The organism is Brevibacillus brevis (genome assembly GCF_900637055.1).
GTDB classification, from domain to species: Bacteria; Bacillota; Bacilli; order Brevibacillales; family Brevibacillaceae; genus Brevibacillus; species Brevibacillus brevis.
This window is the reverse complement of the sequence record NZ_LR134338.1, coordinates 6669065-6723647: the sequence shown is the minus strand read 5'-3', so window position 1 is coordinate 6723647 and position 54583 is coordinate 6669065. Positions and strand designations below refer to the sequence as shown.

75 protein-coding genes (2 of these 75 cut by a window edge) are annotated in these 54583 nt (G+C 45.6%); 64 read left to right on the top strand and 11 right to left on the bottom strand.

Annotated elements, in window-relative coordinates; genetic code table 11:
• From yidC to noc, 7 genes are all read left to right on the top strand, one after another.
• Positions 1-44, top strand: the end of a protein-coding gene (gene yidC / locus EL268_RS32560) for a membrane protein insertase YidC (protein WP_106656931.1). The gene continues 715 nt to the left of window position 1, outside the view; 44 of the gene's 759 nt are visible here — the last part of the coding sequence; its start codon lies off the left edge, out of view; the stop codon is at positions 42-44.
• The gene (jag, locus tag EL268_RS32555) at positions 41-670 is read left to right on the top strand and encodes an RNA-binding cell elongation regulator Jag/EloR (RefSeq protein WP_007720132.1); all 630 of its coding nucleotides are present in this window, start codon (positions 41-43) and stop codon (positions 668-670) included. The genes yidC and jag overlap by 4 nt, the downstream gene beginning before the upstream one ends.
• 288 nt (positions 671-958) lie before the next feature.
• Positions 959-2335: a tRNA uridine-5-carboxymethylaminomethyl(34) synthesis GTPase MnmE gene (gene mnmE / locus EL268_RS32550; protein ID WP_106656930.1), complete on the top strand. Its 1377-nt coding sequence runs from the start codon at positions 959-961 to the stop codon at positions 2333-2335.
• Positions 2336-2351: 16 nt separating this feature from the next.
• A complete protein-coding gene (gene mnmG / locus EL268_RS32545) occupies positions 2352-4250 on the top strand; it encodes a tRNA uridine-5-carboxymethylaminomethyl(34) synthesis enzyme MnmG (protein WP_106656929.1) in 1899 nt (632 codons plus the stop codon).
• Between the two features lie 11 nt (positions 4251-4261).
• A complete protein-coding gene (rsmG, locus tag EL268_RS32540) occupies positions 4262-4978 on the top strand; it encodes a 16S rRNA (guanine(527)-N(7))-methyltransferase RsmG (protein ID WP_106656928.1) in 717 nt (238 codons plus the stop codon).
• A gap of 212 nt (positions 4979-5190) precedes the next feature.
• On the top strand, positions 5191-5754 hold the full coding sequence (locus tag EL268_RS32535) for an MgtC/SapB family protein (RefSeq protein WP_106656927.1): 564 nt from the start codon (positions 5191-5193) through the stop codon (positions 5752-5754).
• 633 nt (positions 5755-6387) lie between these two features.
• Positions 6388-7242: a nucleoid occlusion protein gene (noc, locus tag EL268_RS32525; RefSeq protein WP_106656926.1), complete on the top strand. Its 855-nt coding sequence runs from the start codon at positions 6388-6390 to the stop codon at positions 7240-7242.
• 58 nt (positions 7243-7300) lie between these two features.
• Here the strand turns inward: noc and EL268_RS33100 are convergent, their stop codons facing one another.
• Positions 7301-7459 carry a hypothetical protein gene (locus tag EL268_RS33100; RefSeq protein ID WP_164724563.1) on the bottom strand — a complete coding sequence of 53 codons (159 nt, stop codon included), beginning with the start codon at positions 7457-7459 and terminating at the stop codon, positions 7301-7303.
• Between the two features lie 288 nt (positions 7460-7747).
• On the opposite strand from EL268_RS33100, the gene EL268_RS32520 reads away from it, so the two are divergent.
• From EL268_RS32520 to EL268_RS32500, 5 genes are all read left to right on the top strand, one after another.
• Positions 7748-8506, top strand: a complete 759-nt coding sequence (locus EL268_RS32520) for a ParA family protein (RefSeq protein ID WP_015894094.1) — start codon at positions 7748-7750, stop codon at positions 8504-8506.
• A complete protein-coding gene (locus EL268_RS32515; protein ID WP_106656925.1) occupies positions 8503-9348 on the top strand; it encodes a ParB/RepB/Spo0J family partition protein in 846 nt (281 codons plus the stop codon). The genes EL268_RS32520 and EL268_RS32515 overlap by 4 nt, the downstream gene beginning before the upstream one ends.
• A 15-nt stretch (positions 9349-9363) precedes the next feature.
• Entirely contained in the window at positions 9364-10518 is a 1155-nt protein-coding gene (locus EL268_RS32510; protein WP_106656924.1) for an aminotransferase class V-fold PLP-dependent enzyme, read from the top strand.
• A 24-nt stretch (positions 10519-10542) separates the two neighbouring features.
• A complete protein-coding gene (locus tag EL268_RS32505) occupies positions 10543-11256 on the top strand; it encodes a DUF554 domain-containing protein (RefSeq protein WP_106656923.1) in 714 nt (237 codons plus the stop codon).
• A gap of 166 nt (positions 11257-11422) precedes the next feature.
• Positions 11423-12322 (top strand): diacylglycerol/lipid kinase family protein, encoded by a 900-nt coding sequence (locus EL268_RS32500; protein WP_106656922.1) that lies wholly within the window; start codon positions 11423-11425, stop codon positions 12320-12322.
• A 91-nt stretch (positions 12323-12413) separates the two neighbouring features.
• Here the strand turns inward: EL268_RS32500 and yyaC are convergent, their stop codons facing one another.
• A complete protein-coding gene (gene yyaC / locus EL268_RS32495; protein ID WP_106656921.1) occupies positions 12414-13019 on the bottom strand; it encodes a spore protease YyaC in 606 nt (201 codons plus the stop codon).
• 214 nt (positions 13020-13233) lie between these two features.
• Between yyaC and EL268_RS32490 the strand changes: the two genes are divergently transcribed.
• The 4 genes from EL268_RS32490 to EL268_RS32475 all read left to right on the top strand — a co-directional run bounded on the left by EL268_RS32490 (position 13234) and on the right by EL268_RS32475 (position 15505).
• Positions 13234-13515, top strand: a complete 282-nt coding sequence (locus EL268_RS32490) for a putative Se/S carrier protein (protein WP_026042915.1) — start codon at positions 13234-13236, stop codon at positions 13513-13515.
• Positions 13512-14387 (top strand): mechanosensitive ion channel family protein, encoded by an 876-nt coding sequence (locus EL268_RS32485; protein WP_106656920.1) that lies wholly within the window; start codon positions 13512-13514, stop codon positions 14385-14387. The genes EL268_RS32490 and EL268_RS32485 overlap by 4 nt, the downstream gene beginning before the upstream one ends.
• Before the next feature lie 15 nt (positions 14388-14402).
• A complete protein-coding gene (locus EL268_RS32480; protein WP_007720174.1) occupies positions 14403-14612 on the top strand; it encodes a DUF951 domain-containing protein in 210 nt (69 codons plus the stop codon).
• A 134-nt stretch (positions 14613-14746) separates the two neighbouring features.
• A complete protein-coding gene (locus tag EL268_RS32475) occupies positions 14747-15505 on the top strand; it encodes an Ig-like domain-containing domain (RefSeq protein WP_232030196.1) in 759 nt (252 codons plus the stop codon).
• A 220-nt stretch (positions 15506-15725) separates the two neighbouring features.
• Here EL268_RS32475 and EL268_RS32470 read toward each other — a convergent pair whose 3' ends face one another.
• Positions 15726-15812, bottom strand: a complete 87-nt coding sequence (locus tag EL268_RS32470; protein WP_017246824.1) for a YjcZ family sporulation protein — start codon at positions 15810-15812, stop codon at positions 15726-15728.
• A 357-nt stretch (positions 15813-16169) separates the two neighbouring features.
• Between EL268_RS32470 and pepF the strand changes: the two genes are divergently transcribed.
• Positions 16170-18080 (top strand): oligoendopeptidase F, encoded by a 1911-nt coding sequence (gene pepF / locus EL268_RS32465; RefSeq protein WP_106656919.1) that lies wholly within the window; start codon positions 16170-16172, stop codon positions 18078-18080.
• 70 nt (positions 18081-18150) lie between these two features.
• Here pepF and EL268_RS32460 read toward each other — a convergent pair whose 3' ends face one another.
• The 4 genes from EL268_RS32460 to EL268_RS32445 form a co-directional block, all read right to left on the bottom strand.
• Complete coding sequence (locus EL268_RS32460; RefSeq protein WP_106656918.1) at positions 18151-18774, bottom strand: NAD(P)-dependent oxidoreductase; 624 nt, start codon at positions 18772-18774, stop codon at positions 18151-18153.
• Positions 18775-19034: 260 nt separating this feature from the next.
• Positions 19035-20483 (bottom strand): recombinase family protein, encoded by a 1449-nt coding sequence (locus tag EL268_RS32455; protein ID WP_211330273.1) that lies wholly within the window; start codon positions 20481-20483, stop codon positions 19035-19037.
• Positions 20484-20485: 2 nt separating this feature from the next.
• A complete protein-coding gene (locus EL268_RS32450; RefSeq protein WP_106656916.1) occupies positions 20486-21112 on the bottom strand; it encodes an ImmA/IrrE family metallo-endopeptidase in 627 nt (208 codons plus the stop codon).
• Positions 21113-21199: 87 nt separating this feature from the next.
• The gene (locus tag EL268_RS32445) at positions 21200-21694 is read right to left on the bottom strand and encodes a helix-turn-helix domain-containing protein (RefSeq protein ID WP_126435511.1); all 495 of its coding nucleotides are present in this window, start codon (positions 21692-21694) and stop codon (positions 21200-21202) included.
• A gap of 59 nt (positions 21695-21753) precedes the next feature.
• Here EL268_RS32445 and EL268_RS32440 point away from each other — a divergent pair, with 59 nt between their 5' ends.
• The 17 genes from EL268_RS32440 (at position 21754) to EL268_RS32370 (ending at position 31943) form a co-directional block, all read left to right on the top strand.
• A complete protein-coding gene (locus EL268_RS32440) occupies positions 21754-22011 on the top strand; it encodes a hypothetical protein (protein WP_056495772.1) in 258 nt (85 codons plus the stop codon).
• Between the two features lie 13 nt (positions 22012-22024).
• The gene (locus EL268_RS32435) at positions 22025-22207 is read left to right on the top strand and encodes a hypothetical protein (RefSeq protein WP_056495774.1); all 183 of its coding nucleotides are present in this window, start codon (positions 22025-22027) and stop codon (positions 22205-22207) included.
• Between the two features lie 322 nt (positions 22208-22529).
• Positions 22530-22733, top strand: coding sequence for a hypothetical protein (locus tag EL268_RS32430; RefSeq protein WP_232030618.1), 204 nt, complete (start codon positions 22530-22532; stop codon positions 22731-22733).
• A gap of 57 nt (positions 22734-22790) precedes the next feature.
• The gene (locus EL268_RS32425; RefSeq protein ID WP_106656914.1) at positions 22791-23327 is read left to right on the top strand and encodes a hypothetical protein; all 537 of its coding nucleotides are present in this window, start codon (positions 22791-22793) and stop codon (positions 23325-23327) included.
• 4 nt (positions 23328-23331) lie between these two features.
• On the top strand, positions 23332-23763 hold the full coding sequence (locus EL268_RS32420) for a hypothetical protein (RefSeq protein ID WP_106656913.1): 432 nt from the start codon (positions 23332-23334) through the stop codon (positions 23761-23763).
• Between the two features lie 51 nt (positions 23764-23814).
• Positions 23815-24078, top strand: coding sequence for a hypothetical protein (locus EL268_RS32415; RefSeq protein WP_106656912.1), 264 nt, complete (start codon positions 23815-23817; stop codon positions 24076-24078).
• Positions 24062-24283 carry a hypothetical protein gene (locus EL268_RS32410; protein ID WP_106656911.1) on the top strand — a complete coding sequence of 74 codons (222 nt, stop codon included), beginning with the start codon at positions 24062-24064 and terminating at the stop codon, positions 24281-24283. Before EL268_RS32415 ends, EL268_RS32410 begins: the two co-directional genes overlap by 17 nt.
• 31 nt (positions 24284-24314) lie before the next feature.
• The gene (locus EL268_RS32405; RefSeq protein ID WP_106656910.1) at positions 24315-24560 is read left to right on the top strand and encodes a hypothetical protein; all 246 of its coding nucleotides are present in this window, start codon (positions 24315-24317) and stop codon (positions 24558-24560) included.
• A gap of 202 nt (positions 24561-24762) precedes the next feature.
• Positions 24763-24885, top strand: a complete 123-nt coding sequence (locus tag EL268_RS33810; RefSeq protein WP_269149383.1) for a hypothetical protein — start codon at positions 24763-24765, stop codon at positions 24883-24885.
• 102 nt (positions 24886-24987) lie between these two features.
• A complete protein-coding gene (locus tag EL268_RS32400; protein WP_106656909.1) occupies positions 24988-25887 on the top strand; it encodes a YqaJ viral recombinase family nuclease in 900 nt (299 codons plus the stop codon).
• A 12-nt stretch (positions 25888-25899) separates the two neighbouring features.
• Complete coding sequence (recT, locus tag EL268_RS32395; RefSeq protein WP_106656908.1) at positions 25900-26790, top strand: recombination protein RecT; 891 nt, start codon at positions 25900-25902, stop codon at positions 26788-26790.
• Between the two features lie 284 nt (positions 26791-27074).
• Positions 27075-27902 carry a DnaD domain-containing protein gene (locus EL268_RS32390; protein ID WP_164724562.1) on the top strand — a complete coding sequence of 276 codons (828 nt, stop codon included), beginning with the start codon at positions 27075-27077 and terminating at the stop codon, positions 27900-27902.
• A complete protein-coding gene (locus tag EL268_RS32385; RefSeq protein ID WP_106656906.1) occupies positions 27787-28650 on the top strand; it encodes an ATP-binding protein in 864 nt (287 codons plus the stop codon). The genes EL268_RS32390 and EL268_RS32385 overlap by 116 nt, the downstream gene beginning before the upstream one ends.
• Before the next feature lie 16 nt (positions 28651-28666).
• Positions 28667-30055, top strand: a complete 1389-nt coding sequence (gene dnaB / locus EL268_RS32380) for a replicative DNA helicase (protein WP_106656905.1) — start codon at positions 28667-28669, stop codon at positions 30053-30055.
• Between the two features lie 192 nt (positions 30056-30247).
• Positions 30248-30406, top strand: coding sequence for a DUF6906 family protein (locus tag EL268_RS33095; RefSeq protein WP_164724561.1), 159 nt, complete (start codon positions 30248-30250; stop codon positions 30404-30406).
• A gap of 2 nt (positions 30407-30408) precedes the next feature.
• Positions 30409-30891, top strand: coding sequence for a RusA family crossover junction endodeoxyribonuclease (locus EL268_RS32375; RefSeq protein WP_056495809.1), 483 nt, complete (start codon positions 30409-30411; stop codon positions 30889-30891).
• Positions 30892-30911: 20 nt separating this feature from the next.
• Positions 30912-31943 (top strand): hypothetical protein, encoded by a 1032-nt coding sequence (locus EL268_RS32370; RefSeq protein ID WP_106656904.1) that lies wholly within the window; start codon positions 30912-30914, stop codon positions 31941-31943.
• Positions 31944-32134: 191 nt separating this feature from the next.
• On the opposite strand, the gene EL268_RS32365 is transcribed toward EL268_RS32370, so the two are convergent.
• The gene (locus EL268_RS32365) at positions 32135-32353 is read right to left on the bottom strand and encodes a hypothetical protein (RefSeq protein WP_106656903.1); all 219 of its coding nucleotides are present in this window, start codon (positions 32351-32353) and stop codon (positions 32135-32137) included.
• A gap of 63 nt (positions 32354-32416) precedes the next feature.
• Here EL268_RS32365 and EL268_RS33090 point away from each other — a divergent pair, with 63 nt between their 5' ends.
• Positions 32417-32572: a hypothetical protein gene (locus tag EL268_RS33090; RefSeq protein ID WP_164724560.1), complete on the top strand. Its 156-nt coding sequence runs from the start codon at positions 32417-32419 to the stop codon at positions 32570-32572.
• A 227-nt stretch (positions 32573-32799) separates the two neighbouring features.
• On the opposite strand, the gene EL268_RS32360 is transcribed toward EL268_RS33090, so the two are convergent.
• The gene (locus EL268_RS32360) at positions 32800-33354 is read right to left on the bottom strand and encodes a hypothetical protein (protein WP_106656902.1); all 555 of its coding nucleotides are present in this window, start codon (positions 33352-33354) and stop codon (positions 32800-32802) included.
• Positions 33355-33446: 92 nt separating this feature from the next.
• Between EL268_RS32360 and EL268_RS32355 the strand changes: the two genes are divergently transcribed.
• The 3 genes from EL268_RS32355 to EL268_RS32345 all read left to right on the top strand — a co-directional run bounded on the left by EL268_RS32355 (position 33447) and on the right by EL268_RS32345 (position 34920).
• Positions 33447-33680, top strand: a complete 234-nt coding sequence (locus tag EL268_RS32355; RefSeq protein ID WP_106656901.1) for a hypothetical protein — start codon at positions 33447-33449, stop codon at positions 33678-33680.
• Positions 33607-33876 (top strand): BC1872 family protein, encoded by a 270-nt coding sequence (locus EL268_RS32350; protein ID WP_106656900.1) that lies wholly within the window; start codon positions 33607-33609, stop codon positions 33874-33876. Before EL268_RS32355 ends, EL268_RS32350 begins: the two co-directional genes overlap by 74 nt.
• A gap of 813 nt (positions 33877-34689) precedes the next feature.
• Positions 34690-34920 carry a hypothetical protein gene (locus EL268_RS32345; RefSeq protein WP_106656897.1) on the top strand — a complete coding sequence of 77 codons (231 nt, stop codon included), beginning with the start codon at positions 34690-34692 and terminating at the stop codon, positions 34918-34920.
• Here the strand turns inward: EL268_RS32345 and EL268_RS33085 are convergent.
• Positions 34917-35090 carry a hypothetical protein gene (locus EL268_RS33085; RefSeq protein WP_164724559.1) on the bottom strand — a complete coding sequence of 58 codons (174 nt, stop codon included), beginning with the start codon at positions 35088-35090 and terminating at the stop codon, positions 34917-34919. The genes EL268_RS32345 and EL268_RS33085 overlap by 4 nt on opposite strands.
• Before the next feature lie 61 nt (positions 35091-35151).
• A complete protein-coding gene (locus tag EL268_RS33080; RefSeq protein ID WP_164724558.1) occupies positions 35152-35457 on the bottom strand; it encodes a recombinase family protein in 306 nt (101 codons plus the stop codon).
• A gap of 128 nt (positions 35458-35585) precedes the next feature.
• Between EL268_RS33080 and EL268_RS32335 the strand changes: the two genes are divergently transcribed.
• The 26 genes from EL268_RS32335 to EL268_RS32215 form a co-directional block, all read left to right on the top strand.
• Positions 35586-35978, top strand: a complete 393-nt coding sequence (locus EL268_RS32335) for an ArpU family phage packaging/lysis transcriptional regulator (RefSeq protein WP_106656896.1) — start codon at positions 35586-35588, stop codon at positions 35976-35978.
• 518 nt (positions 35979-36496) lie between these two features.
• Positions 36497-36796 (top strand): hypothetical protein, encoded by a 300-nt coding sequence (locus EL268_RS32330; RefSeq protein ID WP_106656895.1) that lies wholly within the window; start codon positions 36497-36499, stop codon positions 36794-36796.
• Between the two features lie 49 nt (positions 36797-36845).
• Positions 36846-37340: a hypothetical protein gene (locus EL268_RS32325; protein WP_106656894.1), complete on the top strand. Its 495-nt coding sequence runs from the start codon at positions 36846-36848 to the stop codon at positions 37338-37340.
• Positions 37341-37559: 219 nt separating this feature from the next.
• Positions 37560-38855: a site-specific DNA-methyltransferase gene (locus EL268_RS32320; RefSeq protein WP_106656893.1), complete on the top strand. Its 1296-nt coding sequence runs from the start codon at positions 37560-37562 to the stop codon at positions 38853-38855.
• A gap of 135 nt (positions 38856-38990) precedes the next feature.
• Positions 38991-39224: a hypothetical protein gene (locus tag EL268_RS32315; protein ID WP_106656892.1), complete on the top strand. Its 234-nt coding sequence runs from the start codon at positions 38991-38993 to the stop codon at positions 39222-39224.
• Positions 39225-39281: 57 nt separating this feature from the next.
• A complete protein-coding gene (locus tag EL268_RS32310; protein WP_106656891.1) occupies positions 39282-40016 on the top strand; it encodes a DUF4145 domain-containing protein in 735 nt (244 codons plus the stop codon).
• Between the two features lie 57 nt (positions 40017-40073).
• On the top strand, positions 40074-40697 hold the full coding sequence (locus tag EL268_RS32305; protein WP_106656890.1) for a hypothetical protein: 624 nt from the start codon (positions 40074-40076) through the stop codon (positions 40695-40697).
• Positions 40678-42087 carry a terminase large subunit domain-containing protein gene (locus EL268_RS32300; protein WP_106656889.1) on the top strand — a complete coding sequence of 470 codons (1410 nt, stop codon included), beginning with the start codon at positions 40678-40680 and terminating at the stop codon, positions 42085-42087. Before EL268_RS32305 ends, EL268_RS32300 begins: the two co-directional genes overlap by 20 nt.
• Positions 42088-42102: 15 nt before the next feature.
• Positions 42103-43650: a phage portal protein gene (locus EL268_RS32295; protein WP_106656888.1), complete on the top strand. Its 1548-nt coding sequence runs from the start codon at positions 42103-42105 to the stop codon at positions 43648-43650.
• The gene (locus EL268_RS32290; protein ID WP_106656887.1) at positions 43647-44555 is read left to right on the top strand and encodes a minor capsid protein; all 909 of its coding nucleotides are present in this window, start codon (positions 43647-43649) and stop codon (positions 44553-44555) included. The genes EL268_RS32295 and EL268_RS32290 overlap by 4 nt, the downstream gene beginning before the upstream one ends.
• A 54-nt stretch (positions 44556-44609) precedes the next feature.
• Positions 44610-44822 carry a ribosomal-processing cysteine protease Prp gene (locus EL268_RS32285; protein WP_106656886.1) on the top strand — a complete coding sequence of 71 codons (213 nt, stop codon included), beginning with the start codon at positions 44610-44612 and terminating at the stop codon, positions 44820-44822.
• On the top strand, positions 44819-45469 hold the full coding sequence (locus EL268_RS32280; RefSeq protein WP_106656885.1) for a hypothetical protein: 651 nt from the start codon (positions 44819-44821) through the stop codon (positions 45467-45469). The genes EL268_RS32285 and EL268_RS32280 overlap by 4 nt, the downstream gene beginning before the upstream one ends.
• 14 nt (positions 45470-45483) lie before the next feature.
• Complete coding sequence (locus tag EL268_RS32275) at positions 45484-46455, top strand: phage major capsid protein (protein WP_106656884.1); 972 nt, start codon at positions 45484-45486, stop codon at positions 46453-46455.
• A gap of 22 nt (positions 46456-46477) precedes the next feature.
• Entirely contained in the window at positions 46478-46651 is a 174-nt protein-coding gene (locus EL268_RS33075) for a hypothetical protein (RefSeq protein ID WP_164724557.1), read from the top strand.
• Complete coding sequence (locus EL268_RS32270; RefSeq protein WP_106656883.1) at positions 46632-46949, top strand: DNA-packaging protein; 318 nt, start codon at positions 46632-46634, stop codon at positions 46947-46949. Before EL268_RS33075 ends, EL268_RS32270 begins: the two co-directional genes overlap by 20 nt.
• Positions 46937-47323 carry a hypothetical protein gene (locus EL268_RS32265; RefSeq protein ID WP_106656882.1) on the top strand — a complete coding sequence of 129 codons (387 nt, stop codon included), beginning with the start codon at positions 46937-46939 and terminating at the stop codon, positions 47321-47323. Before EL268_RS32270 ends, EL268_RS32265 begins: the two co-directional genes overlap by 13 nt.
• Entirely contained in the window at positions 47323-47817 is a 495-nt protein-coding gene (locus EL268_RS32260; RefSeq protein WP_106656881.1) for an HK97 gp10 family phage protein, read from the top strand. The genes EL268_RS32265 and EL268_RS32260 overlap by 1 nt, the downstream gene beginning before the upstream one ends.
• Positions 47810-48292, top strand: a complete 483-nt coding sequence (locus EL268_RS32255) for a hypothetical protein (protein ID WP_106656880.1) — start codon at positions 47810-47812, stop codon at positions 48290-48292. The genes EL268_RS32260 and EL268_RS32255 overlap by 8 nt, the downstream gene beginning before the upstream one ends.
• Positions 48267-48452: a YqzN/YkzM domain-containing protein gene (locus tag EL268_RS32250; RefSeq protein WP_106656879.1), complete on the top strand. Its 186-nt coding sequence runs from the start codon at positions 48267-48269 to the stop codon at positions 48450-48452. Before EL268_RS32255 ends, EL268_RS32250 begins: the two co-directional genes overlap by 26 nt.
• A complete protein-coding gene (locus tag EL268_RS32245) occupies positions 48453-49868 on the top strand; it encodes a phage tail sheath N-terminal beta-sandwich domain-containing protein (protein WP_106656878.1) in 1416 nt (471 codons plus the stop codon). It begins immediately after the preceding gene.
• Positions 49869-49879: 11 nt separating this feature from the next.
• Entirely contained in the window at positions 49880-50281 is a 402-nt protein-coding gene (locus EL268_RS32240; protein ID WP_048033496.1) for a phage tail tube protein, read from the top strand.
• A gap of 33 nt (positions 50282-50314) precedes the next feature.
• Positions 50315-50746 carry a phage tail assembly chaperone gene (locus EL268_RS32235; protein WP_106656877.1) on the top strand — a complete coding sequence of 144 codons (432 nt, stop codon included), beginning with the start codon at positions 50315-50317 and terminating at the stop codon, positions 50744-50746.
• 200 nt (positions 50747-50946) lie between these two features.
• Positions 50947-53289, top strand: coding sequence for a phage tail tape measure protein (locus EL268_RS32230; protein ID WP_106656875.1), 2343 nt, complete (start codon positions 50947-50949; stop codon positions 53287-53289).
• Between the two features lie 46 nt (positions 53290-53335).
• Positions 53336-53596, top strand: coding sequence for a YbjQ family protein (locus EL268_RS32225; RefSeq protein ID WP_106656874.1), 261 nt, complete (start codon positions 53336-53338; stop codon positions 53594-53596).
• A 55-nt stretch (positions 53597-53651) separates the two neighbouring features.
• Positions 53652-54203: a hypothetical protein gene (locus tag EL268_RS32220; protein WP_106656873.1), complete on the top strand. Its 552-nt coding sequence runs from the start codon at positions 53652-53654 to the stop codon at positions 54201-54203.
• A 26-nt stretch (positions 54204-54229) separates the two neighbouring features.
• A protein-coding gene (locus EL268_RS32215; RefSeq protein WP_106656872.1) for an XkdQ/YqbQ family protein crosses the window boundary here: on the top strand, positions 54230-54583 show its beginning. Its footprint extends 639 nt past the window's final position; 354 of the gene's 993 nt are visible here — the first part of the coding sequence; its start codon is at positions 54230-54232; its stop codon lies off the right edge, out of view.

The window sequence follows — 54583 nt, the reverse complement described above, 5'->3', positions numbered from 1 at the left end:
ATAAAGGAAATATGCCTACTCCTAAGGGGGGAGCCTCCAAGTGAAAAAGGTGGTAGCTACGGCAAAAACGATCGACGATGCTGTGCAAAAAGCTTTGCTGGAATTGGGAGTGCCGCGTGAGCGGGCAACGATCCAAGTTCTAGAGGAACCAAGCAGAGGATTGTTTGGACTGATTGGGGCAAAGGACGCTAAAGTGCAAGTAGAATTTCACTTTGATCCGGTTGCACAGGGACGTGACTTTCTTCAAGACGTTTTGTCGAACATGAAGGTGAATGCCAAAGTGGAGACGCGTACAAATGAAGAGGGCATGCTGTTTGACATCCAGGGAACCAATCTGGGAATCATTATTGGCCGCAGGGGACAAACTCTTGATTCATTACAGTATCTCGTAAACGTCGTAGCGAACCGTCATGCGGACAAACATGTACGTATCACTCTGGATGCCGAAAATTACAGGCTGCGTCGCAAGGAAACATTGGAGCAGCTCGCAGATCGTGTGGCGAAAAAAGCGTTATCGACCAAACGGGATGTACGTCTGGAACCAATGTCTGCTGCTGAACGGAAAGTAATCCACGCCTTCTTGCAAAAGAGAGCGGATGTGGTTACCTTCAGTGAAGGAGACGAGCCAAATCGTTATATCGTGATTGCACCGAAAGAAGCCTCTCGCTAGGCTTCTTTTTTTTTACCTACAGAAATGGAGCAAGCGACGGCATTTTGAACAATCTCTTCAAAAAGTTGTCCACTGTGGATAATTGACCAAATGGCTGAGAATTTGCGAAAATGATTATACTGTGGATAACCAAAATGGACGGCAACCTTGGAGATAAGGTTGCTTTTTCCTATTAGGTGATTAGCCATATGGATGAGCTGCACTTTCTTTTGGAATTTTTCTAGACGATCTGTTATGCTAGTAAGTTAGTGGCTGACTTGTAAGAGTGGAAAGCTTGAGGTGAACAGCATGAAATTCGATACAATAGCGGCGGTCGCAACACCGATGGGTGAAGGCGGTATTGCCGTGATCCGAGTAAGCGGTACGGAAGCGATCGAAGTTGTGGATAAGATATATAAAGGAAAGCAGCGGTTGTCCACTGTGGACAGCCATACGATTCATTATGGGCACTTGTATGAGCCAAACACAGGTGAACGAGTGGAAGAGGTGCTGGTTTCTGTAATGAAGGCTCCCCGTACATTTACGAGGGAGGATGTAGTTGAGGTAAACTGTCACGGGGGAATCGTTTCCGTTGAAAAGGTTCTGGGGTTAATCTTAGATAATGGGGCAAGATTGGCGGAGCCAGGTGAGTTCACAAAGCGTGCGTTCTTAAACGGACGTGTCGATTTGTCTCAGGCTGAGGCCGTCATTGATTTGATCCGGGCGAAAACAGACAGAGCGATGAAGGTCGCATTGAATCAAGTAGAAGGGAAGCTGTCCAGGCTCATTCGGCAGCTGCGTCAAAACTTGATTGAAGCGATGGCCCATATAGAAGTTACGCTGGACTATCCAGAGCATGACGTTGAGGAGTTTACACAAAATTTCTTGCGAGGAAAGTGCCTGGAGGTTAAAGGTGAGATCCAACGACTGTTGCAGACCGCACAGCAAGGAAAAATTTTGCGTGAAGGTTTGTCGACCGCGATTATTGGCCGTCCGAATGTAGGGAAATCCTCTCTATTAAATAGTCTGGTCCAAGAGGAAAAAGCGATTGTGACTGACGTTGCGGGAACGACACGCGATGTCATCGAAGAGTATGTCAATGTGCGGGGGGTTCCTTTGCGACTCATCGATACCGCAGGAATTCGCGATACAGAGGACATCGTGGAGAAAATCGGGGTAGAGAAGTCCAGACAGCTGCTGCAAAAGGCTGACCTCGTGTTGCTCGTGATCAACTACAATGAGCCTCTTTCCGCTGATGATTACGCGATTTTTGAAGCGGCAAAAGGGTTCCATGTGATTGTAATTGTCAATAAATTCGACTTGCCGCAAAAAGTGGATTTGGAAGAGATCAAGCGTCATTTCCCTCAGCAGCCGTTGATTATGACGTCTGCGCGTGAGGAGACGGGGATCGATCTTCTGGAGCAGGCAATTGGGGAGATTTTCTTCAGTGGCCGAGTGCAGCAGGATGACCTGACCTACGTGAGTAACGCCAGACATATTCAACTGCTTCGTCAGGCAGAACGAGCCATAGATGAAGCATTGGGTGGAATCGATGATTTGATGCCAGTAGACATGATTCAGATCGACATTAAAAAGTCGTGGGAGCTGCTTGGGGAAGTCATCGGAGAAAGCGTCGGCGAAGATTTGATTGACCAGATTTTCTCCCAGTTCTGTCTGGGTAAGTGATAGAGGAGGACAAAAAATGAACGTTGTACCTGCATATGAAGCGGGCTCGTTTGACGTCATTGTCATTGGTGCCGGTCATGCCGGAGCGGAAGCAGCATTGGCGGCTGCACGTATGGGCTGCAGTACATTGCTGTTGACGATCAACCTGGATGCCGTGGCGTACATGCCATGTAACCCTTCCGTAGGTGGTCCGGCAAAAGGCCACGTCGTACGCGAATTGGACGCGCTTGGTGGAGAGATGGGACGCAATACTGACAAAACCCATATCCAAATGCGTATGCTGAATACAGGGAAAGGACCTGCTGTGCATGCCTTGCGCGCACAAGCAGACAAATTTGCTTATCAGCATGAAATGAAGAAAACGATTGAAAATACTCCGAATTTGATCCTGCGTCAAGCGATGGTGGAAGAGCTGATCGTGAACGATGGAGTCTGTGAAGGGGTTATTACACAGACTGGGGCACGATACATGGCCAAATCCGTCGTGTTGACAACTGGAACTTATTTGCGTGGAAAGATCATTCTCGGAGATCTCCAATACGAAAGTGGACCGAACAACATGCGTCCGTCCATTCGTCTGGCACATCATTTGAAGGAACTCGGTTTTGAAATGACACGCTTCAAGACGGGGACGCCTCCACGTGTTCATAGCAGCAGTGTGGATTTCTCCAAAATGGAGATTCAGCCTGGTGATCCGGTACCGCGCGCTTTTTCTTATGAAACAACGGAATTTATTATGGATCAGCTTCCTTGCTGGCTGACATATACAAATGAAGAAACGCATGGACTCATCAATAGCAATCTGCATCGTGCTCCTATGTATTCAGGAATGATTGAAGGAACGGGCCCGCGTTATTGCCCTTCGATTGAAGATAAGGTAGTTCGTTTTAACGATAAACCGCGTCACCAAATTTTCTTGGAGCCAGAAGGGCGCAATACTGAAGAAATGTATGTACAAGGCTTGTCGACCAGCTTGCCGGAGGATGTTCAACTTTCCATGCTGCGCTCCATGGCTGGAATGGAAGAAGTCAAAATGATGCGTCCTGGCTATGCGATTGAGTATGATTCGATCGTGCCAACGCAGCTCTGGCCTTCTTTGGAAACCAAAATCTTGCCTGGCTTGTTCACAGCAGGACAAATCAATGGCACCTCTGGCTATGAAGAAGCAGCGGGTCAAGGTCTCATGGCAGGAATTAACGCAGCACGCCGCGTTCAAGGGAAACCACCCGTTATTTTGGGGCGAGAAGAGGCGTACATCGGTGTCTTGATTGACGACCTTGTTACGAAAGGAACGCATGAGCCTTATCGTTTGCTTACTTCTCGTGCAGAATATCGCTTGCTGCTGCGTCATGACAATGCGGACTTGCGCCTGACGGATATCGGCCATGAAATTGGTCTGATTAGCGAAGAGCGCTACCATCGATTTAACCAAAAACGCGAGCTGATCGAGCAAGAAAAAGAACGTGTGGCCAACACGCGCGTACGTCCTGAAATGGCACATGTCCAAGAGGTTTTGCGCAACGCAGGCTCTCCTGAACTGACAGATGTCATCGAACTGGCTCAACTGCTGCGTCGACCGGAAATCAACTACAGCCACATTGCTCAAATGGTCCCTGCACCGGAAGCACTGCCAGAGGATGTGACCGAACAGGTTGAAATCCAGATTAAATACGATGGCTACATCAAAAAGTCTTTGCAACAGGTTGAGCGGATGAAAAAAATGGAGGAGCGCCGCATCCCAACGGATATTGACTTCCACCAAATCTCCGGTTTGTCCAAGGAATCCCGCGACAATATGACCAAAATTCGTCCGTTGAACATCGGGCAGGCGGCTCGTATCGCAGGAGTTACTCCAGCAGACATTTCCGTGTTGATGGTATATCTGGAGTACAAACGCGTGGGAGTAGCCGAGTAAGGAGAAAAGCTATGACGAAAGAACAGTTTGCCGAGGTACTTGCAGCTCAGGGGATTTCTTTGACGGATCGTCAGAAGGAGCAGTTTGATCATTTTTTCCGCCTGCTGGTGGAATGGAATGAGAAGATGAACCTGACCGGGATTACCGAAGAGGGGCAAGTGTACAACAAGCATTTTTATGATTCGATTACACCGGCTTTTTACTTCCCATTTGACCAGGTGCAATCCGTTGTAGATATCGGTGGGGGCGCAGGCTTTCCGAGCATTCCTTTGAAAATTTGCTTCCCGCATCTGAAAATGACGATCATTGATTCCTTGAACAAGCGTATGAGCTTTTTGCAGCATGTAGCACAGGAACTGGGTCTGGAGAACGTGAATCCTGTACATGGGCGTGCTGAGGATCGTGGACAAGAAGCGATGTATCGGGAGAAGTTTGATCTCGTAGTGGCACGTGCTGTTGCGAGACTCAATCTGTTATCGGAGTTCTGCCTTCCTTTTGCCAAAGTCGGAGGACACTTCGTCGCTCTCAAGGGCGCGGAGATTACTCCAGAGCTTGCTGAAGCGAAAAAGGCAATCAAGACACTCGGTGGGAAGACGAGAAAGGTCGAGACATTCCAGCTTCTAGAGGAAGCGGGAGAGCGTAACATTGTCATCATGGAAAAAATAGAAGCGACACCGAAAAGCTATCCGCGCAAGGCAGGAGTTCCTGCGAAAAAGCCGTTAGTATAGGAGTCAGTCATAAGAGAGGGTCGTAGCCACGTGCTGCGGCCTTTTTTCGTATGGAAAGTGCAAATGAAACTGCCCGTTCGTGATGAAATGGAAAGTATGCCTCAAAAGTAGTCTCTCAGGTTTGCTTCTTGGCTCATGGAGTCTACAACTCGGCATATACATAGTACTAGCTCCTTCGAAAGAATGACATCGTATGAGAGGGTGATTAGACTATGCAAGCAGTAGTACTTTCCTCCTTTTTTCCGCCAGAACTCCCGACCATATTGCTTCGGCTCTTTCTTGCTTTTTTAGCAGGTGCCATCATGGGATGGGAGCGAGAGAGATTTATAAAGGATGTGAGTAGGCAAAGAGGTGCTGGTTTTCGAACGTATAGTCTCGTTTGCTTTGGTTCGTGTCTTTTTGGACTAGCTTCTATATACGGTTTTTCTTCGAGTGGCGTAAATCATGATCCGGGGAGGGTAGCTGCACAAGTCGTGACGGGCATGGGATTTTTGGGAGCAGGAGCTATTATTAAATTCAATGGTTCGGTGAAAGGCCTGACGACGGCAGCAGGGATGTGGGTTGCTTCAGCCATTGGTCTAATGTTCAGTGCAGGGATGTATGTCGCTGCGATTGTTGCCGCGATTTTTTCGTACCTGACGTTAGACTTTCATAGACTTTTTCCTCGATTGTTTTCTGTCACCAAGATTTCACATCCTACTGATGAGAGCATTGGAAGTGATGAGAGGTCAAAGCACCGTGACGATCGCGATTTTTATGCCGAAGATCACGATTGATGTTTCACGTGAAACGTTTTTCGCTAGCAGGAATTGGACGAATCTTGCAGAATTACATATATATAAATGAACCTGAAGAAAGCGTGTAGGGAAAGAAGATTAGGTCAAAGGAAATTTTACAAACCGACCGGATGGGCAAGAAGAGTCTGTTAAGCAGTATGTACGATAGGGCTTGTGAAGCTTTTTTAAAAGTAGATGCATGCTGTCTCTAACGATGTAAGAGGAGGACCTATGTTAAAAGAGTAGGACTGGACTCACTTACGACGCCAATATGCCATTTTTCCTTAGCAGCAACAATCAAAGAACAAATTCAATCTGTCATATCCGGACAACGGATGGGCGAGGGATACAAATGTTTCGAGGGAGATTCTGTCGTTGATTGGACAGGACCTTTTTCAGTTTCAAGGACGTATTCAAAAAGCTGTCTTTTCAGCACGGAGAAAGTGGCGAGAAGCTGAAGAAGGAGCGGAATGTAGGGTAGCTACATGAGCACCGGAATTTAGAGGGTGAACGCTAGTTTCGTTGTCGCGCAATCTTTCAGGATTACTTCGTGATCAAAAATGACTTTTTGAACACCTCTTCAAAGACTTTAAAATAGCACGGATGGAACGGGTAGAAGTGGGGGATTTTTCTATGGCAGTTAAAGATTCATTTTCTCGGATTTTTGGCTTGACGGACAAGACAGATAACGAAGAAATCAAACAAATACCAGTTGAGGAGATTGTACCGAATCCATATCAACCTCGTACTGTATTTGATGACGAGAAAATTGATGAGTTGTGTCAAACGATACGAACTCATGGACTCATTCAACCGATTGTCGTACGGGTTCGCGATGGTCGTTATGAATTGATTGCTGGGGAACGACGTTTGCGCGCAACTAGAAAATTGGGCATGGAGAGGATTCCTGCGATTGTCAAAGAGTTTAACGACTCGCAAACAGCCTCTATCGCATTGATTGAGAATTTGCAACGAGAAGGTTTGACAGCCATTGAAGAGGCAGTCGCATATCAAAAGCTGATTGATTTGCACAATTTGACGCAAGAGAGTCTTGCTCAACGTTTAGGCAAAGGACAATCGACAATCGCAAACAAACTGCGCTTGCTCCATTTACCGCAAGAAATTCAAGATGCATTGTTATCTAGACAAGTAACAGAGCGTCATGCAAGGGCTCTGATTCCGTTAAAAGATCCTGAATTACAAAATAAAGTCCTGCTTGAGATTTTGGAGCGGGAATGGAATGTGAAACAGACGGAAGTGCGCGTAAAGCAGCTTCTAGAATTAGCTGAGAACCCTAAATCGGAAAAAGATGCGAAGCCTCGCTGGAAAGCATTTTCAAGGGATACCCGGATTGCGATTAATACCGTTCGGCAATCAATCGATATGGTGATTCAGACGGGCCTACCTGTAGAGACGGCGGAAGAAGACCTTGATGAATTCTATCAATTCACTATTCGTATTCCGAAAAACAAAGAAACAGGGAAATAAATGATGGTAACAAAAATGGCGACAAGGTCGCCTTTCTTTTTGGGCAAATGCTGATTCTTTATAGGAAAATGGGGCTTTCGGCAGTATTTAATTTCCAAAAATAAGCATTTTTCGTAATGAAGCTAGGAAAATCTGCTTTTTCGGGACAAAAATAAGGCTTTTTTGTCTCTCTGTCTAAAAAAAACAGCGTACGACCAAGCTGCAAATCTGATAACATGGAGAGTACCAACCTGTGCATACTTGCAGGTTTGCTCGATAATAAATGAGGATAACTTTGCAGAGACTTTTTCGTCTTATCATGTACAGGCCATGTAAAGGTTACTGAATGGCAGCGAACGAAGGAAAGCGTATAAAAGATCATCGTTTTACAAGAATACGAGCAAATCGTAAATAGACTCGAATGACTAACAAGATGAGGATACAGAAGATGACTTTGAAAGACGTACTGGAGAGTGTACTGGTCAAGCCACAAGCTTTCCTACACGACAAAAAAGAGGTGGAGAAGTTGGGAAAAATCATTGCGGTTGCGAACCAGAAAGGCGGCGTCGGGAAAACGACTACGTCCGTCAATCTAAGTGCTTGTTTGGCCGCATTGGGGAAAAAGGTACTGCTGGTTGATATTGATCCGCAAGGAAATGCAACCAGTGGGATCGGGGTAAATAAGGCAGATGTTAAGTACTGCATTTATGATGTCCTGATCAATGATATCAACCCCGTCGATGCGACTTTGCCAACTGAAATTGAAGGATTAATGATCATTCCTGCCACCATTCAATTGGCAGGTGCGGAAATCGAGCTGGTTCCTACGATTTCTCGTGAGGTTCGTCTGAAAAAGGCGCTGGAAGTTGTCAAGGACAAGTACGATTACGTCATTATCGATTGCCCGCCATCCTTAGGGATTTTGACCGTTAATTCTTTGACAGCATCTGATTCCGTCTTAATTCCAATCCAGTGTGAGTACTATGCGCTAGAGGGATTAAGCCAACTGTTGAACACCATTCGTTTGGTCCAAAAACACTTAAATTCACAGCTTGCCATCGAAGGTGTCGTGCTGACGATGCTCGATGCACGCACGAATCTCGGTTTGCAAGTGATAGAAGAAGTGAAAAAGTATTTTCAGGACAAAGTATACAAGACAATTATTCCTCGAAATGTTCGCTTGAGTGAAGCGCCGTCACACGGACAAGCCATCATTACGTACGATCCACGCTCACGAGGAGCGGAAGTCTATACTGATTTGGCGAAGGAAGTGGTAGGGGTATGAGTAGAGGATTGGGAAAAGGGCTGAATGCGCTTATTACTTCCAATCTCATCGAAGAAGGGGAACAAGTAAAAGAGGTTTCCATCAATGAGATTCGTCCTAACCCTTATCAGCCCCGGAAAGAATTCGAACAATCAGCTATAGATGAGCTGGCACAGTCAATCAAAGAGCATGGGATCATCCAGCCGCTGATTGTTCGGAAAAGCATCAAAGGTTATGAGCTGGTAGCTGGGGAAAGACGATTGCGTGCTGCAAAGGTAGCGGGGTTAAAAGAGGTTCCGGTAGTAGTAAAGGCGTACACAGATCAGCAATTAATGGAGATTGCCCTGATTGAGAACTTGCAACGGGAAAATCTGAATCCACTTGAAGAGGCCGAGGCTTACGACAAGCTGATTTCTCACCATGAGTATACGCAAGAACAGCTTGCACAAAAGATAGGGAAGAGTAGACCGCATGTAGCCAACATGTTGCGTTTGCTGCAACTGCCAGAGAAGATCCGAAAAATGGTCTCGGCAGCCGAACTATCCATGGGACATTCGCGTGCTTTGCTAGGCGTAACGGATAAGAAAGTACAACAACAGCTTGCAAATGACGTGGTGGAAAAAGGATTGAGTGTTCGTCAGCTGGAAGAGCTTGTGAAGCAGCTCAATGTTTCACGTGAAACAAAAAAGAAAAAGCCAGCGAAAAACGAGCCAGTTTTGATCGAGATGGAGGAACGGCTACGCAGTCGTTTTGGAACATCGGTCAAGATTAAAAAAGGATCAAAGCGCGGCAAGATCGAGATTGACTTCTATTCACAGGAAGACTTGGAGCGAATCATCGATATGTTGAATATAGAGAAGTAAGTCCAGGAGGTAGTCATGGCGATCATCTATTTGGATAACGCAGCTTCTACATGGCCGAAGCCACCAGCAGTCAAAGAAATGATGGCAGAGGTCATCGAGGATTTTGCTGCAAATCCTGGCCGAGGTGGACATGCACTGGCGATGAAAGCGAGTAAAGCTGTGTTTCGAACACGGGTGCAAGTGTCGCGGTTGTTTGGGATTCAAAACCCGAATAACCTCTTTTTTTATCTCAATGCCACTCAAGCGCTTAATCAGGCGATAAAAGGATTCCTACAAGCAGGCGATCATGTTATTTCTTCGTCTATCGAGCATAATTCGGTAAGACGTCCCATCGAGTACATGCGCAAAAACAACCAAGTAGAGGCTACTTTTGTAGAGCCAAGAGAAGACCATCAATTTTATGTAGAGGATTTTGCCAAGGCAATTACGCCCGCGACACGGTTAATCGTTGTAAGTCATGCTTCCAATCTGACAGGTGTCATCCTGCCTGTAGCCGAGCTGGGGAAACTGGCAAAAGAGCACAGGATTACGTTTTTGGTGGATGCTTCTCAGTCTGCTGGTGTTTTGCCTATAGATGTAGAGGCAATGAATATTGATATGCTTGCTTTTCCAGGGCACAAAGGGCTGTATGGTCCACAGGGTACAGGTGGTTTGTACGTGAGAAGTGATATTGATCTCGAGCCTTTGATTCATGGGGGGACAGGCAGTCAGTCTGAAGCGATCGATCAACCGACAACTCGTCCAGACCGATACGAAAGCGGGACCCTTAATACAGTTGGTTTGGCAGGGCTGCAAGCAGGCGTTGATTTTGTCATGGAAAAAGGTGTGGACAACATTCGTCAGCATGAATGGGAATTGGTGAAGCAAGCGATAGTTGGATTGCAGCAGATCGAGGGTGTACATGTCTACGGACCGGGGATTGAGACCGAACGTGTAGGCGTGGTTGCTTTTAATATCGGAGAGGTGGATGCAGCAGAGGTGTCGTTTATCCTGGATCAACAATACGGGATTGCGACCAGATCGGGTTTTCATTGCACGCCACTGGGTCACCAGACTGCCGGTACCGAACAACGTGGAGCGGTTCGAGCCAGCTTTGGAATTTTCAACTCAGAGAAAGATGTAGAAGCGCTTCATAACGCTGTTCGGGAAATAGCAGCAGCGTTTGTGTAAGGCATCTGTAGGGGGACAGCGCAAGTGATCTTGCTGGGAACATTGGTCAACGCCGGAGCAATCATCTTAGGGGCATTGTTAGGCAGAATGTTGAAGCGAATTCCGGAATCGATGCGACAAACCGTCATGCAAGGAATTGCTCTGGCCGTATTCATATTGGGCATTAAAATGTGCCTGGGTTCGGACAATTTTTTACTCGTGATCATCAGTATTGTGCTAGGAACAGTACTAGGTGAATGGATTGGGATTGAAAAAGGCTTAAACAATCTTGGGCACTGGCTGGAGAGGAAAGTTGGGGGTAGCCAAGGCAGTATCGCTACTGGTTTTATCACGACGACGCTGGTGTACTGTATTGGAGCTATGGCTGTACTGGGTGCATTGGACAGTGGTTTGCGCAACAACCATGATGTACTGTTTATGAAAGCATTGCTAGACGGATTCTCTGCGATCATTTTCACCTCGACGCTAGGAATCGGAGTCATCTTTTCGGCAGTGCCCGTGTTTTTATATCAAGGTATGATTGCGTTATTATCTACACGCATTTACAGTGTGGTGAGTGAAACGATGCTAGATGCGATCCTGGTAGAAGTAACGGCAGTAGGTGGCTTAATGATTATTGCCATTGGGTTAAACGTTTTGGAGATCAAAAAGATAAGGGTAGCCAACATGATGCCAGCATTAGTGATCGCAGCAGTGGGAGTTCCCTTTATGGATTGGATTTCAAAGCTGTTTTCATAGTTGGGACAGAGGCTCTTCCTTCGGGAGGAGTCTTTTTTATGAAAATCAACTATCATCGATAAAAATAGCATGCGATAATATGATACAAAAACTTGATTTGCAAGCAAGTATGGATAAGTGGGACGGGACAGTACAGTACGACAGCATGTTTGGGGAGAGAATTACTATGTTGGGTGTGATCGTCAATCCTGTATCCGGGAATGGTACAGGATTGAAAGTATGGAGGCAAATTGAGCCGATGCTACGACGTCTAGGAGCGCCTTTTCATGTCAGGCTGACATCAGGAGAGGGGGAGGCCGAAAAATTATCAAAAGAGCTGATTCAAAAAGAGGGAGTAAATAAAATCATTGCTGTCGGAGGGGATGGAACCGTCCGAGGCGTGATAAACGGCATATATGAATCGAAACAAGATTGTCGATTTGGATTGGTGCCGGCTGGTTCCGGGAATGATTTTGCTCGCGGACATGGAATTCCGATGAAACCGTTACAGGCATTAGAGCGAATTCTGTCGGAAAAAGGGGAAAAGCGAATCGATCTGATTTTATTGAACGGAAAAGTAGCTGTGAATTCAATCGGGGCCGGATTCGATGCACAGGTAGCAAAGATAACGGATCAAGCTGTGTACAAAGCTTGGCTGAATCGGTACAAGCTAGGAGCACTCGCCTACATAATATCGGTGATTCGCGTCGTATGTACGTATCAGCCACGTGACATTGTACTGAACGTTGATGGTGTTGAGGTTGGTTTAGAGGCTGTCTGGCTAGTTGTCGCTGCCAATATTCCGAATTACGGAGGCGGAATGCTGATCTGTCCCGATGCTATACCGGACGATGGCATTGCGGACATTTGCGTAGTAAGTGGCGTGAGTCGACTCGGATTGTTAGCCGCTTTTCCGAAAATATTCACAGGAGCTCACCGTCATCATCCGGGTGTCCGTTTTTATAGGGGCAAGCAGGTAACGATACAAGCAGCAGGACAGCTGCCTGTCCATGCAGATGGAGAAAGCGTAGCGCCAACGCCGATCAGCGCCCAAGTGATCGAAAAGCGCCTGACGATTTTTGTGTAAAAAAAAATAGATCTGTTATCCGTTGAGGGAGAGAACAGATCGAAAAACAAGTTTTCCAAAGAGGGATGGAACCTTTTGCAGGGAAAAACGGTCAATCATATAAGACACTATCGAATCGACTAGGCGTAGAAGCCAGTGTTACGGCTTTTGCCAGTCCGGAAGCTATGATATCTGCCATGTTCATGACGATGGAGAGGCGGGTATTTTGAAGGACAAAATACTCCATGAAGCCTCCTACGTTAACAATCCCGGTAATGTGGAAGGAACCAACAGGAGGCAGCTCTTTTTTTACACCAGCTCCTGGTTTTAGTGGACCATTAATCACATTGATGTTTCCGACGTGGCTAAATTGACCTAAACAGGCATCGACTGCAATGAGTGTAGCTGTCGGATGATTCGTGTGGATGAGCTCTAATTTTTCCTTAAGATTCATGGCGTGTACAGGGTCCTCAAGCGTTCCGTATACTTGCAAAAAACGAGGAGACTGTGCGATGAGCTTGGTTCCTACTAATGGGCCTAGAGCATCACCAGTAGAACGGTCTGTCCCAATACATACAATGACAAGGTCGTCATCGAACCGATTTAAGCGAAAGCGCTGGGCAAGGTGACCGGCGAGATGCTCGTCTGCGTTTTCACTGCGGTATTCCACTTTAAAAGGTGGCAAAGAATAATCCTTGCGATTATCGGATGTACTCATGGAAACCCCCACTCTTGCCGACTTGGCTTAAACCAACCTGTAAAAGGTTATATAAAAGTATTCACAGTATCGTACCGATATGACATTTTTATACCTGCTAATGGGAAAGTTACGTAGGTTTTGAAAACTCAGCGAGGCTGGCAAGCATGAAAACGAACAGGTAAAATAAGAGGAGACTATGGCAGTTTACGTGAAAAAGATGAGGGGGAGTGAAATGGGAGGAGAGACAGTGCTGATCGCGTTTGATTCCACGCAGCAAGCCTTGCGGGCAGAAATGCTGCTGGAGTACGAAGATATTGAGATCGATACAAGACCTACGCCGAAAGAAATAACGGCAGGCTGTGCCCTTTCCATTGAGTTCCCACTGTCGGATTACTCACGAGCGAAAGCGATCATGATGGAACAACAAGTGGTAATACGAGGATACTTCCGTCAGTTTTTTGGCCAGTATAGCGAGGTCGACGAAAACGGGGAGCAGAAGGAGCGGGAGGAATGAATCAAGCTGGTTTTTTTGAGAAAATGTATGCCCAAGTATATGCGTATGTGACAGATGCCGATATGTGGGTAAATATAGGGATGGCTGTACTGAAAATCGCAGCGATCATCCTGTTATCGCGAATCGTCGTTTCCGTTGTGCAATCAGGTGTAAATAAAGTGTTCCAGCACCGCCATGGAAGCAAGATTCAAATGGATCAACGCCGAGTGGACACGATGCGGGTGCTCGTCAACAATATCGTTCAGTACAGCATTTACTTTTTGGCGATTCTCATGATCTTGCAGCTGTTGGGCATTGATTTGCGCCCTGTTTTGGTAAGCGCAGGGGTACTGGGGCTGGCAGTCGGTTTCGGGGCGCAGAGCCTCGTGCGTGATATCATTACGGGATTCTTCATTATTTTTGAGGACCAATTTGCTGTCGGAGACGTCGTAACGATCAACAATTTGACGGGCACGGTGCAGGAGATTGGTCTGCGCATTACAAAGGTGCGAAGCTGGACGGGTGAGGTACACATCTTTCCAAACGGCACGATTAATCAAGTGACGAACTTTTCTTTGCAAAATACGTTAGCGGTTGTAGACGTATCTGTAGCGTATGAAGAAGATCTAAACCAAGTTGAGTCTGTACTCAAAGAAGTATTGGCATCGGCTCAAACGGAATTGACGGATATCGTAGCTGAGCCACAGATTTTGGGAGTACATGCACTGGGACCTTCCGAAGTTATCATCCGGGTTACGGCTGAATGCAAGCCGAACACGCATCACGGGGTCAATCGAAATTTGCGTGCGAAGATCAGAACGGAATTAACCAACAGAGGCATTCAAATTCCGTATCCAAAAATCGTCGCGGTATCTGGAAAGGGAACAGTGTAGAGAGGAGAAAGAGAAATGGAACGCAAGCAATTTGGACTGGGGGATGTCGTACAGATGAAAAAGCCACATCCATGTGGCACGAATGCGTGGAAAGTCATACGCATGGGCATGGATGTGCGAATCAAATGTACGGGTTGCGATCATAGTGTGATGATTGGACGACTAGAATTTGAACGCAAGCTGAAAAAGATACTGATTCGCGCGGAGGAAGAGCCGCAAGCATAGACCATATTTCTTTGATCAACCTATCTGTCTTTTTCTACAATGCCTGTAAACGATGAAGCGACGCGCTTATATGCTTCAGGAGGCGGCTTTGTCGTTTTAGACGGGAGGGGTTCGATGAAAAAGATGAGTGTTCGATGGGTGCAATGGGTAGTAGTGCTTGTGTTTTCTTACTTCCTTCACAGGAAGCGTGGGCAAAGTCGGCAAACGAATGGGGAGTGAGAATATCCCCAGCTGACAAATCGGCGGAAATGGACCCGGATCAAATCATAACACTGACATTTTCGGGGCCAGTTTCGTTAAAAAATGGGCAAGAGCTCTCCGACAAGTCTGGTCTCTCGATCATTTCGCTCACGGATGCGAAAAAAAAGAAGGTTCGTTTTACGGCAAAATGGAACAAAACAGATCGAAGCATGACGATTGATCCGGTAGGAAATCTGGAAGCAGGGGCTTCCTATCGAGTAAGCTTGCTGGCCAAAAAAGTGAAGGATCAGCGAGGCAATTTGAATCCAGAGCTGACCAGCACGTTTCAAACGAAAAAACCTGTGGATAACATCGCTCCACAAGCAGTCTTATTACCCGGTCACGGGGCTAAAAATGTAAAGCTCCAGGATAAAGTGACTCTCCAGTTTGCAGAAGAGATTGCTTTGGTAGGTGGTGGAGTTCTCTCCAGCAAAACGGCCGGGCCATTAGTTCGTGTGACAGATGAAAAAGGGGCTATCGTTCCGCATACCATTACGTGGAACAAAAGCAAGCGGATGTTGTCTGTGAAGCCAAAAGGAAAATGGCAGCCACATACGAGATATCAGGTAAGCCTCATTGCGGGTTTGGTAAAGGATACAGCGGGTAATCACAATCAAGCGCAGTGGATAACTTTTCAGACCGGGTCGAAATAGTCGAAGCATGTGGGTAAAAAAAAGGATGCAGCCAATATAGGCGCATCCTTTTTTTCCTTTTGTACGATCAAATGTATCTCCCGGTGATGGTACTTAGGTTATGACTGATCATTATCCCTAGGCTGCATTGCCTTGGCTATGATCTATGTGGAATTGGAGAAGGTAAGGCTGCTGAGGATGCAAGCTTACCTTCAGATAGGCTGGATGGCAGCGGAGTAGGTTAGTCGCAGTCGCAACCTACGATAACGAGAAGGATGAACAGAACCAAGATCAGCGCGAAATCGTCGAAGCCGTTAAAGATACCCACTTGCTAACACCTCCTACCGTAGTTTCAATACTCATGCTATGTAGGAACCCACTAGGAGGTATAGGCGGATGCCCCAGTTCCAAGGAAAATAAGTTATTCACAGCATATCCACAGAAAATGTGGACAACTTTTTGCAGGAAAAAGGAGTGTCTGCAGACGTTGAGGGGAATAAAAAGTTGTTAGCAAATACTTATCCACAGATTTATCCACAAAAGTGGATTTTCTCTGGATAAATTGACGATAGTTATTGAATATTTGAAAAATTTTTATTAGTAAGAAGGAATTTGGCAGGTGAAAATATAATTACACACTTATAATTTTGGCAAAAATAGATAGAAGAAAAGGGGCGATTGAGATTTGAAGAAGCAAGTATTTGCATCAGTTACGGCTTTGGCCATTGCATTGTCGACAGTATCCGTACCATTCATTCCTTACAGCGCGCAAGCGGTAGCTCTTGCTGCTGAGAAGCCTTCTTATCAAACTCGCGCTGAGATCCCAGATGCGTACAAGTGGAAGCTGGATCATATTTATCCGACTGTTCAGGAATGGGAAAAGGATGTTGCTAAGGTTGAATCTTTGGCAAACGCTTTCACGAAGCACCAAGGCAAGCTGGGTACATCTTCTGCTGCGATGCAGGCGGCATTCGATGACTATGTTGAATTGATGCGCTTAAATGACAAAGCATACGTGTACGCAAACATGTCTCTCGATGTAAACTCCGCGAATCCTGATCTGCAAAAGCTGGGAGACCGCGCTGAGAAAATGTACACGCTTGTCACGGAAAAAACCTCGTGGGTACAGCCTGAAATCGTTGCGATTCCCGATGACAAAATAAAGAGCTTGCTGTCCGAAAAGGAGCTTGAGCCATACAAGCTGTTTATCGAAGACATGCTGAGAACGAAGCCGTACTCACTCTCTGCGGATATGGAGCAGCTCTTGGCGAAATCGTCTCCGTTGGGCAGTGCACCGACCAATATTTACGGCATGCTGTCCAAAGACGTGAGGTTCCCTAAAATCAAAGATGAGACAGGCAAGGAAGTTCAGTTGACCCGTGCCAATTTCATTTCCTATCTGGAAAGCAAGGATCAAAATGTGCGCAGAGAAGCGTTCAAGGCGTACTATGGTGCACTGATCAATTTCCAAGACTCGTTTGCGTCGACGTTGGCTGCGAAAGTAAAGGGCGATAATTTCTACGCAGCTGTACGCAATTACGATTCTGCGCTGGAAGCAAGCCTGACACCGAACAACGTACCGACGAAGGTGTATGATGAGCTGATTGATACGGTGAATGACAATCTGCCATTGCTGCATCGCTACATTTCTTTGAAAAAGAAAATGCTTGGCGTGAAGGAATTGCACATGTACGACATTTACGTGCCGATCGTTCCATCTGATGACAAATATATTTCCTTCGACGAAGGAAAGAAAATTGTTGTTGATGGGTTGCAGGTAATGGGTGATGACTATGTGAAGGCAATGTCTGAAGGCCTTGATGGCGGCTGGGTAGATGTCTATTCCACTGATGACAAGCGCACGGGTGCTTATCAATGGGGTGCTTATGATACACATCCATACGTACTGTTGAATCACCAAGGTACGCTCGATGATGTGTATACCATCGCCCATGAGATGGGACATGCCATGCAGTCCTATTACACGAACAAAAACCAGCCGTACATTTCGTCCAACTACCCAATCTTCACGGCAGAAGTGGCTTCTACCATGAATGAAACTCTGCTGTTCAAGAGCATGTACGCGAAGGCGAAGACGAAAGAAGAGAAGATGTATCTCTTGAATCACTATCTGGAAAACTTCCGTTCCACGCTGTTCCGTCAGACGCAGTTCGCGGAGTTTGAGAGAGCGATTCACGAGAAGGAGCAAGCTGGGGAATCTCTGAATGCGGAAGCGATCAAGAAGATCTACCTCGACATCAATAAAAAGTACTACGGGAAAGACATGGTTTCTGATGAGGAAATCGGTATGGAATGGGCACGTGTGAGTCATTTCTACAACTATAAATACTACGTCTATCAATACTCGACGAGCTTTGCCGCTGCACAAGCATTAGCGAAGCAAATCATGGATGAAGGTCAACCAGCAGTGGATCGGGTTCGCAAAAACTTCCTCGAAGCGGGTAACTCTGCTCCGCCTATCGAGGTGCTGAAAGCAGCAGGTGTGGACATGTCGACGTCCCAGCCAATCGAGCAAGCGATGGAAATCTTTGAAGAGACATTGAATGAGCTGGAAAAGCTGGTAAACGAGAAGTAAAGAAACGAATAATGCAAAACAAGCAGGCTCCCTTCCATTCAGGATAGGAGCCTGGTTTTTCGTGTATGTATTAATAGGCAATGCCGACACGCGCTCGTACGTATTCGGAGGAGGAAAGCTGTTGATACGTAAACTCCGCCGTATCGGGCACGGAAATTTGCATCCCATCTACAGGCAACTGGTGAGCCTCAACCCGGTAAGTGCCTGTATACTCGCCATCGGGCAAATACGTCGGACATACAATAGTCCAATCGAGTTCGGACTGTTCCAAGAGCGAGTATGCCTTGTGATGTTCCTCGGCAGCACGCGTCAATTTTTGTCTGGACTCACTGGATTGATAGCGGAGCAGGTCAGGAGAAACTCTGCTTTGCAAGATGCCAGCGGTGCCCACGGTAATAATGCGTGAAACGCCTTCTTGTTTCATTGCTTCAATAATATAGGGAGTTCCTTCGGATAACGTCGTCGCTTTATCTGTCCCGAGCGCGCTAATGACCGCGTCAACTCCATGCATGGCGGATGCAACATCTTTTTGATCGAGAACATTTCCGGTCAGGACACGCACATTTTCAGCAGCCAGATGAGGGAGCTTGTCTGCCGAGCGAACGAGAACGGTTATTTCATGCCCATCTTTTAATGCATAGTCTAGGATATGGCTTCCTACGCGACCAGTGGCACCAAGAAGTAAGAGCTTCATTTTTGTAGTCACCTCGTTACCTTTCCTTTTACCGTAGCAAACAGATTCTGTTTGTCTAGTCTAGCATTTCTTTTTTTGTCCCACCACCTGAAGCTATGATGAGCACAGGGGGAGACAAGTGAAATAAAGCTTCCACAAGGAGACAATTGTAATCTGAAAACCAAATCTATATACTTAAAAGGATATCAGGATGATGATAAGGGAGTGTATATAGATGGGTGCATCATGCGGGATTGTAGGTCTCCCTACAATCCGAGTAGTTAATCAGCATACCAGGTAATTACCACTTCAGATGCATTCGAAATATTTACATGATGAATGAGTTGCCGAATTGCATTTTTAGATTTCATACGGTCGAGAGACAATACATCATCAAGTAATCGTTTCACTTTCTGTTGGACGATAACCCCAGCGTTTTCCTGCTCCGATTTTTCCATTTCCTTTAGCTGCTCAAGCAAATGTTGTCGATCCTTTTCAATTCTTTCCTTGGCTTTTTTCAAATCATGAGCTGTAATCAAATCATCCTCATAAGCTTCAATCTGTCTTTGAGCTTTCAAATCCAATTTACGAAGGCGATCTTGAATGGAAGCTTTGTCAGCTCGCTTCTCCGAATTTGTTTTAGCGACGGTTATTTCCAGATCATTTGGATCGGCAATTGCAATTTTTTTGATTTCACCTATAACAGTAAATTCCAAGTCATCACGCAGAAGGTGATGGAAGTAGCAGCCACCTTTTTTCATGTAAGTATTGCATACATAGCGGAAGTATATATTTTTCCCATGCTTCGAATCTTTGCGTCCAACCATCTTTCCGCCGCAATGAGTGCAAACAAGCAGTCCTGTTAAGAGGTAATTTGTTTCGTCGACATATCTACTTGCAGATTGTTTGCGGGATTGGAAAATTTTTTGGATAGCATCAAAGGTATCACGATCCAAGATCGGTTCGTGGTGGTTTTCTATGCGAATCCATTCTTCCTCGGGACGGGTTAAAATCCGTGTGCCTTTCCGGTATGTACGATTGTAAACAAAATCCCCAACAAGTGTTTCTCGCTTTAACAGTTCACGCACAACTCTATCTTGCCACTGGTTACCATCCTTAGTTGTTATGCCTCTTTCGTTAAGACGTTTCGCAATTTCCCATGCCCCACGTCCTTCCAATGCCCATCTTGCCATTTGGTGAATAGCTAGTGATTCTTCCAGATTTATTTCTAAAGAGCCGTTCTTCACTTCGTAACCAAAGCAGGGCCTTGAAATGACCTTTTCGCCTTTCCTCGCGATTGATCGCATGTTATCTCGGACACGTTCAGAAATACGCTCACGCTCAAACTCTGCCACCATACCGAGCATTTGAAGCGTCATCCGACCGGCAGGGGTTGTCGTATCAAATGCTTCAGACGCAGATACATAACTACAATTGTGTTTTTCTAAATAATCGATCACCGAAAGTATATCGAACAGACGGCGCGAGAGCCTGTCTAATTTAGTTGTAATGATCAATGTGTATTTTTCCGTCTTTACATCACTTAGCAGGCGAGCAAGTTCGGGACGACGCAAATCTTTGGCGGAGTATCCGTCATCTTCATAGATAGTAGGAGCAGGCCATCCCATTGCTTTGCAATAAGAAATCAGACGATCGCGCTGCTCGTCAAGAGAAAATCCTTTTTCAGCTTGTTCTTCGGTACTTACACGTATGTAACCAGCTATACGCATATTCACTTATAAACGACCTCTTTTTCCTTTTTTCGTTGTATGGCTATCCTAAACATTTCTTTTGCTTCGTTACACCCATTAGTCGGATCGGCTTTCCGATACAAACTTCGATGGTAGGAAAGGAGTTTAAGATCATTTTTTGCTTGAATGATTCGACTTTTGATTTGATTATAACGCCGTAAGGCAAGTGAAACCGTAACATTGAACACATGTGCCCAATAATTAACGATATTCTTTTCATACAAAGGCACCTCAAGCTCCCGCACCATAAAGAAAGGGATCGCAGCATACTGCTGAAACAGAGATGCTTGTGTTTCCTGAAGATCACGAAATGTTTTAGGTAACACTTTCTGATTTCCAACATGACGGAGTGGGTGGCAAAGCTCATGAAAAAAATGGGATCGTTGAACAGGTTTGTCTAAACGGCTATCAAGGCTAATCAAAAATTCTCCAGTGTCATCGTCATCCCAATAAGCATGCGATCTTGTTGGTAGGTACAAGATTTCCCCACCAAACACCTCAGCGATACGGTGTATGTCAAGGTCGTTAGGTGTATAGATCGAGTGTGTAAAGTACATCTCGTTGATCCACTCTTCGAGAGGGGAAGTTTTGTAGTGTGTATAGTCCAAAATTAAAACCTCCTCAATCAACAAACATTTGTTCGGTTTATCGGTTAAAATTAATGCCCATTTTAGGGCATGTTTGTAGATTAGTTGCTATTTTCCTTTGCGTTCCTTTGCTTTCCGTTCTTTCATTCTCCTAAATAGCTCTAGGCTTTCTTTGAGGTAGTCCATTTCTTCCTCATCTAGTTCTTCCACTCCGCCATCGATAAAAGCCAAGCCTTGGACTGGGGCGTTCTCATTTTGAGGAATCCTTTTTGCTGTGGATGAGAGGGTGCTAGTTTCTTCTAAATAACCAGCTTTTTTAATTAGTTCGTTGTACTCTATTCCTTTGAGATATGGAGCGAGTGATTTTAGAGTCTCAATACTGGTTTTGTTTGTTCCAGCCTCAAGCCGATTGATCGTGGAGTGACTCACCCCTGATTTTTCGGCAAGCTCTCGCTGACTCCTATATCCACTTTTTTCTCTCAGTTCAGCAAAGAAAATACCGAACTCTTTTAGGTTCATAGTCACATCACCATCCTCATCATAACAAAAAATGTTGCATTCATGAAACGTTTTTTGTATCATACGTGAAATTTGTTGTTGCAAGCATGTTACGACCGTGTTAAATTAATTGTGTAACAAGCGTGAGACAAGGGGGTGCAACAGTGAAGGTTCTTTTAAAACCCGGTGTACTTGATGATCTTAGGCATAAGTTGAAGTTTACTGACAAGAGATTTGCTGAATTCATAGGTGTTTCTAGAAGTCAGTTATGGCGTGCAAAACTTCCCCCAAGTGATAAACGCTTTTCCCTTGGAGAGGATTTTATCGCTAAAGTACTGTCAGCTTTTCCAGATCATACATTTGAAGACATATTTTTTTTGGATGATCTGTCACATTCGTGTGACAGCGGTGTTCCAGCTTGAAAGGAGTTAACTCATGAAAAAACAACGTCCACAAATCCGCGTTGTAGGCCACAGGGTTGTAAGTCGCAAAGATCCAACAAGGGTGCTGGGGGATCGCCCAGAAGATTTTCCATACTTGGTCGCGGCGTGTAAGGCTGCGATCGCAACGATGACGACCGATGAGGTTCACGTAGTGAAGAGGGTGGTAAATCAGTGAACTACTCCGAAATAAAGGCCCTGTATGAAACCACCAGCACCAAAGAAGCAAACGATCTGCTTTAAGAAGGCTGGACGCTATACGACGTCGAGAAGAAAAACGGACGGTACACGTTCCTTTTGGTGAAGCTGTAAAACTGCTCCGGGAAAAACCACACAACTGCATAGAGCGCCGAAGAGCGGGAGCGAGCGATTTGATCTGTGAAAGCAGGGAGCCGCGCCATAATACATTCCACCAAATCACCGGGTAAGGGTGAAAACAAGGTCAGGTGGGGGTCACTGCCAAGACTCGACGCTGCATGCAGTTGTGTGATGAAAGTGAGGTGATCAATTTGGATGAACTCGATCATTTGGTTAAAAGAATTGGCTGGTACACCAAGAAAGTCAAGGAATCAGCAAAATGGCCACGAGAGAAGCGAGAACGTCGACATCCTAAGCTTCTCGCTTACAAAGAAAAATTGCATGAACTGATCAGCAAAAGAAAGCCCTCGGCTCATATGGCTGCCGAGGGAGAGTCTGGAAAGTGAGCTTGGATTCATTGTACATCGAAAAAAAAATAATGCTGGTAAGGATGGTGCGAACACATGAGCGACTTTGGTAGACAGTTAGGTCAGTCACTTCAAGAGGCTGGCATGACACAGTTAGCCTTCGGTTTTGAAGCTAATGTAAGCCGAGAGGCAGTTTCTTCATACACCACGGGAAGAATTATGACGCCGCCCGATGTTAAGTCGAAAGCTGTACAAGTGACAAACAATCCGTTCTTAGCCATAGCAGCCGCTTATGAATCGACATCAGGTACAAGCCCGATACTTTTGGACGGCGACAATGTGGAACTAAACAGGCATACAGTGGTCGCTAAAACGGTTGAGGAAGTCGAAGAGCTGCTACTAGCCATAAGGAGGGCCCAATCCATCCTTTTAAAACCGCCATCCACATGGAGTACATCAGAAAAGCATCAGATTGAACACTTGATCCAAGAAACATTGGACGTGGTTACATCCACAACACACATGGCGGCGGTGATCACAAAAGAATCGAAGTTAGGCTGGATAGCTCAATGGACGAAACACAAAACAAAGCTTTTGAGCAAAGGTTTTATAAAAGTGATGAAAGGGGCATGACGTCATGAGTGATCAGTACATGGTTTTTGATAAAGAGCAACTATTCATAGTAATTGGAGCATTGGTAAAAGAAAAGGTCAGGTTTGACCGTGAGGGTGATGAATGGCAAGGCAAACGGATAATTTCAACAGCAAATACACTGTTTGAAATGTACTGCGGTAAGCCTGGTTATTTAGACGAAGAACAGCTTGAACAAACAGCAAAAGCATTGGAAAGAGCAGTCGAAGAAGGTAGGGGATTGTCAGACAGCAAGGCGTCAGAAGCTTTGTGGCTTGCTTCTCGACTACGTCAGATAAAGGCAAAGCGGGAGAGTCGATTTTTTAAAGCGCCTTATGTAATGGTGAAGGGCAAGCGGAAAGCGGTTCTCTTGAAAGCAAGAGAAGTTGCAGCATTCCTGAAATATGAAAAAACCGCCCGCGACGAACGGACGGCTTAGAAAAACACTGTATCAGAAGAATACCACAACAGTGTAGAGGAGGACAAGCCCATGAATGTGAACGATCGGTTGAAAGAAAAAGGTATCGTGTCCAATGAACTGCTAGGCGGTAAGTTTGACCGCATGGCGACCTATAAGACGGATGGTACTCTGCGGATCGAGGCAACGCCTGATTTTCAGGATGGTAAATGGATAGAAGGTCAACAAATTGTTTTGCAAAACTGGGACGAGATTGAGCGTCTACGCAACTTTCTAAATAGCTTGAAACCAGTAAAACAGCCAGAGGAGGTTGTGATCCATGCAGCAACTGCTTGATTTTCCGGAGCACGTCGAACGGACAGAGCCGAACAGACAGCGGCAATTGGAAGCCCTAGCTTTTGATGTCGATGACAGCGGGCTTGAATGGACGGTGCGCGATGTCATAGAAGAATTAGAGCTTTTGGTTGATGGGAAAGCAGTGATGGACCACGAGGATTTCATTGATGGCGTTAAAGAGCAAGCAAAGCGGTTGCTAAAGTAACGAACTACAAAAATTCATGGAGGAATGTTTGATGCCACACATTACTTATTCACATGCACAAACGACGAATAGTGAAATTGATGCACTCGAGAGATTTGAGCAGTTTCTTGATGACAGTCATGAGGAGATTGCGCAATACATCCATCATAAGCTTGTAGATTTCCATAGTGAGATTGATAACGAAGTTAATGAAATACTCTCAGAAAAACAGCAAGTTATTGATGAGCTTAGAGAACAAATCGAAGAGTTGCAAAGACAACTCGACGAACATCAATAACGCGGGCTTCGGCCCTGCGTGGAAAATTCGGTCGACCTTTCAAAATCTGAGAGTCGCACGTGAGCTGAGTTTTCCACGGAGGTTCGAACCTCCAAGTAATACATAGCGAGGTCAAGACGTGGCGTAGGCAAGGAACTACAACGGCTGCCGTAGAGGTTGGGACGGTGGCGCCTCGCGACCAAATCGAGAGGAGGTATGAAGAGTGGGACAAGTTGCAGAAATGATTCTATCTGGTTTGCTTTGCCAAGTATGCGGAGCATATATGGATGATTTTGAGGAGCCTGGCTATCCAAGAACTTGCGAGGATTGCCAAGAAGAAAAGTAAAAGACCCAGCGCTGGAACGCTGAGTCTTCGGTCTTAAAGCACGATTGGGAATCAAGTTAATCGTAGCTTATCAAGTGATTTAACACAAGAGGGAGTGGTTCTGTGGGAGCTTTGAAACTGGTATCCACGGAAAACATGCCGTATCAAGAATGGCTCCAGTTGAGAAAGAAAGGCTTGGGTGGATCAGACGCTGGCTCTGTCGCAGGTTTTAGCAAGTATCGTTCTCCAATTTCCGTTTGGCTCGAAAAGACGGGTAAGGTTGAGCCCTCACAAGAGGAATCACAAGCAGCTCGGTTTGGGCGAAAGCTAGAACCAGTTGTCGCTGATGAATTTGCTGAACGAACTGGATTAAAAGTCGAGCGAATTCATGAAATGCTCCAACATCGAGATTATCCATTCATGCTGGCTAACCTCGATAGATTGATCTACGAAGACGGGAAACAAGGAGTCTTAGAGTGCAAGACTGCTGATAAATACTTTGCTTCTGAATGGGACGACGAAAAGATTCCCGACCATTATTACTTGCAGGTTCAGCATTACCTCTCTGTAACTGGCCTACAGTTCGCCTACATCGCTGTTCTGATCGGCGGCAATGATTTCCGTCACAAGCGTGTTGATCGGAATGACGAGGTAATTTCCCATCTTATCAAAATCGAGTCTGATTTTTGGCGACTGGTTGAAGAGGATATTCCCCCAGCGATGGACGGGGCTGAGACAACAGCGGATATGATCAAGCAACTTTACCCAGAGTCTAACGGGCAAGAAATCATTCTTCCTAATGAGGCTATGGAGTGGCTTGACCAGTATCACGAAGCAGCCGCAAGGATCAAGGAATATGAATTACTGAAAACCGAAGCTCAGAACAAAATCATGTACGCCATGAAAGATTACGCCATTGGTTGGATTGGTGAAAAGAAAGTTACGCGTTCAGTAATTGCTGAGAAGCAAATGAGCTTTGTGAAAAAGGCACATACACGGCTTTACCTACCAAAATCATCATAGGAGGTCGAATGGATGGGGAACCCGCAAGATATGGCTGGAAAGCTTGCCGAACGAACAGGTAACAACTCTCCTGAGAAAAAGGAGACAACGATTTTTGATCTGATTGAATCCAGAAAGAACCAATTTGCTCAAGCCGCTGGGAACAACATGGATGTAAACAAGTTCCTACGGATAGCAACATTCTGCATTAGAACAAACCCTACGCTCATGAAATGTAGTGCTCCATCGCTGATGTCTGCATTGATGCAGTCGGCTCAGCTTGGTCTTGAGCCAGGAGTATTAGGACATTGCTACTTAGTCCCTTTTTGGTCAAATAAATTAAAGTCTTTCGAGGCTACATTCATTATTTCCTACAAGGGCATGATTGAGCTGGCTAGACGGAGCGGTAACATCCAATCAATCGCTGCTCGAATTGTTTATGAAAATGATGATTTCCAATTTGAATACGGCTTGGAAGAAAAACTCTCTCATAAACCATGCGTAAATGGCGAAAGAGGTCAAATGAAATTGGTTTACATGATCGCTCATTTCACTGGTGGCGGTCATTACATCGAAGTAATGAGCAAGGCGGAAATCGATACGGTCATGATGTCCTCAAAGTCATATGACAACAGTAAAAAACAGGCTACAGGCCCATGGAAAGACCACTATGAGGAAATGGCAAAGAAAACGGTTATCCGTAGAGCTTGGAAGTACTTGCCTATCAGTGTTGATGATGCGCGTGTAGTCGAACAAGAAGGCACTGTGAAGCATGAGATAGCAGAAGATATGTCAACTGTCGCTTGGATCGATGCGGAAGCATACGCGGTTGAGGAAGTGCCAGAGCACCAAGGTGCAGATAACCAGCAGTCGGGGTCAGCGACCAACAATGAAAATCAAGCAGACTTATTTTCCCAAGGTTAGATCGGTGGGGTGAGTCCAAATGAAAGGTTAAGAATATGATCTGCGGTTCATGCGCTGGAAGGTCTCAAAAACCTTCTGGCGCGATGGTCAACGCTGGGCGCTACTGAGGTGCATCAATAAAAGAAACCAGCCTCCCTGGGAGGTAACAGTGACTTTTCTGGAACTGGTTCAGGATCGCAAAGTTTCATAAGGAAGGAGGCGGACATGGTATGAGAAGACCGGAAGTATTGGAACGGATACGACCCATTGGTGGAATCCAAAAAGTCGGGCCGCTTGGATTCATCATGATGCAGGTGCTTGAATTGCGCTTTCTTGAGATGAATCAGCAGTGGACTTTCGATATGACCAATGATGAGCTGATGTTCCTAACCGGGATCAAAAATAGAGAAACGCTAAACAACAATCGGAACACCCTTTTACAGCTCGGAATACTCACAAGCTACAAATCTCAAAAGGGAAAATCGGGTGGAACATACACCTTAAACGAAACTTACTTCCCCAAGTTGTCAAACAAGTACGTCGATCAAACTGACAGGTTTCCTGACAACTTAGCAAACCTGTCAAGCAACCACGTCGGTGAAACTGACAACCTACCTGACAGGTTACTTGACAGGTTGCTTGACAACTTACCTGACAACCGAGTTTCTTCTATGAAGGATAGAAAGATAGATAGAGAGATAGAAAATGTTGAACCTGATACTTGGTTTCAAATTTGCGATTTATGGCAGTCCATGTTTCGGGGAATGTCTGCAATGGATCGAGAACGCTTGTCCAGTTATCAAGACGATGATGGCATGGCTCCAGAAGTCATTCTCGCTGCCTTAGAACACACCAAGCAAGAGGCCACCGATAGCCCGAAGAATTACCTCTGGAAGACCTTAAACAATTGGGCAGAAGCAGGTGTAAAAGTGGTAAGAGACGTGATAATCCATGAGCGTGAGAGGAAGCGGAAGAAGGTTGTTCCCCTTCACGGATCAGAAAGTGGAGGTGTGGTAGATGGAGGCAATCAACAACGCTCTTCAAGAGTGGCAGCAGGTGCTCGACAAACTCAAGCACCACCAAGTGCAGCAGACTTCCTCCGTAAACGAGATCAAGCAAAAGCCAGTGTATGAGTGTGAACGGTGCAAAGACCAAGAGGGGTATTTGGTTCTAATAGCTGGTACACCAATGTACGAACAGTGTGAGTGTCGGGACAAGAAACGGCTTCAAAAGATTTTACGGTCCTCGAACATCACAGAAGATTTTCAGCGGAAAACGTTTGGAAATTTTGTTGATTGGTCTGGAGATCAGCGTCACTTAGAGTTGTACCAAAAGGCTTATACGTATGCCAAGGACTTCGAGGAAATACGGCACAAAGAGGAAGGTCATTCACTTGGTTTAGTTGGCGCGTCAGGTTCTGGGAAGTCACATGCCGCCTTTGCCGTTGCCAACAATCTCATGGTGAAGAAAGGCATTCAGGTACTCTATTTCAATTTCGTAAATGGCTTCAAAGAGATGTTCAGTCGCTATGACGCTGGATCATCGGATGTTCAACGGATTCGAGAAGGTCTTCAGATGGCAGAGGTGTTGTTGATAGACGACATTCTGAAAGGGAAACCAGATGAAAGGAAAGGGTATCCCGAGGTTTCAAAGGCAGTTTACGACGAGATGTATGGACTGATTGAGTACAGGCATTTTCACCACAAACCAACGATATGGACATCGGAATATTACTACGAGTTAATACCTGCCCTTGGAGAAGCGACAGCGAGCCGCCTATTTGAGATGAGTAGGTCAAACATAGGGAAGGCGCTCTATACGCCAGACGAAATGACTGCTGGGGAGATAGGGAAGCTGAACTACAGATTACGCGATTTATGAGATCGAAGGTGAGACTTTGTTCGAAGAGAGACTACCACCACAAAATGTACAGGCAGAGCAGTCGGTGCTTGGCGCCATCTTTCTCGCCAAAGACGCGTACGAAACAGCAAGCGAAATCCTACAACCAGATGATTTTTATAAAACCGCGCATGTGCGAATTTTTGCTGCCATGGCTGGTCTCTTTAACAAAGGCGAGCCGGTTGACCTCGTAACCGTGACAGCGGAACTACAAGACAAAAAATTACTGGATGATGTAGGCGGGGTTACCTACCTGACAGATCTTGCGGGTTCGGTACCAACTGCCGCCAACATTGATTATTATGCTCGAATTGTTCGGGAAAAGGCTGAGCTACGAAGAATCATCAAGACTGCAACTCGTATCGTGGCAGACGGGTATGACGCTGAATCATCTCAGGAACTTGTTGCAATAGCTGAGCAGCAGTTTTCAGAAATTAATGAGCGCAGTAGGACAGGTAATGAATTCATTCCGATTCGAGAAGTCCTGGTTGAAACCTACGACCAGATTTATCTGCTGAGCACTCGAAAGTCAGATATAACAGGTGTTCCTTCTGGATATAGGGAGTTGGATGAATTAACAGGTGGCTTCCAAAAATCTGACTTGATCATCCTAGCAGCACGACCCTCCGTAGGGAAGACAGCTTTTGCATTAAATGTCGGACAGAATGTAGCGCACGCTGGTGAGACTGTGGCAGTGTTCTCACTTGAAATGTCAGCCAGCCAACTGGTGCAACGAATGCTTTGCGCAGAAGGTTTGATCGATGCTCAGAAACTGAAAGTCGGAGGGCTGGAAGAGGAAGACTGGGAGAAGCTTACGAAAGCCATTGGGCTATTAGGGAATGCCCCCATATACATCGACGACACTCCCGGAGTAACCGTCCATGACATTCGTACAAAATGCCGCAAATTACAGAAGGAAAAAGGACTTGGGTTGATCCTGATTGATTACTTGCAATTGATTCATTCCAAGACAAAGGCAAATCGTCAGGAACAAGTCTCTGAGATTTCAAAAGCGTTGAAGAACTTAGCCCGTGAGTTGAAAGTGCCAGTCATCGCGTTGTCACAGCTTAGCCGTGGCGTTGAGCAGCGGCAGGACAAGCGTCCAATGCTTTCAGACATCCGAGAATCGGGATCGATCGAACAGGACGCCGATATTGTTGCTTTTCTTTACCGGGATGATTATTACAACAAAGAGTCCGAGCAAAAAAATATCGTCGAAGTCAATATTGCTAAACATCGAAACGGTCCTACTGGAACTGTGGAGCTGGCGTTTTTGAAAGAGTTCAACAAGTTCGTTGATTTGACCCCGCGTCAGTGGTCCATTGCTGATGTCCCCCAGGAAGTTGAAGACGAGGAAGAGGACAAGGACAAGCCATGGAGGAGCTAGCCAAAGGGCTGTCGGGTGAAATTCCAGTAAAGGTACCAATTCCTCAGCGACTACAGTTGATACAAAACGATAAAGAGCGGTCAGCAGCAATGCGCCAATGGTGGAAAGCTTACACAGACAGGTATCCGGAATTTAAAGCAGATCGGTCGGACAAGGATTTCGTTTACATGGTGAAACGGGGGGAGAGCAGACATGAAGCAAGGCAAACGCCCAAACAGGCGGCAAAAAAAAGACTTGGAAGCACGTAATTTAAACCCAGCCAATTTGCTGGGTGAGCGCGATAGCACGACCGAGTTGGTTTTGATCCATCGTTTCTCCGGTAATACAAAGACGATCAAGAAAGGGGCATAAATGTGCAACGGCTGATTATCCCCTTGCTGATGGAGAAGAGACGACGCAATAAGAAGACGAAGAAAATGGAGAATGTCTGGGTCGTTCCTTCTTGGAACCATTTGTACACCATCGTCAAGAATAAGCCAACTCTCGGGAAGTGGGGAGGGATTTACAAACAGCTTGTTGCTGAGGCTGCTCTTGAATGGGCCATGGATAACGATTGGGTGATGATTGAGACCAGAAAGGTAATACTTCGCACGTGGATTTTCTGGAATGATGCCAGAGAGAAAGACTGTCATAACACTGATAAAGCTTGGGCAGATGCTTTTGAAGGCATCCTCTACAGAAACGACAGTCAGGCATTAATTCAGTATATGGATTTTCAAATTGATCGGGGTAACCCACGTATCGAAATAGAGCCGATAGTTGGTGGTCTGATCCTAAGAGACACGTCAGCACAAAAAAACGAGCCATCAGAAAATCAGATGGCCATTGAATTCTAATCCAAGGGAGAGTGTGGAAAATGAGCTACATGGATTTTAAACCGACGGTAAAGAAAGTGAATATGAAGCCAAAGGGAGTCGTTGAAATCGTACTGGAAACAACTATTAGCGACCTGAACGGGAAAGTAGAAGCTTTAGGAAACATGATTGATCGTCGGGCCGAAGCCTCATTGGATTCGCTTGTTGTTAACTACAATGTCGTAATTAATACCAGAACGAATAAACCAGTCGTAAATTACAAGGTTGATGAGTCCGGCATCGTTCACGAAGTGAAACCAGAGGGCGAGCAGCTTGAGGCCGACTTGGGCATGCCGCAAGAGAAAATCCCAACCGAAGAAGAGTCAAAAGAGGCGGAACGTTCTGTGATTGATGATTTTATTCGAGAAGGGTTTGCTCCTCAGTTTGATGACCTACCTTACGATTTCCAGAGCATTGTATCGCGCAAGCTGGCTGGTGAGACATACATGAAAATAGCTTCTGAACTGGAAATGTCGAGCGGAAAGATTGCTGAGCTTGTTGACCAATACCGCGCTCGAGTAGCACCTATGGCTTTAAAATGGGACGAGTGGCGAAAAAGCAAGGAAAAACAAAAAGCGAGTAAAGAAAAAGCAGATAACAAACCAAGCGATCAAGTGGAGCCAGGAACCCAAAATAAGCAACAACCGGATAATCCTGAGGCACAATCTGCCACTACTCCTGAAACAGAGGTAAAAGAAGACAACATTCCTGAATCAGAGCAGACAGGCTTTGAAACGTCAGGTGATAAGAAAGACGAAGAACCTCAAGGTTCTGAAAAACAAGACGAAGTAACCGGTGCAATCGACAAGGATAAACTGGTGGCATTCATCTTGAGCGGACAAGCCCCTGCATTCGATGAAGTGGAGTATGACTTCCCAGCATTGCTTGCACGAAAACAAAATGGCGAAACGTGGATTAAAATCGCATCATCGATCGGCACCTCTTCCACCAAACTACAAGCGGCTTGGGCGAAATACAAGAAACTCGTTTCTGAACATATGGCAAAAAACGGTGAGGAACCGGGGGCAGCGTAAAGCTGCTCCTCTCCCCTAGAAAGGCAGAATCATATGACAGCCGTTAAACCAGCGCCAAACCATCCTTGGAGACGAAAATTTATAGCCACAAGTCAGGAAAACGAATATATCAAGAAGTCCATCGTTAATCCACAGGTGAACAACTGGAAAATAGGCGGAGCATTGCCGCCCTGGAACGGGAAGAAATAAGGCTACTCTGGATAACGGCGTCCATGACTACCAAAAAGTTCGTGGACGTCTCCATACACACGAACAGGAAGGTCTGGGAACACAAGGGCAACATGGCCAGCATTAAGCTGTAGACGGTCAGAATCTTGTTCAATGACATAAGGTATCTCCATTGCTTCTAGGGCGTCCTTGAGGTAGCTGACCTCAGACCATTCGACTGAGTAATAAAACGACTTTTCCATAAGACCAACTCCTTTGTGAATATTATGCCACGCGGAGTTGGGACAAAAAAAGGAGACGGGGAAATGTATCCGTTTGTGGCTGGTGATAAAGTGGAGCACCCGGAATTAGGCCGGGGAGTTGTCATACAATGGCAGCCCGCCAAGCTACTTATTAAGTGGGAGAAATCCGGGAAGGCGTCGCTAGTACCTAAGTCAGAGGTACAACTGATTAAGGAATAGGAACACAATGCTCATTATGAAAAATTGGAGGGCTGCTTTTTTGAGGGAAAAATCATGCCTGTATTGTTCCCATAGATTTATGGCTATCGGAAACCAATGGTATTGCAACAAAACATGTCGAGTTAAAGCAGCCAATATTCGAAAGTATGGGACACAAACAGCTAAGCCACTAACTTAATGTGAAAAAATAAAGCTCCCGAGATTGGGGACTCGGGAGACATTAGGTACTATTTCTTTAAAGTCTCAAGATCAATCTTTTGGTAAATTGAAATGTTGTCTGGCCAATCATCTAAAGTTATTTCTATTGATCCTGCAAATACAGTTTCATCTTCAGTAGAAAAATACTCCCAATCGCTATAGTTAGCTTTTTGGAAACTGTGGGTGTTTTTCAATAAATAGATATATCCTTTTTGAAAAACAACTTCATCAGTCTGTTTGGGTAACTTCACCTCATCAATATCGCCATACGAATAGCCCAATCCATATTTATTAGAAAATAATGCTTTGATCATAAGAATGTTTGCGTAGTTAGATGCGAAGGCAATAGGGGTACCAGGTGGATTTACCATACTGTAGACGAGATGACGATTAGATTGTGCTTTTATGTTGAGTTTAGCACCAGAAGAGATAATATCACGAGTCCCATGAAAGAGCGCTCGATGTGAAGATGCCAATTCCCTTATTATCTCAGCAACAGAGGTTATTCCAAATCGCTCCCGATCAGTGACCCCGATGCTATTTCCGTTTGATAGGTGATTGTAGATAGTTGCAATTGTCGACATATGTACGCCTCCTTTTTAGAAGATTATGTACGTTTTTGATGAAAGTTTCAAATTTTACTAAATAGTTATTCAGGAAAGGAGAGATAACTGCATTGACACCAACTAGACAAGCTCTACTCAAACGATTGGAGAACTTTCGGATGGTGCCAGGACATGGACCGGATGTAAACAATATGTCTGATGAGAAATTGGAGACGTATGTAAAAGCTCTAGAAAGCGTGTTCAAAAAAGCGTTTGAGGAGGAAGACGAGGATGACGATGACAGAGCAGCAGATCGTAGTAACACTGGCAACGAAAGTGATGGGCTGGAGCAAGGAGCAAATTGATTTCCTGTATCCAGCGTGGAATCCACTCCAAAACATAGCAGATGCGTGGATGATTGTAGAGAAGTTCAAAACATTGCGAGAAACTAACTATTTGGCGTACCTAGTCTTTTATGAACACATCCCAAGTAGCATATATGCCATAACCCCGAGAACAATTTGTGACGCCGCTTTGGAAGCTTTGGAATTGGTTGCTTAACAAAACGGTAATTGTAAAAAGAAAAAACCAGCTCAATCGCTGGCACGGGCTTCTCGGACATCTTGAATGATTGCGTCAGATCGGAAGTCATCAACTATGCTCAGTGCTGATTCGTGGGATAACTCTTGTACCGTACAAAGAAACTCGTACATGTGATCGTAAATTGTCTCATGTTTACTCAACTCGACATGCCTTCTGAGAAGAGGCATGTCAGATAGGTACGCTAAATGCAATTTGACGTAATGATCTGTCAATGGGTTCAAAACTATCACTCCTCCTATCAACATACTGGAGGGCGAGTGTTTGATTGTCAAATGTTTACTAATCACACGATTTGTTAAATGGGAAAAGAAACACCGCACGAAAAAAAACCTTCCGTAGGGGGAAGGGTAAGAAGGTACAAATTTTGCTGAAGAACTACTATCAGCATATGCAAGCGGAACCCATTACGTCTTCACGAATAAGATGTTTTCTCCAGAAATGTGATTCGTCCGATTATCAATTCAATCTGTTTGTACAACTTCAATCGATTTTGCCAATTCAAATCAGCTTCAGGGGCTCTTAATGCTAATGATTCTCGCATTGTTTCCAATACTGTGATATCAGTGATGGAATCTAAATATTGAAGAAATTCCTTCATCATCACAACCCCTTGATTTACTTGTTATTTGACAATATATGAGGGGTAACGGTTTTCGTATGGGCACTTGACTAAGGAGAATAAAATGTTATGGATTCATCGCTACATATATTGATGACATAAAGAAACTACAAAGCAGGCTTATAGAAGTCGTTTGAGTGGAGGGGAACGAGATGCAAATTGACGGTCAAGAGATCCCCGTTTACGAAGACTTGGCTGATTTGTCGCTCGAACAATTGCTTGCTGAGAAAAAACGGCTTGGACCGATCTACGTGAAGCGCTTCGAATTGAATCACGAAGAATACATGGCGATCAGGATTTATGTAGCTATTAGCATGATGATCGAGAACATCGAAGGCGGTGTAAATCGCTGGCATCGAATTGATAGTGGGAGGTGCTACTAATCTATTTCCATAGAAATAACATTTTTGATTCCGTGTAACTTTTCTCGAAGTATTTCAGGAGATAAATCTACATCTCGATCACAGTAGGTTTCAACATCTTCGATCAGTTTTCGAACATGAGTTAAAACTTTATCTTTTCGTATTAGTTGCTCTAACAAATTTTCAGGCATGCTAGTACCTCCACAGTAAGTTTTAAAAAAAGAACATTATTTCAATGTGATTCCATTCAGATCACTCGGCAAACACTAATGGTACATTCTTATGATTAGCAAGCTGCATAAACTTCCCCAATTCAACAGGGTTACGGGAGATTCGCTCTGCACTATGACAGATTACCTTGTTTACCAATCCGGCCTCTATGTCAGCAATCAATTGAGACAAGCCAGGACGATCAGAGTCAATGGTTTTAACGTCAATTTCTATGTACACCTTATGGGCTACATTTTGGACAAGCGGCATGCAAGATTCCATTTGTTTTTCGGTCTTTCTAAAATCATCTGATGCAGTTCTGATGAAAACAGCAACCACTATGATCACCTCAAATTGAACTCTTGCGTCAAGTTTACCGCGCAAACAGACAAAAAAATAGCCCCCAGCCGGGAGCCCGAATATGCGTTCGTCAAACCATATTATAGCATGGGCTAACGCGAGGGGGAATCTGGAAAATGAGCGCACAGGTACAAGAGCAGTTGTCTTTTCTGAAACCGATAAACGAGACAGAAGTCAGAAAGGCCGTTGCAAAGGAATTGAAAAAATACAAAGCCCTCCGTGTTGCTGTCCAAAACAAACAGGAGCTTCAAGAGAAGGGCATCAGTCAGTTGTTTCCCAGACTTCAACAAGCGGAGACGATAAGTGAGTTGAAGGCACGCCAAATCGAACGAGCGCTGCAATATTCGTTGGATGAGGTGGAACGCCAGATCATCGAAGAAAAGTACCTCAGCACTTCACAGGTGAAGGATATCAATGTTTATTTGGATTTGGGTCTGACTAAAGACCAGTATTATCCGAAAAAGAAAGAAGCTATTTTTCAAATTGCTACGGCACTCGGGATGATCTGAGTGCCTTTTTCATTCAAAAAGGTCGATAAAATCCCGACAAAATACCGGACAAATTCACGGATAAAAGGCAGGACGATTTGAAAGGTTGGAATCGGTAATCTTGAGTCAAGAGCAAGCGACATCGGCTCTTGGGAGATACCGCCCATCCCTTATCAATGGCGTACCTGAGCGAATCTATGGGTGATGACGAATGTGACCTTACGAGAGGGGGACATTCTGAGCCTGAACGCGCTAGTCTTGCGATGATCGTAGCAGGGAACCATGCAATTATTTTTTTTTGCATTGTGTTACAGCGGTTTTCAAGTTTTGGGAACCCCTCTCGGAACTTTGGAAAATCGCGATTTACTCTGTTGGGATTTACCGGACAGGGGATTACATGCGAGACCTACGGCTTCGGCCTCTCGCCCCTTGTCTGGTATCTCTCATATTCGATACGCCGATCCTCCCCAAGAGTGCAGAGGCTTTTCCTAGTATATGGTATACTGACTTTACTGAAATCGTGGAGGTGCGTTGGTTGTATGTATAGAGAGGACCTAAGGGGGACTTGGTTCAGTAATCGTAGCACCGCAATGATATATGTAAACACATCCGAAGCACCGGAATTCTACATCGTAAATGAGCAGGAAAACCACCTAATCCGCATTCGTGATGAAAAACAGATCGAAATGTTGAATTCCTGTTTTTATGGACCACAGGTTACTCCGGAAGCAATCAAATGGCTAACCGATCCATCAGGCGGCAGGCTCACTTACTATGATAGCGTAGAAGATTTTGTTGCTTCCCATAAGAGAATGATAGAGGAACTAGATAAAGAGTAGGCGAGTCGTTATAGGCTCGTCTTTTTCTTTTGGGGGTGGGTGAAATGTAGTGCGTCAGTATGTCGACTCAGCGACAGGAGAAATATACTACACCGAGGAAGTACTGCGCCGGTCGGACGAGATCGTAAAAGTTTTTCGTCCAGTTGGTCGCAGCTCAAAATTCGTGAAGATCAAAGCCAGCCAAAAGGCAAAGCGACGGCTCAGAAAGCTGTCACTCGCTGAGGCTGGCTTTTTGTTGAAGATTGCACCTTATGCCAGTGAGGGAACTAACCTTCTGCAAGGCGACAATGAGCGCGGACAAAAGGGTACGCCGCTTACTGTCAAAGACCTTGCCCGCATCGCAGACTGTTCCTATCCAACAGCACGCAAGATCGTTAAGACATTCATTGAGCTGCACATCATGCGTCGAACCGACTTGGAAGGACAGTCAGCATTAGCAATCAACCCCCTGTATTCTCTCAACGGGAAGACAGCAGAAACGTGGCTCCTGCACTTATTCAGCCAGGAGATCACAGAGGCAGGCGAAGACCCAAATTTGGACTAGGGGGTCGCCAGAAGCCAACAGGCAGCCAAAGCATATGGCTCTAAGCTGCAACCTCATTTTTTGCGGTGAAACAATACATATACTTTTCCGCTTGAATAGTAGTCGTTTGATTACACCCCCAAAACACGTAACCAGCCCTACAGCATCAAGGCATACAGCAATTTTAGGGCTGGCAATATTCTTTATTCTTACTTTATTGCCACGAAGGAGCTGAACAGCATGGACATACGGAAAATATCAGTCTCTAAAATTAACCCGGCACCTTATAATCCCCGCGTTGATTTGCAACCGGGCGACCCCGAATACGAGAAACTGAAACGATCCATCGAGGAGTTTGGATACGTGCAACTGCTCGTCTGGAACGAACGATCAGGGAACCTCGTTGGTGGACATCAAGGATTCAAGATACTTGTTAACGAGCAAGGACGGACTGAGGTAGACGTATCAGTCGTAGACTTGGATGACATCAATGAGAAGGCGCTCAACATCGCACTGAACAAAATCAGTGGTGCTTGGGATGAGGATAAGCTTGCACAGGTGTTGTCTGAGCTACAGGAGAGCGATTTGGACGTAGAGCTAACAGGATTTGATCTTGAAGAAGCTGTAGATTTGATCAATGAGCACGTCAACATGGAAATAGATGAACCAATCAAGGAAGATGATTTCGATGTTGAGAAAGCATTAAACGATATCATTGAACCGGAGACGAAGCCAGGGGACATTTGGAGGCTGGGGAGGCACATTCTGATGTGTGGAGACGCTACAAGTGAGCAGGATGTGAAACGGCTAATGGATGGTCAGCGGGCAGCACTGGTAGTAACGGACCCTCCTTATAACGTTGCGTTCAAGAGTGATTCATCAGAACTTGCTTCAGACGGCAGAGAAAGCATCATGAATGATGACATGCCCATGGAGCAATTTGAGGACTTCCTTCAAGCTGTGTTTGCAAATTATGCATCAATCATGGACCCGAAAGCAGCAATCTATGTTTTCCATCCTTCTAGCTATCAGCGAGAATTTGAGAACAAGATGAACGAGGCCGGAATAGTATCGCGCACCCAGTGTATTTGGGTTAAGAACGCTTTTTCGTTGTCGTTTGCTCAATATAAGTTCAAGCATGAGCCGGTGTTCTATGCTCATCTAAAAGGGCAGGCTCCAGCATGGTACGGAGATCGTAAGCAGACTACGGTTTGGAGAACTGATCTAACAGGAATCTCCGAGGAACCGGAGACCGTCTGGGAGGTATCGCGAGGGGATGTAAGCAAGTATGTCCATCCTACACAAAAGCCATTGGCGCTGCTTGCTATTCCAATTGGGAACAGCAGTCAGAAAGGCGATACCGCTGTCGACTTTTTCGGCGGTAGTGGTTCTACACTGATGACATGTGAGCAGATGGGGCGTATCTGTAGAACAATGGAGCTCGATCCAAAATTCTGCGACGTCATTAAGAGGCGATTCTATGAGGCAACAGGCATTGAACCTGTACTCATAAGCAGGCTACAAGAAGCTGCTTAAATAGCAAAAGGGAGACGCGCGAACGTCCCCCCATGCAACCAGGTCACCCCGGCTGAGATAGTGGAAACCCGTGGCCACGGAACCTCATAGCCACTATCTCGTTTTCCATTTTACAGGAAAGCCGAGGGTGCCACAATGAAAACAACAACAGAACAGTCTTCTCCCGAATCTATTGACCTTCTATTGCAATATCAAATTGAAGTGATGGAAGGCATCATGGAATCGAAGGATCAATACAGGAGAGTCGTGAAAGCAGCCATTGCAAAGTGGGTTAAGGACTTCCAATCTGGCCACATCGAGATCAAGACGGTGGATGATCTTAAGAAGTTGGTTGAACTGGACATTGAGTTGCAGAAAAATGACCTTTAAGAAGTAGGGTTTAACGGACTTTTACCGAAGTGTATTGCAGAGAGGGTGTGAGTATATATGGACCAACAAGAACCAAAAACTCATGTCTTGGTCTGCTATCATTGCGGAAATAAAACACAAATGAATCGGATCGCACATCACCAAAAGGAATGGATTGAGAACTTTCTGGGGTTTAGTGTGAAACCATACCAGGTTAAATTTTTTACGGAATGGGATTTATTCCTTTGCCCTGTATGCGAGAGTGAGACATTATTAAAAACACAGAAAAATACAGATCATCGTGATTCTCAAAGCGGGAATATGATACGTGATGAACAAATAGTATATCCTCCCGTTACTTTTGACAAAAGTGGTATCCCTGAAAGTGTAAAAAAGTCATTTGAAGCCGCTCTACGAATAAAAAATACAGAAGGAACACTGTGCGCCATAGGAATACGTAGGACATTGGAAATTATGTGTAAGGATAAACAGGCAAATGGGGATAGCCTCTATGAGAAACTTAAGGATTTATCTGATAATGGTGTGCTGCCTCCAATACTAAATGAGATGACCACGGTCCTACGAAAATTAGGAAATGAAGCCGCACATGGTGATGAAAGAGAGTTTTCTTCAGAGTTAGTGGACTCCATGGTTCAGTTCACCCATGTAATCCTAGATTACGTATATGTTTTACCAGATAAATTAGGTGAAATCCAAGATAAGCTGAGAAAAACGATAGAAGGAACAGCTTCTCTACATGGTAGTGCAACAGTACAAGCTACAGCAAACGAAATAAAAAGAGAGGACGCATAATTGCGTCTTCTTTTTTTGAAAACAACCCCATGAAGTGGTGAGGTGGTGGTCATGTAGATGGCGAGGAATCCTGAAAAGAAAAGATGCAAAGCAAGAAGCAAGCAGCGCGATGAGCAATGCAAAAATTGGGCTAAGCCCGGCTGGGACGTCTGCCGTTTCCACGGTGCAGGAGGCGGAGCACCAGAGCGTAATACCAATGCAGTCAAGACGGGCGAATTCCAGTCGATTTGGATGGACGCCTTGACTCCAGAACAAGCAGAGGTGCTTGATAGGATCAACCTCGATCCAGTGCAGCAAGCGGATGAGGAAATCCGTTTGTTTACATGGCGTGAGCGCGAAATGATGCTCCGCATTCGTGACTTGAAGGAAGGATTGACCGAAAAGCAACGTCGGGTCCTTCAAGAGAGAGTCGCTATAAAAGAGCCTGTACAGGTTCAAGATGATAAGACTGGACAATCGAAAACGGTAGTGCTTACTCGGGACGAATTGGTTACTACGGAAATTGAAGAGACAGAGTATCGAGCGATTGAAGATATCCTGTCGCTTGAAGAAGCACTGACCAGAGTCCAAGACAAAAAGCTAAAAGCAATACAGCTCAAAGCACAGTTGTTGAGCAACGGCGGCGGTCCTGAAAAGCAGATCACCGTCCGGAGGTGGTCGCGTGACAAGTCTGGAACTTGACCTCGATCCATTCGCGGATTGGACACCTCATCCCAAACAAATCGAAGTCATGGAATGTGAAGCGAGAAACGTAGTCATGAACTGCGGTCGTCGCGGTGGGAAAACGAATGTGGGAGCGCGGAAGTTTTTCGATAAAGTCCTTTCAGATATTGAGGCAGACAAGGGTTTGCCATACAAGCCCCCTCGAAATCTGAAAGTGATGAAGAAGCCTAAGCCAAGGCTTGAATACTGGTGTGTGTCTCCGACCTATTCCATGTCAGAGATTCAGCAGGAAGAGCTGGGAGCGGTCATTCCAGAGGAAATGATCGAGAGTTGGGATTTATCCAAGAATCGGGTGTGGCTGAAAGGGTACATCCTCATTCAGTTTAAATCTGCCGACAACCCGAAGACGCTAGTCGGTAAAGGACTGGACGGCGTGTGGCTTGATGAGGCTTCCAAGATGAAGGAGCAGACCTGGAGCGGATATCTCTCCTATGCTCTTGCTGATAAAGGCGGCTGGAGCGTTTGGACGACTACGCCAGAGGGAATGAACTGGTTTTATCATGACATCGTATTGAACGGACAGCACACGCAGGCAGGCGGTCAACTCGACGAATATCGTAATGACCCTGAATGGTGCAATTTTTACTGGACGAGTAAGGACAATCCATTGCCTGAGTTGCAAAAGAATATTCAGCGCATGATTGAAACCATGCCGAAACGATATGTGGACCGGGAGATTTTCGCCCGGTTCGATGTATTTTTTGGGCAGGTTTATGAAGAGTTTAATCGTTCGATTCATGTCGTACCGCGCGCGCTTTGCGAGCAGAAGTTCAAAGACGGACATTTTGTTCACATTGAGGCAGGCAAGGACTGGGGCTTTACAAACCCCGGTGTTACTCTAGTCGGAGCAATGACTGCCAATGGCGAGTTGTGGATCGTGGATGCGATCTATAAGGCTCAGATGGAGATTCTTGTTCCTGGTGATTCCAACTGCTGGGTGGCTCAAGACAAAGAGCTCATGAAGAAGTGGAAGATCAAGATATTTTGGTGTGACTCAGAGGACGCCAGCAACATTAAAACGTATCTGACTAATGGTTTGCCAGCGAAAGCAGCTCAGAAGCACTTGAAAGAAGGCATACGGGCTGTCTCCACTCTGTTTAAGGTGAAGAGTGACAACGGCAGGCCGAACATATTCATTTCTGATCATTTGAAAGAGGTCATCCAAGAATTGACGAACTACAGATATCCGGAAGATGTTACAGGCGACCGCGCTGAGGTGCCAGTGAAGGAAAATGATCACTCTATGGATGGTCTTCGGTATCTGGTTTGGAACAGCAAGGTGTTCCATCAGTTGCTTATCAGTAGATTCAAGGTCATTCCTTGGAAGATTGCCGAAAAGGTTGGGTGAAAGGGGTGAAAAATCATGCAAACGATGCTCTTGGAGCAGTTTTACGAAGAGAACAAAGCCAACAATTCATGGCGTTGGGTATCAGACCTGATAAAAAAGCATCAGACGAAGGACTACTCGCTCATGCGGAAGTATGTCGATGGAGACCAGGACATTCTCTACAAGCAAGAGGAAAAGGGCAAACCGAATAACAAAATCGTCTTGAATTTTGCTCGGAAAATCATCGACTTCGGAACGTCATACATTGCCAGTAACCCTATTCGCTATTCTGCCAATGAGGCAGGGACGGACGTGGAAGAATACGTTAAAAAGCTGCAAGCTGTCCTGATGGCTAACGATGAAGAGAGCTTGTCTTATGACATTATCGAAGACGGTTCAATTGACGGAGAGGTTTTCGAATACTACTACTTCGACGAGGACGGTCAGATTTGCATTGCCGGGTTCAAAGCGGACGAGTGTATCGCTGTGTATGATACGACGGTTAAAGCCAAACTGATTGCTGTTATTCGGTACTATACAATGACGGATGTTAGCAGAAACACCAAAACCATGATAGTTGAAGTATACGACGAGGAAGAGATTACATATCTTCGTCAGGAGGGTTCAGCGATTGTATTGGACACGAGCCGTGAAAAGAATCCTGTTTTACACAACATCACTGTCCGCATGAAGGATCAGGATGGTAAGTTTCAGGAGAAGCCCGTTGTCCCTTGGACACATTACGTGAATCGCCGTCGGAAGCATCAAGAGAATCGCGATGACGGGATGGTAGAGGGGATGGGTGATCTATCAGACCTGAAACGACTTATGGACGCAATCAATAAGGCTGTTACTGGCAAGGTAGATGTGCAGGAATATTTCAAGAATCCGAAAGTGCTGTTTGAGGACCTCGATTTGGACGATTTGATTCTTTACGATTCGGAAGGGAATTTGATCACCGATGTGGAGAAGAAAAAGCAATATCTAGCGAAAATGTGGTCAACCTCGCAAATTCTTGTTGGTGGTAAGGCGGTGCCGATCACTTGGGATTTGCAGGACCAGCACGAAGAAAACACAATCAATCGACTAATTGAATCCTTACTGGATCAAACAGGAACACCACACCTGCGCCCTGATCAAGTGGGGACTGCTCCGTCAGGAATCGCGTTGAAAATCATCTTTTACCATGCAGATATTAAGGCTGGTATGAAAATCCGCCATTACGGTAAGGGGTTCCGCAACCGAATCCGAATTATTACTGGGATGCTGAATAGTAAACACAAAAAACAGTGGGATTATCAAGCTGTCGATGTGAAATTCAGCAAGAACATGCCAGTGAATTTGGTGGAAATGGTGGAGATCGTAACAAAACTGGTTGGTCAGTTGTCCCATGAGGAAAGGCTGGCACTGCTGCCGTTTGTGGATGATCCACGCGCATCTCGTGAAAAACTGTTGGAAGAACAAGACGAAGATGCCGAACGCAGAATGAAGATACTTGACCCGGACGCATTGGAGGACAGGGAGCCGACAGATGATGATGCGCCCCCTGACGATGAAAACAGTCCAGACGGTGACGCTGCATGAGCAGAGAGGAACGCTATCAAGAGGAACTGGAAGCGAGAATCGAAAAGCATGGGGTCAAATTAAAAAAGCTGTTCTCCAAAGCCAATAAAAGCATTGTGCAAGAAATTACTGACCTCTACGCCCGATTTGCTGAAAGCGGAGAAGAGCTAGTGTCCTTGATTTATAACGCCGCACGGCTCGACCTCATCATGACAAGCATAAAAACTATCTTACACACCCTCCGAATGGAAGAAGAGCAGCAACTACGAATCACATGGGCGGAGGAGTACAAGCTCAGCCTGTTCCATCACCTCTATTTTCTTGAACAGGATGCACAAGTAGAGGTTCGGCTTCCACAGATCAATACTGGGATGGTACTTGCTGCATTGGAGCGACCATGGCAAGGCAGGCATTTTTCCAAACGGATTCGCATGCGTACTGACCTGTTGGCGGCAGCAATGGAGGATGTAATCACCCAGGGCGCAGCTCAGGGATGGGGTGTGACCCGAACAGCCAAGGAAATTACAAAAAGGACAACGGAGAGCTGGGCAAATGCGAAACGACTGGCTCGGACTGAATTAAACCGGGCTGCAGCCCAAGGGCAAACGATGGCTTACCAAGCTAATTCAGATATTGTGAGTGAAAAGGAATTTTGTGCCACGTTGGACAAGTGGACTTCTTCTGAGTGCCGCAAGCTAGACGGCAAGAGATATCCGCTTGACTATGATACAGCCGACAATCCAGGGCGTGAGGGTGAACGCATACCAAATCATCCAAATTGTCGATCGTACTGGCGGCCAGTAATGAAATCGAAGGTCTTGGAGAAGCTGGAACGCGAGCGCTCTTACCGGATTGATCAGGAGAGAGGCTACACTTCAGCACGCACCTATAAAGAATGGGCAGAGGCAAAAGGATTACCCCAGTAGCATCACGTTGAAATCGTGGTGTTTTTTTATTGCCTGAAAGGAGGCGAGATCGATGTGATCAAGATTCAAGCGTATCTGGACAACGGTGAAATGAAAATACATGCGGTAGGTCATGCCAATTATGCAGAGCATGGAAAGGACATTGTATGTGCTGGGGTTTCTACCATCATGCAAACCGCGTTGCTGGGGATTCAAGCAATAGCACAGCAATACCCGGATTATGTGTCTTTAGAAATTCAAAATCAGGAAGGAGAAGGAACGAAGTGAAAAAGTCTCAATGGTTATTCCGTTTGCAACGATTCAATGATGGCGGAGGGGAAGGTGGTAACGATGGAGGCGGTGGTTCCGGTGGAGTTGCTGGAGCAAATGACGGAGGCGCACAACAAAATGGTGGCGGCGATAAGGGCGGGGAAAGTAAGCCTGCGGTAGCCTTTTCCTCACAAGAGGAATACGATTCCGCACTACAAGGAGCGGTCAGGGACTTCTTGAAAGAGCTGGGCATCGAAAAGGCTGATGACTTAAAGGGGATCGTTGATTCCCATAAGCAAAAGCAAGAGGCTGAAAAAACTGCTGAACAAAAGCTGTTAGAGCGGGAATCTGACCTGAAGAACGCAAATGGCACAATCCAATCCCTCCGGATTGAAAATGCCTTCACCTTGGAAGCAATCAAGCAAGGGATTGATCCGGACAAATTGTCTGATGCCATTCGACTTGCAGACCTGGGTAAAGTTGAGGTTACGGAGGCAGGCAAAGTAAAGAACATCGATAAGTATGTTACTGAATTGATCACTTCTAAACCGTGGTTGAAGGCAGATGAAACAACGCGGGGAAATACTCCAGCAGCCAAGCCACTAGCCAATCAAAAGTCTACTATTCCAAATATCTCAGACCTGCGTAAATTGCAGCGAATCTAAGGAGGAAATCATTCATGGTACAAAAAACGAAAGCACCCACCTTCCGCTATAACCTACAACGATTCAATGGAGCAGGAGTAATTCTCAGCAGCAGTTTAAGTGGACTTATCCCAGAAGAGACCTCGCAAGAAATTATCAAGGATGTGGTGCGCGGCTCGACAATCCTCAAGCTGGCTCAACTAGAGCCAATGACAACAGAAACAAAGAAAATTCCGGTGTTCCTGGATAAGCCCGGCGCATATTGGGTGGGTGAGGGTGAACGTATCAAAACGTCTACTGCACGGTGGACACAGGTTACATTGACAGCAAAGAAACTGGCAGTCATTATCCCTATGACCAAGGAAGCGCTGAATCGTTCCAGAGTTGATGTCTTTGAAGAACTAAAGCCTTATGTGGTGGAAGCCTTTTATACCAAACTGGACGCGGCAACAATCATGGGAACGGAGACGCCATTTACATCTGACATTCTCACTGCTGCTACAAAGGCAGGCAATAGCTTTACCCGTGGTTCCGTGTCTGGTAAGAACTTGGCAGACGATGTAAATAGTGTGATGGCACTCATTGAAGCAGACGACCAGGAGCCCCGCGCTTTTGCTGCACACAATGGCTTGAAATCCTCGTTACGCGGTTTGAAAAATAGCAATGGTGATCCACTTTACCTAACAAGTGTACGGGAGGGTGTAGCAGAAGATTCACTTTACTCCTTACCGATTGAATACAGTCGGAATGGTGCCTGGGATAAAACGAAAGCTGACTTGATCGCGGGTGATTTCAAAAAGGCGAAGGTCGGTATTCTCAAGGACATCGAATATGAAATCTTGAAAGAGGCTACCTTGCAAAGTATTACTGCTGCAGATGGGAAGCCTCTTTCTCTTGCTGAGCAAGACATGGTTGCATTGAAAGCTACGTTCCAAGTTGCGTTCCTTGTAATCAAAGAAGGGGCATTTGCTGTCCTACGTCCTACCGGATTTGTACCAACACCTTAATTATTGAAAGGAGCTATCGTTCATGAAAAAACCAAATGATATGCTGACAATCACTGGTGGCAAGGACAAGAAAAAAATAAAAGTGACGCGGAAAGCATTTGAAGTCGTGTATGAACCATTGGGATACAAGCTGGAAGATGACCCTGTTGCAAATGAAGAGACGCCGGTGAATACCAATGGCAATTCTGACAAGTAGTGAGCTGATCGGTTTTTATGCTGAATTTGCTTCGTGGGAGCTAAGTCGTCTTGATCCAGTCATTCTACGGGCGAATGTATATGTGGAGGGACAGGTGACTGTACCTGATCCTGTCCCCCTAGAATTGAAACTGGCCGTTGCAATGGTGGTCAAAGACATGGCCCAAGATCGACGATTGAGCAGTACCAAGCAAGGAGATTATCAGGAGACGTTTTCCTACGTGAGCAATGACCCTAAAGTCGAAGGTATCCTCAAAAAATATAGCAAGAGCAGGGGGCAGAAGTTGTGGATGATCTAACCGAATATAAGCGGCTTCTGTGCCACTCTTTTACCCTTCTGGATGTCGGAGGGGAACCCGACCCTTTCACTGGGGGAAAAGAACGCTCAGAATGGCTTCCTGTTGTTCAGAAAGTTCCTTGCAGGGTGTCTGGTTCCCCCGGTCGCATTCAGAAAATTACAGGGCGACAGGCGACCCCGCAGGACTTCCTCATGCACACCCTGTATGCAGATTTGAAGGCAGGTATGCGGCTCAAGATTGAGCAACCTGAATTCGCAGGCAATCTGTATGAAGTCAGTCTCCCTTATCCGGTCTATGGCGCTGAAAGCTTACATCATTACGAAGTAGTGATTGCCATGATTGATCCTGTCACGGGAGAAGAACCGGAAATCTAATGGCAAAGGTAGATAAGAGAGACCTGGAGCGTATGTACAAACGCTTGAAAAAGCATAACAAACGTGAAGTACAGGTTTCTATGGATCGTGTTGCCCGTATGGCTGGTATGCAGGTGTTACGGGGAGCTCAAGATAGGGTTCCAGTACGGGACGGGATTCTTCGTGCCTCTCTGGTTATTGGTCACAAGGAAAATGTATTTGATTTGGTCCTAAGTGGGCTTCGAGCTGAAATCACGGTAGGCACCAACCTGTCATATGCGCGTTACGTGGAAGAAGGGTTCACTCAGAGGAAAGGGCAATTTGTGCCGGGGTACTGGGATCGAGAAAAATTCATTTATGTCCCTGATCATCCAGACGGCATGATCTTGAAAGGGAAGCGCGTTCCTGGTGTTCACTATCTTGCGAGATCGACAGCAGAGGTTGAGTCAATCATGGACGAGTTGGTAAAAGAAGAGCTGGATGATTTAGCAAGGAGGCTGTTTCCAGATGGGTGATGATGTGCTGTCTGTACGACACTGGCTATTTTCTTTGACAGGAATCCAAACAGAGAACCTTTCTGTACCCAAGGACTTTAAACGGCCCATGTGGTTTGTTGAAGAGCCATTTCGTATTCTGGAACCACGGCGTGCTGATGCCTACCGAGAGAAAGGGACAATGAACTTTGTTCTGATGGCAAAGGATATAGAGCAACTTACGAGGTTATCTTTGGCTGTCAGGCAAGACCTTGCGGATCGGAGCTGGATTCTTCCTCTCTACGGCCCGGACAAGAAGCAAGTGGGATATCTGCGAGAGTGTCGTTTGACCATGAGCAAGCCAGATAACTTAGACCGATCGTTTGAACTGAAATACACCGTTTATATCCCATATACTACGGTGGTTTACGACCCGTTAGAAGTGATTCATAGACGTTACGATGAATCGTTGAGGAAAGGAGGCAAGCCTCATGTCTCGCAAACAGGAGCAAAATAAACCAGCTTATAAAAAAGAACAAATCTTGAAGGTAGCAGAGCAGAAGTTCGGGTTAAACCGAACAGAAGCCATTGCTACCTTTTTTGATGCACCAGACGAAATGACTGTCGATCAGGCAGAGGAATTCGTGAAGAAATTCAAGGAAAGGACGGTGAATTAAATGGCGGGACAATATCAGCCGGGAGAAGATAAAGTCTTATCCGGTGTCTATTCGTTTCTAAAGTCTTTTATTAAGGAGCAAACCCAGCTTGGTAATCGCGGAAAATTGGCATTACCAATCGTCGCGGATTGGGGACCGATCGGGGAATTTGTAACAGTCCGATCCAAGGTTTCCGCAGAGAAAATCTTCGGAGTCACAGAAGCATTTAATCTGATTTGGGCAGCTAATCCTTATCCAACAGAGGTCTTGCTGTACCGCGTGGCGGGGGATAGTGCGGCTGTCGCAAGTGTGACTTTGAAGAGTAATGCAACCGATGTATTACTTGTGGAAGCCAAGTTCAAAGGAGAGGCTGGCAACAATTTGAAAGTCGTAGTGCAGCCAAGCTTGTTGGATGCTACCAAAACAGAGTTGCTGATCTATCGGGGAGCGGAGCTGGTGGACAGTCGGGCAGCGAAAACGGTGGATGATCTGGTTCAGGCTTTCAGTGATAGTGAGTTTGTTGTCTTGAAAAAGATAGCTGATACACTTCCTGATGCAACGGCGGGTGTAAACCTGACTGGAGGTAACAGTGGAACCAGTGTGGAGGCAAAAAAATACACGGCATATCAAAATGCGCTTGCGACTCAGAAAGGCAAGTACGGTGTATTTACTCTTGGAATTGCTGATCCTGCCCTAAATGCGGCAGCAGAAGACTGGACTAAACAGCAAAATGCGCTAGGTAATTACATCAAGTTTGTTTTCGGCGGCGATGAAACAAGGGATAAAAACAAGCAAACCATCATGAAAGCATCTACCGATGTGAACCACATGGCTATTGTCAATGTAGGAAGTGGAGCACGTTGGAAAGGCAACACCTATGCGAGTTCAAAAGTGGCCATTTACATTGCATCCCTGATGGCTTCCCTGCCGCTTAATTACACGATGGCATTATATATTACTCCATTCGAATCCCTAACACATGAGTGGGACCCGGATACGGATTTAATTGAAATGGTGCAAGCTGGTGTACTCATGCTGAACATGGACAATCGGCAGGTTATCATCCAGGAGCCTGTAAATACCCTGACTATTCCGGGGCCTGATCAGTCAAAAGACTACGGCAAGATTCGGGTGGCTGACACCTTCCACACTATCCTCCATGCAGAAGAGGAAGCAGGAAAGGAGTGGATTCGTCAGCAGCCAAACAGCAACAGCCCTGCTCGCCGCGCTGCCTTTTGCCAGATGATGAAGCAAGAGGTATTCAGACCCCTTGCTACGCTGGAAGTAATCGCGAATGATTACGAATTCATTGAAGACCCCGAATATCACGGGGAGGACCCGATTTACACGCCAGCTCGTAATGCGGGCCATTTCATTGCTGGCTTCCGCCATCAAGATGCTCTCGAAAAAATTTATATCTACAACAAATCAAAGTGAGGTGATACAGCATGAAAGAAACGTATTCCGGTACCCATGGGCATTTTTATGACCAGAATGGAAGGGAACTCCCCGAGTGCATTGGCTTTGAGCTCTCTGAGGAATTTGAGAAGGGTGAAAGTAAGAGGGCTGGGAAGCTTCGGAAAAGACATCGTGTGCTGGCATCATCTGTTAGCATGACAGCTACGTTTGAACGTACATCGGATATCCAGCAGCTCATCATGGAAATCTCGGCAAACCCCGAAAAGAAAGTGAATTTCATTGGGGAACTCGACGACAAAATTGCTGGCAAGTATCGCGTCGCAGTGACTGGTTTTTGTCCCGACTCTCTGTCATTAGCAAAATGGAGTCACGGTGAACTTGATGAGGATACAACGCTTGAAGGTACAGTTGACGACTACGAGTTTATTTAAAAATACCAGGGCTATTCCAAGGAGGAATCTCAAATGAGTCAGTTTTTGACGATGGAAGACTTTTTGAGCATGAATACAGAAGAAGTCGTAAAGGACGTATGGGTTTGGAAGAAGAAAGGCGTTAAGCTACCGATCCGTTCGGTCTCCGGTGAAGTGTATTTCAAGGCAAGAAAGGCAGCATTGAAAGTTTCTGTCTCCGGTAAGAAGAGTAAAGCAGAACGGAAAGTGGAGTTTGATGACTTGCGTTTGAAAGCAGAGATCATTATTGCAGGTATCGATACGGACCGTACAGATTTTCGCATTGATTCTCAACAAGTGCTTGCGAAGTTCGGTAAGATTGCTGCTGTTGATATAGTCCCTTGCATTTTCAGCCCGAATGAAATTGATGCGCTTTATGAGGCCATCTCAAAGATCAGCGATTTCACGGATGACGAGGAGGCTGAGGAAGAGGTAAAAAACTCATAAAAGAGAGTCCTGAGTTGGCTCTCTTTTCTTATATCTGGCAAGAAAAAAACAAGCTGCCAACAGAAATTCTTTGCCTATCAGAACGCGAAAAACAGTTCGTCTTGGTTTCCACAGCGATGGAAATGGAGCGTAAAGCAGAGCAGGCAAAGAAACTAGAACGGCAAAAGGGTCGGCGGGGAAAGGGGAGGAGGAGATAACCAATGGCAGCAACAACAACTCTTGCCTTTGAAGACAAGATAAGTCGGCAACTCACTTCTCTCCTGCGTTTGCTCGGCAAAACCCTAGATGCTTTCGATGATGTGGAAGATGCTGCAAGTGATGTCGAGGATGCGATTGAAAACATGGATGACGGCGCGATCAGGGAAATGGAACGTGCCTTGGATGACGCTTACCAGCAAGCAACAAGACTGTCCCGAGAACTTTCTGATGTAGATCAAGAAGCCGGTGCTGTTGATGGTAAAGGGGCTTCAAGGCTGGAAAGAGCCCTCCGTGAAGCTGCAAAAGCTGGTGATGAAGCAGCAGCATCACTTGAACATGTAGATGCCGTAGCAGGACACCTTGAGGAAATTGGCGGACTGGCAACAGCAGGAGGCGCGGTCGTTACAGCAGGATTGTCTACGGCTGCTATGGCAGCGCACGACATGGATCAGGCTCTTGGCATTTTACAGGCGAATGTAGGTGCTACAGACGCTGAAATGTCGAGCTTGTCAGAAAGCGCCAAAGGGGTTTTCGCATCAGGTCTGGTAGAAACGCCATTGGAAGCTGCTGAATCGTATGGAAGGCTTCGCCAACTTTTAGAAGGTACAGACGAACAGATCGGGAAAGTGGCTGAAGGTGCTCTCGCACTTGAAAAGGCTTCTTTCGGTAATCTTGATCAAGCAAGCATTGCAAAAGCGTTGGATATGATGCAGGGGCAATGGGCTACTGACCCAATTAAAGGATTGGACATGATAACGGCAGCTTACCAACGAGTGGGTGACAAGGCAGATGATTTACTCGATACAATCTGGGAATACTCACCACAATTCGCGGAAGCAGGTATCAGTGCTGAAAAAATGATGGGTATGTTCGTTGCAGGAGCCGAAAAAGGGGCGCTCAATTTTGACAAGCTTGGCGATGCTTTTAAAGAGTCGTTCGGTATTCGATTGAACAAAGCGCTGGATGAGAAAGCCTTGGGCGCTCTTGAAGGTATTTTCGGTGAGGATAAACTGTTCAAAATGCTCGATCAGATTAAAGCTGGTGGAAAAGAAGCAGAAAATGCGATCATGACAATCACCGCAGGAATTGCTTCTATCAAGGATCAGAAGCTACAAGATGACGTCTTGGGAAACGTCTTTGGAACTCAGTATGAAGATGTTGGACGGAAGGCTTTAATGTCCATGCTTAATGCTGGTCCACTTGAAGATTTTGCAGGAAAAACAACTGAAATAGTTGGCCAAGTTTCGAATGAATGGCAAGCGATGGCAAACGAAATGAAGCTTGCAATTGATCCGATAGGTGACTCCGTATTAGAAGTGGCAAAACCAATTGTTGGTCTTCTTGCGAAAATTGCAAAGGGAATTGGGGCATTTACAAAAGAGCATCCGTTCATCACGAAGGTGGCAGTTTCATTTTTGATGGTAATGGCTGCCCTAGCTTTATTGGTGGGACCATTAATCTTTTTGGCTGGAATATGGATGCCTGTATCAGCAGGCTTTGCAGCAATGTCAGGTGCGATGGCTGGATTTGGCATAGCGTCGATAAGTGCTTTGTGGCCCATTCTTCTTGTAATAGCTGCGATAATAGCTTTAATAGCAATTGGCTGGTGGCTCTACGAAAATTGGGATATGGTCAGTGCTTATCTAGTAGCAGGCTGGGAATGGGTTAAAAATGCGGGGATAGCAGTTTGGGATGGAATTACAGCATATTTCAAAATGCAATTTGAATTCTGGAAAGGTCTGTTCACAGCATTTATTCAGTTCCTCACAGGTGATTGGTCGGGGGCTTGGGAGACAGTAAAGGAAACTTTTTTCAACGCCTTTACTACGATCGACGGCTGGTTTGATGGGTGGATAAGTGGCTTGTTTGATAGCGGCAAAAAAATCATACTGACAATCGTTGACGGGATCTTATCTGTTAAGGACGAAGTAGCAAATGCTATTGCCAGTGCATTAGAATGGGCTGATCAATTCTTACCACATTCTGATGCTGAGCTGGGTCCTTTTTCTCGGCTTACAGATAGTGGTATGGCTATTCCTGAGACTATGGCAATGGGTGTTGAAGCGTCAAGTGACTCATTAGTTTCAGCTTTGGATGGTACTTTTAGTCAAGTTCCAAGTTATACACCTTCTATAACAAGCGGAAGTCAGGCACAATACACAAGGCCAAATGAGCAGCCAGCTTCTCTATATATTGACTTTCATCCCACTATTCAAGTGACCTTGCAATCAACAATAGAGAATACTGAGGATGAGTTAGAGAACCTATGTGAGCGAATTGCAATTATGCTTGCAGAGAAAGTAAAACACGTTTTATCTGGAACAGGTTCCATAGTCCTTGAATAAAAGGTAAAATATTCCCGTATAGCTTTTCGATGGGGAGGATTCTCACATGAGTTTTTTTGGTGGAAAAAAAGAATCGAATAACGAACCAAGTATTTTGGTAATCTCTTCCGACAAAATTAACAGGGATTACGAACCATTAGGGACAGTTACAGTTACATCACCTAAAGTAACACATGATGTTGATTTCATTGTAAAAATGCTTGGTGATAAAGCTCAGGAACAAGGAGCAGATGCAGTTATCTGCTTCAGATACAATTTAAACGGTGCCTTACATACTGCCTACGGTACCGCAATTAAATTCAAGTAAATAGGAAGGCGCTCTACAAAAATGTAGGGCGTCTTTTTTATTGGAGGTAAGGGAGATGAAATTCAAGCATCTGGAGTTCTGGTTAGCCTGGAACAATAACGTTGAAAAGCTTCGTCTTCCTGTCATTCCGCCAAAAATAGCTGTAAAGATCGGGCATAGCTACATCGATATTGAACTGGTTGCCATTGGGGAAGCGACTATCATCGGGGAGTCAACCTTGGAAGAGTATTCTTTTTCTACGTTTTGGCCTGAGACATATGATCCGGGGTTTTGTGAATACGACGGTTTTCCGTCTCCCGAAGAATTCGTGGAGACTTTGAAACGGTGGAAAAATTCGGGCTACCCCATTCGGTTTACGGTGACAGGTAGTGAAATCAATGCTGCTGTGACCATACGTGATTTTTCTTATGAATGGGACGGGTTTGACATAGATTTCAAGTTGGCACTGAAAGAGTATCGGTTCGTGACCATGGAGAGTACTGAAGTGAGCATTCCTTTCCAAACAACGGGTAAAGGGAAGCGACCGGATACACGAAAAGCGAAGGTGTCAGCCACCAAGAAAAAAGAAGAAAAAAAATCATTGGTTGACAAGTATAATTCACGATGAATCTTGGGCGGAAAGGTGGGAGACTGATGCTGCCAAAATATCATTATGAGGTTCGATTTCAAAAGCCGGGTAAGCAAGCGCTGCTCCTTCCCTTCTCAGAAGCAACATGGTCCGGAAGTCGTCAGGAAGCAAAGCGTTCTCTGGCTGTTAAAACCAACAATGGACGGGATCGCTTTTGGCCTGATGTGAATGTAGAAGAAGGCGATCTGATCGAGTTGATTTCTTTTATGTCTGGCACTCCACGCTCACTTTTCACAGGTATGATTGTTGACTTAGGAAGGACAGCAAAAGGAGATATCAACGCAGTAGCATATGATTTCGGCTTTTATTTACTCAATAACGATGTAGCTGTGGTTTCAACAGGTGAGGCTGCCGATCAG

What these genes read in the sequence shown, in the direction of transcription:
- mnmE (WP_106656930.1), top strand. Translation starts at nt 959, where the DNA reads ATGAAATTCGATACAATAGCGGCGGTCGCAACACCGATGGGTGAAGGC.
- mnmG (WP_106656929.1), top strand. Translation starts at nt 2,352, where the DNA reads ATGAACGTTGTACCTGCATATGAAGCGGGCTCGTTTGACGTCATTGTC.
- rsmG (WP_106656928.1), top strand. Translation starts at nt 4,262, where the DNA reads ATGACGAAAGAACAGTTTGCCGAGGTACTTGCAGCTCAGGGGATTTCT.
- EL268_RS32535 (WP_106656927.1), top strand. Translation starts at nt 5,191, where the DNA reads ATGCAAGCAGTAGTACTTTCCTCCTTTTTTCCGCCAGAACTCCCGACC.
- noc (WP_106656926.1), top strand. Translation starts at nt 6,388, where the DNA reads ATGGCAGTTAAAGATTCATTTTCTCGGATTTTTGGCTTGACGGACAAG.
- EL268_RS33100 (WP_164724563.1), bottom strand. Translation starts at nt 7,459, where the DNA reads ATGTTATCAGATTTGCAGCTTGGTCGTACGCTGTTTTTTTTAGACAGA.
- EL268_RS32515 (WP_106656925.1), top strand. Translation starts at nt 8,503, where the DNA reads ATGAGTAGAGGATTGGGAAAAGGGCTGAATGCGCTTATTACTTCCAAT.
- EL268_RS32510 (WP_106656924.1), top strand. Translation starts at nt 9,364, where the DNA reads ATGGCGATCATCTATTTGGATAACGCAGCTTCTACATGGCCGAAGCCA.
- EL268_RS32500 (WP_106656922.1), top strand. Translation starts at nt 11,423, where the DNA reads ATGTTGGGTGTGATCGTCAATCCTGTATCCGGGAATGGTACAGGATTG.
- yyaC (WP_106656921.1), bottom strand. Translation starts at nt 13,019, where the DNA reads ATGAGTACATCCGATAATCGCAAGGATTATTCTTTGCCACCTTTTAAA.
- EL268_RS32490 (WP_026042915.1), top strand. Translation starts at nt 13,234, where the DNA reads ATGGGAGGAGAGACAGTGCTGATCGCGTTTGATTCCACGCAGCAAGCC.
- EL268_RS32485 (WP_106656920.1), top strand. Translation starts at nt 13,512, where the DNA reads ATGAATCAAGCTGGTTTTTTTGAGAAAATGTATGCCCAAGTATATGCG.
- EL268_RS32480 (WP_007720174.1), top strand. Translation starts at nt 14,403, where the DNA reads ATGGAACGCAAGCAATTTGGACTGGGGGATGTCGTACAGATGAAAAAG.
- EL268_RS32475 (WP_232030196.1), top strand. Translation starts at nt 14,747, where the DNA reads ATGGGTGCAATGGGTAGTAGTGCTTGTGTTTTCTTACTTCCTTCACAG.
- EL268_RS32460 (WP_106656918.1), bottom strand. Translation starts at nt 18,774, where the DNA reads ATGAAGCTCTTACTTCTTGGTGCCACTGGTCGCGTAGGAAGCCATATC.
- EL268_RS32455 (WP_211330273.1), bottom strand. Translation starts at nt 20,483, where the DNA reads ATGCGTATAGCTGGTTACATACGTGTAAGTACCGAAGAACAAGCTGAA.
- EL268_RS32435 (WP_056495774.1), top strand. Translation starts at nt 22,025, where the DNA reads ATGAAAAAACAACGTCCACAAATCCGCGTTGTAGGCCACAGGGTTGTA.
- EL268_RS32425 (WP_106656914.1), top strand. Translation starts at nt 22,791, where the DNA reads ATGAGCGACTTTGGTAGACAGTTAGGTCAGTCACTTCAAGAGGCTGGC.
- EL268_RS32420 (WP_106656913.1), top strand. Translation starts at nt 23,332, where the DNA reads ATGAGTGATCAGTACATGGTTTTTGATAAAGAGCAACTATTCATAGTA.
- EL268_RS32415 (WP_106656912.1), top strand. Translation starts at nt 23,815, where the DNA reads ATGAATGTGAACGATCGGTTGAAAGAAAAAGGTATCGTGTCCAATGAA.
- EL268_RS32410 (WP_106656911.1), top strand. Translation starts at nt 24,062, where the DNA reads ATGCAGCAACTGCTTGATTTTCCGGAGCACGTCGAACGGACAGAGCCG.
- EL268_RS32405 (WP_106656910.1), top strand. Translation starts at nt 24,315, where the DNA reads ATGCCACACATTACTTATTCACATGCACAAACGACGAATAGTGAAATT.
- recT (WP_106656908.1), top strand. Translation starts at nt 25,900, where the DNA reads ATGGGGAACCCGCAAGATATGGCTGGAAAGCTTGCCGAACGAACAGGT.
- EL268_RS32390 (WP_164724562.1), top strand. Translation starts at nt 27,075, where the DNA reads ATGATGCAGGTGCTTGAATTGCGCTTTCTTGAGATGAATCAGCAGTGG.
- EL268_RS32385 (WP_106656906.1), top strand. Translation starts at nt 27,787, where the DNA reads ATGGAGGCAATCAACAACGCTCTTCAAGAGTGGCAGCAGGTGCTCGAC.
- EL268_RS33095 (WP_164724561.1), top strand. Translation starts at nt 30,248, where the DNA reads ATGAAGCAAGGCAAACGCCCAAACAGGCGGCAAAAAAAAGACTTGGAA.
- EL268_RS32370 (WP_106656904.1), top strand. Translation starts at nt 30,912, where the DNA reads ATGAGCTACATGGATTTTAAACCGACGGTAAAGAAAGTGAATATGAAG.
- EL268_RS32365 (WP_106656903.1), bottom strand. Translation starts at nt 32,353, where the DNA reads ATGGAAAAGTCGTTTTATTACTCAGTCGAATGGTCTGAGGTCAGCTAC.
- EL268_RS33090 (WP_164724560.1), top strand. Translation starts at nt 32,417, where the DNA reads ATGTATCCGTTTGTGGCTGGTGATAAAGTGGAGCACCCGGAATTAGGC.
- EL268_RS32360 (WP_106656902.1), bottom strand. Translation starts at nt 33,354, where the DNA reads ATGTCGACAATTGCAACTATCTACAATCACCTATCAAACGGAAATAGC.
- EL268_RS32350 (WP_106656900.1), top strand. Translation starts at nt 33,607, where the DNA reads ATGACGATGACAGAGCAGCAGATCGTAGTAACACTGGCAACGAAAGTG.
- EL268_RS32345 (WP_106656897.1), top strand. Translation starts at nt 34,690, where the DNA reads ATGCAAATTGACGGTCAAGAGATCCCCGTTTACGAAGACTTGGCTGAT.
- EL268_RS33085 (WP_164724559.1), bottom strand. Translation starts at nt 35,090, where the DNA reads ATGCCTGAAAATTTGTTAGAGCAACTAATACGAAAAGATAAAGTTTTA.
- EL268_RS32335 (WP_106656896.1), top strand. Translation starts at nt 35,586, where the DNA reads ATGAGCGCACAGGTACAAGAGCAGTTGTCTTTTCTGAAACCGATAAAC.
- EL268_RS32330 (WP_106656895.1), top strand. Translation starts at nt 36,497, where the DNA reads ATGTATAGAGAGGACCTAAGGGGGACTTGGTTCAGTAATCGTAGCACC.
- EL268_RS32320 (WP_106656893.1), top strand. Translation starts at nt 37,560, where the DNA reads ATGGACATACGGAAAATATCAGTCTCTAAAATTAACCCGGCACCTTAT.
- EL268_RS32315 (WP_106656892.1), top strand. Translation starts at nt 38,991, where the DNA reads ATGAAAACAACAACAGAACAGTCTTCTCCCGAATCTATTGACCTTCTA.
- EL268_RS32310 (WP_106656891.1), top strand. Translation starts at nt 39,282, where the DNA reads ATGGACCAACAAGAACCAAAAACTCATGTCTTGGTCTGCTATCATTGC.
- EL268_RS32305 (WP_106656890.1), top strand. Translation starts at nt 40,074, where the DNA reads ATGGCGAGGAATCCTGAAAAGAAAAGATGCAAAGCAAGAAGCAAGCAG.
- EL268_RS32295 (WP_106656888.1), top strand. Translation starts at nt 42,103, where the DNA reads ATGCAAACGATGCTCTTGGAGCAGTTTTACGAAGAGAACAAAGCCAAC.
- EL268_RS32290 (WP_106656887.1), top strand. Translation starts at nt 43,647, where the DNA reads ATGAGCAGAGAGGAACGCTATCAAGAGGAACTGGAAGCGAGAATCGAA.
- EL268_RS32275 (WP_106656884.1), top strand. Translation starts at nt 45,484, where the DNA reads ATGGTACAAAAAACGAAAGCACCCACCTTCCGCTATAACCTACAACGA.
- EL268_RS33075 (WP_164724557.1), top strand. Translation starts at nt 46,478, where the DNA reads ATGAAAAAACCAAATGATATGCTGACAATCACTGGTGGCAAGGACAAG.
- EL268_RS32270 (WP_106656883.1), top strand. Translation starts at nt 46,632, where the DNA reads ATGGCAATTCTGACAAGTAGTGAGCTGATCGGTTTTTATGCTGAATTT.
- EL268_RS32260 (WP_106656881.1), top strand. Translation starts at nt 47,323, where the DNA reads ATGGCAAAGGTAGATAAGAGAGACCTGGAGCGTATGTACAAACGCTTG.
- EL268_RS32255 (WP_106656880.1), top strand. Translation starts at nt 47,810, where the DNA reads ATGGGTGATGATGTGCTGTCTGTACGACACTGGCTATTTTCTTTGACA.
- EL268_RS32250 (WP_106656879.1), top strand. Translation starts at nt 48,267, where the DNA reads ATGTCTCGCAAACAGGAGCAAAATAAACCAGCTTATAAAAAAGAACAA.
- EL268_RS32245 (WP_106656878.1), top strand. Translation starts at nt 48,453, where the DNA reads ATGGCGGGACAATATCAGCCGGGAGAAGATAAAGTCTTATCCGGTGTC.
- EL268_RS32240 (WP_048033496.1), top strand. Translation starts at nt 49,880, where the DNA reads ATGAAAGAAACGTATTCCGGTACCCATGGGCATTTTTATGACCAGAAT.
- EL268_RS32235 (WP_106656877.1), top strand. Translation starts at nt 50,315, where the DNA reads ATGAGTCAGTTTTTGACGATGGAAGACTTTTTGAGCATGAATACAGAA.
- EL268_RS32230 (WP_106656875.1), top strand. Translation starts at nt 50,947, where the DNA reads ATGGCAGCAACAACAACTCTTGCCTTTGAAGACAAGATAAGTCGGCAA.
- EL268_RS32225 (WP_106656874.1), top strand. Translation starts at nt 53,336, where the DNA reads ATGAGTTTTTTTGGTGGAAAAAAAGAATCGAATAACGAACCAAGTATT.
- EL268_RS32220 (WP_106656873.1), top strand. Translation starts at nt 53,652, where the DNA reads ATGAAATTCAAGCATCTGGAGTTCTGGTTAGCCTGGAACAATAACGTT.